The sequence below is a fragment of the Hymenobacter glacieicola genome (assembly GCF_014640315.1).
In the GTDB taxonomy this organism is placed as follows: domain Bacteria; phylum Bacteroidota; class Bacteroidia; order Cytophagales; family Hymenobacteraceae; genus Hymenobacter; species Hymenobacter glacieicola.
This window is the reverse complement of sequence record NZ_BMGS01000016.1, coordinates 1-51,343: the sequence shown is the minus strand read 5'-3', so window position 1 is coordinate 51,343 and position 51,343 is coordinate 1. Positions and strand designations below refer to the sequence as shown.

General features: G+C 58.0%; 73 protein-coding genes (1 of these 73 cut by a window edge). 41 read left to right on the top strand and 32 right to left on the bottom strand.

Translation table 11 applies throughout. From position 1 onward, the window contains the following. Positions 1 to 435 carry the 3' portion of an HNH endonuclease gene (locus IEW18_RS22065; protein ID WP_188559774.1) on the top strand. The gene continues 27 nt to the left of window position 1, outside the view, so the window shows 435 of its 462 coding nt (coding positions 28-462); the start codon falls outside the window, past its left edge; the stop codon is at positions 433 to 435. Here IEW18_RS22065 and IEW18_RS20575 read toward each other — a convergent pair. From IEW18_RS20575 to IEW18_RS20520, 12 genes are all read right to left on the bottom strand, one after another. Continuing rightward, positions 425 to 2,506, bottom strand: a complete 2,082-nt coding sequence (locus tag IEW18_RS20575) for a hypothetical protein (RefSeq protein ID WP_188559773.1) — start codon at positions 2,504 to 2,506, stop codon at positions 425 to 427. The genes IEW18_RS22065 and IEW18_RS20575 overlap by 11 nt on opposite strands. Before the next feature lie 6 nt (positions 2,507 to 2,512). After that, entirely contained in the window at positions 2,513 to 3,202 is a 690-nt protein-coding gene (locus IEW18_RS20570; RefSeq protein WP_188559772.1) for a hypothetical protein, read from the bottom strand. 296 nt (positions 3,203 to 3,498) lie between these two features. Continuing rightward, positions 3,499 to 4,425 (bottom strand): hypothetical protein, encoded by a 927-nt coding sequence (locus IEW18_RS20565; protein WP_188559771.1) that lies wholly within the window; start codon positions 4,423 to 4,425, stop codon positions 3,499 to 3,501. 50 nt (positions 4,426 to 4,475) lie between these two features. Beyond that, positions 4,476 to 4,775 (bottom strand): hypothetical protein, encoded by a 300-nt coding sequence (locus IEW18_RS20560; RefSeq protein WP_188559770.1) that lies wholly within the window; start codon positions 4,773 to 4,775, stop codon positions 4,476 to 4,478. 155 nt (positions 4,776 to 4,930) lie between these two features. Continuing rightward, complete coding sequence (locus tag IEW18_RS20555) at positions 4,931 to 5,491, bottom strand: hypothetical protein (RefSeq protein WP_188559769.1); 561 nt, start codon at positions 5,489 to 5,491, stop codon at positions 4,931 to 4,933. 61 nt (positions 5,492 to 5,552) lie between these two features. Continuing rightward, a complete protein-coding gene (locus IEW18_RS20550; protein ID WP_188559768.1) occupies positions 5,553 to 6,260 on the bottom strand; it encodes a deoxynucleotide monophosphate kinase family protein in 708 nt (235 codons plus the stop codon). Continuing rightward, the gene (locus IEW18_RS20545; RefSeq protein WP_188559767.1) at positions 6,260 to 6,478 is read right to left on the bottom strand and encodes a hypothetical protein; all 219 of its coding nucleotides are present in this window, start codon (positions 6,476 to 6,478) and stop codon (positions 6,260 to 6,262) included. The genes IEW18_RS20550 and IEW18_RS20545 overlap by 1 nt, the downstream gene beginning before the upstream one ends. Positions 6,479 to 6,482: 4 nt before the next feature. Continuing rightward, positions 6,483 to 6,623, bottom strand: coding sequence for a hypothetical protein (locus IEW18_RS20540; protein ID WP_188559766.1), 141 nt, complete (start codon positions 6,621 to 6,623; stop codon positions 6,483 to 6,485). Then, positions 6,623 to 6,865 (bottom strand): hypothetical protein, encoded by a 243-nt coding sequence (locus IEW18_RS20535; RefSeq protein WP_188559765.1) that lies wholly within the window; start codon positions 6,863 to 6,865, stop codon positions 6,623 to 6,625. Before IEW18_RS20535 ends, IEW18_RS20540 begins: the two co-directional genes overlap by 1 nt. A 1-nt stretch (position 6,866) precedes the next feature. Beyond that, a complete protein-coding gene (locus IEW18_RS20530) occupies positions 6,867 to 7,127 on the bottom strand; it encodes a hypothetical protein (RefSeq protein ID WP_188559764.1) in 261 nt (86 codons plus the stop codon). 3 nt (positions 7,128 to 7,130) lie between these two features. Further along, complete coding sequence (locus tag IEW18_RS20525; protein ID WP_188559763.1) at positions 7,131 to 7,316, bottom strand: DUF7167 family protein; 186 nt, start codon at positions 7,314 to 7,316, stop codon at positions 7,131 to 7,133. After that, a complete protein-coding gene (locus IEW18_RS20520) occupies positions 7,313 to 7,840 on the bottom strand; it encodes a hypothetical protein (protein WP_188559762.1) in 528 nt (175 codons plus the stop codon). Before IEW18_RS20520 ends, IEW18_RS20525 begins: the two co-directional genes overlap by 4 nt. A gap of 1,080 nt (positions 7,841 to 8,920) precedes the next feature. On the opposite strand from IEW18_RS20520, the gene IEW18_RS20515 reads away from it, so the two are divergent. The 11 genes from IEW18_RS20515 to IEW18_RS20465 all read left to right on the top strand — a co-directional run bounded on the left by IEW18_RS20515 (position 8,921) and on the right by IEW18_RS20465 (position 14,165). Beyond that, positions 8,921 to 9,346: a hypothetical protein gene (locus tag IEW18_RS20515; RefSeq protein ID WP_188559761.1), complete on the top strand. Its 426-nt coding sequence runs from the start codon at positions 8,921 to 8,923 to the stop codon at positions 9,344 to 9,346. Between the two features lie 87 nt (positions 9,347 to 9,433). Then, positions 9,434 to 9,643 (top strand): hypothetical protein, encoded by a 210-nt coding sequence (locus tag IEW18_RS20510; protein ID WP_188559760.1) that lies wholly within the window; start codon positions 9,434 to 9,436, stop codon positions 9,641 to 9,643. A gap of 299 nt (positions 9,644 to 9,942) precedes the next feature. Further along, positions 9,943 to 10,152, top strand: a complete 210-nt coding sequence (locus tag IEW18_RS20505) for a hypothetical protein (protein WP_188559759.1) — start codon at positions 9,943 to 9,945, stop codon at positions 10,150 to 10,152. Positions 10,153 to 10,260: 108 nt separating this feature from the next. Then, entirely contained in the window at positions 10,261 to 10,488 is a 228-nt protein-coding gene (locus IEW18_RS20500) for a hypothetical protein (protein ID WP_188559758.1), read from the top strand. Positions 10,489 to 10,629: 141 nt separating this feature from the next. Then, positions 10,630 to 10,989: a hypothetical protein gene (locus IEW18_RS20495; RefSeq protein WP_188559757.1), complete on the top strand. Its 360-nt coding sequence runs from the start codon at positions 10,630 to 10,632 to the stop codon at positions 10,987 to 10,989. Between the two features lie 34 nt (positions 10,990 to 11,023). Then, positions 11,024 to 11,434, top strand: a complete 411-nt coding sequence (locus tag IEW18_RS20490; protein WP_188559756.1) for a hypothetical protein — start codon at positions 11,024 to 11,026, stop codon at positions 11,432 to 11,434. A gap of 107 nt (positions 11,435 to 11,541) precedes the next feature. Further along, the gene (locus IEW18_RS20485; RefSeq protein WP_188559755.1) at positions 11,542 to 12,009 is read left to right on the top strand and encodes a hypothetical protein; all 468 of its coding nucleotides are present in this window, start codon (positions 11,542 to 11,544) and stop codon (positions 12,007 to 12,009) included. 619 nt (positions 12,010 to 12,628) lie between these two features. Further along, the gene (locus IEW18_RS20480) at positions 12,629 to 12,871 is read left to right on the top strand and encodes a hypothetical protein (RefSeq protein WP_188559754.1); all 243 of its coding nucleotides are present in this window, start codon (positions 12,629 to 12,631) and stop codon (positions 12,869 to 12,871) included. Positions 12,872 to 13,264: 393 nt separating this feature from the next. Next, positions 13,265 to 13,519 (top strand): hypothetical protein, encoded by a 255-nt coding sequence (locus IEW18_RS20475; protein ID WP_188559753.1) that lies wholly within the window; start codon positions 13,265 to 13,267, stop codon positions 13,517 to 13,519. An 8-nt stretch (positions 13,520 to 13,527) separates the two neighbouring features. Continuing rightward, positions 13,528 to 13,758, top strand: coding sequence for a hypothetical protein (locus IEW18_RS20470; RefSeq protein ID WP_188559752.1), 231 nt, complete (start codon positions 13,528 to 13,530; stop codon positions 13,756 to 13,758). Positions 13,759 to 13,889: 131 nt separating this feature from the next. Next, positions 13,890 to 14,165: a hypothetical protein gene (locus IEW18_RS20465; protein WP_188559751.1), complete on the top strand. Its 276-nt coding sequence runs from the start codon at positions 13,890 to 13,892 to the stop codon at positions 14,163 to 14,165. Here the strand turns inward: IEW18_RS20465 and IEW18_RS20460 are convergent. Next, entirely contained in the window at positions 14,153 to 14,722 is a 570-nt protein-coding gene (locus tag IEW18_RS20460; protein ID WP_188559750.1) for a hypothetical protein, read from the bottom strand. The genes IEW18_RS20465 and IEW18_RS20460 overlap by 13 nt on opposite strands. 237 nt (positions 14,723 to 14,959) lie before the next feature. Between IEW18_RS20460 and IEW18_RS20455 the strand changes: the two genes are divergently transcribed. The 25 genes from IEW18_RS20455 (at position 14,960) to IEW18_RS20335 (ending at position 27,928) form a co-directional block, all read left to right on the top strand. Beyond that, positions 14,960 to 15,763 (top strand): glycosyltransferase, encoded by an 804-nt coding sequence (locus IEW18_RS20455; protein WP_188559749.1) that lies wholly within the window; start codon positions 14,960 to 14,962, stop codon positions 15,761 to 15,763. Positions 15,764 to 15,936: 173 nt separating this feature from the next. Continuing rightward, positions 15,937 to 16,176, top strand: a complete 240-nt coding sequence (locus IEW18_RS20450) for a hypothetical protein (RefSeq protein WP_188559748.1) — start codon at positions 15,937 to 15,939, stop codon at positions 16,174 to 16,176. Continuing rightward, positions 16,173 to 16,436, top strand: a complete 264-nt coding sequence (locus tag IEW18_RS20445) for a hypothetical protein (RefSeq protein WP_188559747.1) — start codon at positions 16,173 to 16,175, stop codon at positions 16,434 to 16,436. Before IEW18_RS20450 ends, IEW18_RS20445 begins: the two co-directional genes overlap by 4 nt. Next, on the top strand, positions 16,436 to 16,705 hold the full coding sequence (locus IEW18_RS20440; RefSeq protein ID WP_188559746.1) for a hypothetical protein: 270 nt from the start codon (positions 16,436 to 16,438) through the stop codon (positions 16,703 to 16,705). Before IEW18_RS20445 ends, IEW18_RS20440 begins: the two co-directional genes overlap by 1 nt. 15 nt (positions 16,706 to 16,720) lie before the next feature. Beyond that, positions 16,721 to 17,395 (top strand): hypothetical protein, encoded by a 675-nt coding sequence (locus tag IEW18_RS20435; protein ID WP_188559745.1) that lies wholly within the window; start codon positions 16,721 to 16,723, stop codon positions 17,393 to 17,395. A gap of 49 nt (positions 17,396 to 17,444) precedes the next feature. Next, positions 17,445 to 17,870: a hypothetical protein gene (locus IEW18_RS20430; protein ID WP_188559744.1), complete on the top strand. Its 426-nt coding sequence runs from the start codon at positions 17,445 to 17,447 to the stop codon at positions 17,868 to 17,870. After that, on the top strand, positions 17,867 to 18,019 hold the full coding sequence (locus IEW18_RS20425) for a hypothetical protein (RefSeq protein WP_188559743.1): 153 nt from the start codon (positions 17,867 to 17,869) through the stop codon (positions 18,017 to 18,019). The genes IEW18_RS20430 and IEW18_RS20425 overlap by 4 nt, the downstream gene beginning before the upstream one ends. 93 nt (positions 18,020 to 18,112) lie before the next feature. Beyond that, positions 18,113 to 18,328 carry a hypothetical protein gene (locus IEW18_RS20420; RefSeq protein ID WP_188559742.1) on the top strand — a complete coding sequence of 72 codons (216 nt, stop codon included), beginning with the start codon at positions 18,113 to 18,115 and terminating at the stop codon, positions 18,326 to 18,328. Then, the gene (locus tag IEW18_RS20415; protein ID WP_188559741.1) at positions 18,318 to 18,929 is read left to right on the top strand and encodes a nucleoside triphosphate pyrophosphohydrolase family protein; all 612 of its coding nucleotides are present in this window, start codon (positions 18,318 to 18,320) and stop codon (positions 18,927 to 18,929) included. The genes IEW18_RS20420 and IEW18_RS20415 overlap by 11 nt, the downstream gene beginning before the upstream one ends. Positions 18,930 to 18,933: 4 nt before the next feature. Then, positions 18,934 to 19,191: a hypothetical protein gene (locus IEW18_RS20410; RefSeq protein ID WP_188559740.1), complete on the top strand. Its 258-nt coding sequence runs from the start codon at positions 18,934 to 18,936 to the stop codon at positions 19,189 to 19,191. A gap of 112 nt (positions 19,192 to 19,303) precedes the next feature. Beyond that, positions 19,304 to 19,453 carry a hypothetical protein gene (locus IEW18_RS20405; protein WP_188559739.1) on the top strand — a complete coding sequence of 50 codons (150 nt, stop codon included), beginning with the start codon at positions 19,304 to 19,306 and terminating at the stop codon, positions 19,451 to 19,453. Positions 19,454 to 19,502: 49 nt separating this feature from the next. Next, the gene (locus IEW18_RS20400) at positions 19,503 to 20,777 is read left to right on the top strand and encodes a hypothetical protein (protein WP_188559738.1); all 1,275 of its coding nucleotides are present in this window, start codon (positions 19,503 to 19,505) and stop codon (positions 20,775 to 20,777) included. Next, positions 20,740 to 21,318, top strand: coding sequence for a hypothetical protein (locus tag IEW18_RS20395; RefSeq protein ID WP_188559737.1), 579 nt, complete (start codon positions 20,740 to 20,742; stop codon positions 21,316 to 21,318). Before IEW18_RS20400 ends, IEW18_RS20395 begins: the two co-directional genes overlap by 38 nt. 2 nt (positions 21,319 to 21,320) lie before the next feature. After that, positions 21,321 to 21,779, top strand: a complete 459-nt coding sequence (locus tag IEW18_RS20390) for a hypothetical protein (RefSeq protein ID WP_188559736.1) — start codon at positions 21,321 to 21,323, stop codon at positions 21,777 to 21,779. Beyond that, positions 21,766 to 22,857 (top strand): hypothetical protein, encoded by a 1,092-nt coding sequence (locus IEW18_RS20385; protein WP_188559735.1) that lies wholly within the window; start codon positions 21,766 to 21,768, stop codon positions 22,855 to 22,857. Before IEW18_RS20390 ends, IEW18_RS20385 begins: the two co-directional genes overlap by 14 nt. A gap of 84 nt (positions 22,858 to 22,941) precedes the next feature. Beyond that, positions 22,942 to 23,493, top strand: a complete 552-nt coding sequence (locus IEW18_RS20380; protein WP_188559734.1) for a hypothetical protein — start codon at positions 22,942 to 22,944, stop codon at positions 23,491 to 23,493. Positions 23,494 to 23,497: 4 nt separating this feature from the next. After that, entirely contained in the window at positions 23,498 to 23,731 is a 234-nt protein-coding gene (locus tag IEW18_RS20375; protein ID WP_188559733.1) for a hypothetical protein, read from the top strand. 156 nt (positions 23,732 to 23,887) lie between these two features. Continuing rightward, complete coding sequence (locus tag IEW18_RS20370; protein WP_188559732.1) at positions 23,888 to 24,061, top strand: hypothetical protein; 174 nt, start codon at positions 23,888 to 23,890, stop codon at positions 24,059 to 24,061. Continuing rightward, entirely contained in the window at positions 24,054 to 24,503 is a 450-nt protein-coding gene (locus IEW18_RS20365) for a hypothetical protein (RefSeq protein ID WP_188559731.1), read from the top strand. Before IEW18_RS20370 ends, IEW18_RS20365 begins: the two co-directional genes overlap by 8 nt. A 2-nt stretch (positions 24,504 to 24,505) precedes the next feature. After that, entirely contained in the window at positions 24,506 to 24,751 is a 246-nt protein-coding gene (locus tag IEW18_RS20360) for a hypothetical protein (RefSeq protein ID WP_188559730.1), read from the top strand. Further along, the gene (locus IEW18_RS20355; protein ID WP_188559729.1) at positions 24,744 to 25,265 is read left to right on the top strand and encodes a hypothetical protein; all 522 of its coding nucleotides are present in this window, start codon (positions 24,744 to 24,746) and stop codon (positions 25,263 to 25,265) included. Before IEW18_RS20360 ends, IEW18_RS20355 begins: the two co-directional genes overlap by 8 nt. After that, positions 25,262 to 25,471, top strand: a complete 210-nt coding sequence (locus IEW18_RS20350) for a hypothetical protein (protein WP_188559728.1) — start codon at positions 25,262 to 25,264, stop codon at positions 25,469 to 25,471. Before IEW18_RS20355 ends, IEW18_RS20350 begins: the two co-directional genes overlap by 4 nt. After that, positions 25,468 to 25,935, top strand: coding sequence for a hypothetical protein (locus tag IEW18_RS20345; RefSeq protein ID WP_188559727.1), 468 nt, complete (start codon positions 25,468 to 25,470; stop codon positions 25,933 to 25,935). Before IEW18_RS20350 ends, IEW18_RS20345 begins: the two co-directional genes overlap by 4 nt. Positions 25,936 to 25,947: 12 nt before the next feature. Further along, on the top strand, positions 25,948 to 26,247 hold the full coding sequence (locus IEW18_RS20340; RefSeq protein ID WP_188559726.1) for a hypothetical protein: 300 nt from the start codon (positions 25,948 to 25,950) through the stop codon (positions 26,245 to 26,247). A gap of 172 nt (positions 26,248 to 26,419) precedes the next feature. After that, a complete protein-coding gene (locus IEW18_RS20335; RefSeq protein ID WP_188559725.1) occupies positions 26,420 to 27,928 on the top strand; it encodes a hypothetical protein in 1,509 nt (502 codons plus the stop codon). Positions 27,929 to 28,644: 716 nt separating this feature from the next. Here the strand turns inward: IEW18_RS20335 and IEW18_RS20330 are convergent. The 6 genes from IEW18_RS20330 to IEW18_RS20305 all read right to left on the bottom strand — a co-directional run bounded on the left by IEW18_RS20330 (position 28,645) and on the right by IEW18_RS20305 (position 32,147). Then, positions 28,645 to 29,037, bottom strand: coding sequence for a hypothetical protein (locus tag IEW18_RS20330; protein WP_188559724.1), 393 nt, complete (start codon positions 29,035 to 29,037; stop codon positions 28,645 to 28,647). A 25-nt stretch (positions 29,038 to 29,062) separates the two neighbouring features. After that, positions 29,063 to 29,287 (bottom strand): hypothetical protein, encoded by a 225-nt coding sequence (locus IEW18_RS20325; RefSeq protein WP_188559723.1) that lies wholly within the window; start codon positions 29,285 to 29,287, stop codon positions 29,063 to 29,065. A gap of 4 nt (positions 29,288 to 29,291) precedes the next feature. After that, positions 29,292 to 29,777 carry a hypothetical protein gene (locus tag IEW18_RS20320; protein WP_188559722.1) on the bottom strand — a complete coding sequence of 162 codons (486 nt, stop codon included), beginning with the start codon at positions 29,775 to 29,777 and terminating at the stop codon, positions 29,292 to 29,294. A 10-nt stretch (positions 29,778 to 29,787) separates the two neighbouring features. Next, positions 29,788 to 31,308 carry a hypothetical protein gene (locus IEW18_RS20315; RefSeq protein WP_188559721.1) on the bottom strand — a complete coding sequence of 507 codons (1,521 nt, stop codon included), beginning with the start codon at positions 31,306 to 31,308 and terminating at the stop codon, positions 29,788 to 29,790. Between the two features lie 104 nt (positions 31,309 to 31,412). Then, positions 31,413 to 31,814, bottom strand: coding sequence for a M15 family metallopeptidase (locus tag IEW18_RS20310; RefSeq protein WP_229728889.1), 402 nt, complete (start codon positions 31,812 to 31,814; stop codon positions 31,413 to 31,415). Positions 31,815 to 31,901: 87 nt separating this feature from the next. Continuing rightward, a complete protein-coding gene (locus IEW18_RS20305) occupies positions 31,902 to 32,147 on the bottom strand; it encodes a hypothetical protein (RefSeq protein ID WP_188559719.1) in 246 nt (81 codons plus the stop codon). On the opposite strand from IEW18_RS20305, the gene IEW18_RS20300 reads away from it, so the two are divergent. Continuing rightward, entirely contained in the window at positions 32,148 to 33,173 is a 1,026-nt protein-coding gene (locus IEW18_RS20300; RefSeq protein ID WP_188559718.1) for an RNA ligase family protein, read from the top strand. It abuts the gene before it with no gap. Here the strand turns inward: IEW18_RS20300 and IEW18_RS20295 are convergent. The 12 genes from IEW18_RS20295 to IEW18_RS20240 form a co-directional block, all read right to left on the bottom strand. Next, positions 33,170 to 33,490 (bottom strand): hypothetical protein, encoded by a 321-nt coding sequence (locus tag IEW18_RS20295; RefSeq protein WP_188559717.1) that lies wholly within the window; start codon positions 33,488 to 33,490, stop codon positions 33,170 to 33,172. The genes IEW18_RS20300 and IEW18_RS20295 overlap by 4 nt on opposite strands. Positions 33,491 to 33,512: 22 nt before the next feature. Further along, positions 33,513 to 33,884 (bottom strand): hypothetical protein, encoded by a 372-nt coding sequence (locus IEW18_RS20290; RefSeq protein ID WP_188559716.1) that lies wholly within the window; start codon positions 33,882 to 33,884, stop codon positions 33,513 to 33,515. Continuing rightward, positions 33,881 to 34,354 carry a hypothetical protein gene (locus tag IEW18_RS20285; protein WP_188559715.1) on the bottom strand — a complete coding sequence of 158 codons (474 nt, stop codon included), beginning with the start codon at positions 34,352 to 34,354 and terminating at the stop codon, positions 33,881 to 33,883. The genes IEW18_RS20290 and IEW18_RS20285 overlap by 4 nt, the downstream gene beginning before the upstream one ends. Before the next feature lie 4 nt (positions 34,355 to 34,358). Beyond that, entirely contained in the window at positions 34,359 to 35,723 is a 1,365-nt protein-coding gene (locus IEW18_RS20280; protein ID WP_188559714.1) for a right-handed parallel beta-helix repeat-containing protein, read from the bottom strand. A gap of 4 nt (positions 35,724 to 35,727) precedes the next feature. Further along, complete coding sequence (locus IEW18_RS20275; protein WP_188559713.1) at positions 35,728 to 38,088, bottom strand: hypothetical protein; 2,361 nt, start codon at positions 38,086 to 38,088, stop codon at positions 35,728 to 35,730. Positions 38,089 to 38,090: 2 nt separating this feature from the next. Then, positions 38,091 to 38,393 (bottom strand): hypothetical protein, encoded by a 303-nt coding sequence (locus IEW18_RS20270; RefSeq protein ID WP_188559712.1) that lies wholly within the window; start codon positions 38,391 to 38,393, stop codon positions 38,091 to 38,093. Continuing rightward, a complete protein-coding gene (locus tag IEW18_RS20265; protein ID WP_188559711.1) occupies positions 38,393 to 38,809 on the bottom strand; it encodes a hypothetical protein in 417 nt (138 codons plus the stop codon). The genes IEW18_RS20270 and IEW18_RS20265 overlap by 1 nt, the downstream gene beginning before the upstream one ends. A gap of 6 nt (positions 38,810 to 38,815) precedes the next feature. Then, positions 38,816 to 39,352: a hypothetical protein gene (locus IEW18_RS20260; RefSeq protein WP_188559710.1), complete on the bottom strand. Its 537-nt coding sequence runs from the start codon at positions 39,350 to 39,352 to the stop codon at positions 38,816 to 38,818. Beyond that, the gene (locus IEW18_RS20255) at positions 39,352 to 41,403 is read right to left on the bottom strand and encodes an Ig-like domain-containing protein (RefSeq protein WP_188559709.1); all 2,052 of its coding nucleotides are present in this window, start codon (positions 41,401 to 41,403) and stop codon (positions 39,352 to 39,354) included. The genes IEW18_RS20260 and IEW18_RS20255 overlap by 1 nt, the downstream gene beginning before the upstream one ends. Positions 41,404 to 41,406: 3 nt before the next feature. Continuing rightward, positions 41,407 to 41,826, bottom strand: a complete 420-nt coding sequence (locus tag IEW18_RS20250; protein WP_188559708.1) for a hypothetical protein — start codon at positions 41,824 to 41,826, stop codon at positions 41,407 to 41,409. Between the two features lie 135 nt (positions 41,827 to 41,961). Beyond that, positions 41,962 to 42,675 carry a hypothetical protein gene (locus IEW18_RS20245; RefSeq protein ID WP_188559707.1) on the bottom strand — a complete coding sequence of 238 codons (714 nt, stop codon included), beginning with the start codon at positions 42,673 to 42,675 and terminating at the stop codon, positions 41,962 to 41,964. Positions 42,676 to 42,677: 2 nt separating this feature from the next. After that, complete coding sequence (locus tag IEW18_RS20240; RefSeq protein WP_188559706.1) at positions 42,678 to 42,905, bottom strand: hypothetical protein; 228 nt, start codon at positions 42,903 to 42,905, stop codon at positions 42,678 to 42,680. A 340-nt stretch (positions 42,906 to 43,245) separates the two neighbouring features. Between IEW18_RS20240 and IEW18_RS20235 the strand changes: the two genes are divergently transcribed. The 3 genes from IEW18_RS20235 (at position 43,246) to IEW18_RS20225 (ending at position 45,070) form a co-directional block, all read left to right on the top strand. Further along, complete coding sequence (locus IEW18_RS20235) at positions 43,246 to 43,479, top strand: hypothetical protein (RefSeq protein WP_188559705.1); 234 nt, start codon at positions 43,246 to 43,248, stop codon at positions 43,477 to 43,479. A gap of 1 nt (position 43,480) precedes the next feature. Continuing rightward, the gene (locus IEW18_RS20230; RefSeq protein WP_229728888.1) at positions 43,481 to 44,344 is read left to right on the top strand and encodes a class I SAM-dependent methyltransferase; all 864 of its coding nucleotides are present in this window, start codon (positions 43,481 to 43,483) and stop codon (positions 44,342 to 44,344) included. Between the two features lie 183 nt (positions 44,345 to 44,527). After that, a complete protein-coding gene (locus IEW18_RS20225; protein ID WP_188559703.1) occupies positions 44,528 to 45,070 on the top strand; it encodes a hypothetical protein in 543 nt (180 codons plus the stop codon). A gap of 35 nt (positions 45,071 to 45,105) precedes the next feature. On the opposite strand, the gene IEW18_RS20220 is transcribed toward IEW18_RS20225, so the two are convergent. Further along, positions 45,106 to 51,177, bottom strand: a complete 6,072-nt coding sequence (locus IEW18_RS20220) for a hypothetical protein (RefSeq protein WP_229728887.1) — start codon at positions 51,175 to 51,177, stop codon at positions 45,106 to 45,108. Positions 51,178 to 51,343: the final 166 nt, after the last annotated feature.

The window sequence follows — 51,343 nt, the reverse complement described above, 5'->3', positions numbered from 1 at the left end:
CCTTTTCCCGAACGTCTTTGGACCCAAGTAAACAAAGGGGGCGACTGCTGGCTCTGGGAGGGAGGGGTAAATTCCAAGGGTCAGCCATACTTACTCTACAATGGACGTGTTGTTACTGTCCATAGAATTGCATATGAACTGACTTATGGCGCTATACCAGAACAGCAGAAAGTTTACAGGACTTGCGCAAATCGAAGATGCTTGAATCCGAGCCATCTTCGCATTGGCAATCAAGATGATATAGCAAAAACTCGCTCCGAAAACGGCAACACTAGAAATGGCGGCCCATTGCTTTGCTGCAAGAACGGACACGCTTATACCGAAGGCAATATCTATAACCTACGAATAAACGGCAAGATGTATCGACGGTGTAAAACATGCGAGAGGACTAGGCAGCGAAGGGGCTACCAAAAGAAAAAAGACCTCAGAAGTTGAAGTACTGCCGCAGGTCGAAGGCGGAACTGCTCACAGAGGAGGCGGGGCGGGGCGGCCGGGTAAACTGGCGGGCCAGCATAAGCGTCCAGCCCGAGGCCACGGCGGCGTCGTTTTTCTGCGTGTCCAGCACGTTCAGAGCCAGCCAGTCCTTGACCTGGGCGGGGAAGGGCATACGGCGGAAGTCATCCACCAGCCGCCCGTGGGAGTAGGTTGCCAGCAGGCCCGCCCATTCCTCCGTTGCCTGCACCGAGGCAGCGTGGCCGTAGTTATCAAGTTGCTTGCCTTTCTTCTTACGCAGCTTCCGGGCGGCAATGTCGGTCAGGGCCACCTCGCCGTTCACAAAGGCCGCGTAGCCCCGGTTCTGGAAGTGGTGGATAATGCCGGGCTTCTGGCGCTCGGGCAGGATTTTGCAGCCGAAGAAGTGGCAGAGCTTAATCATGTCCTCGTAGAAGTCAATCGGGCGGGGCGGGCGGTTGACGTACTCGACAATAAACGAGTCGCTGGGCCAGTACTCCGGCTTGTCGCGCTTTTCCTCGTTGAGCGAGTCGTACTTCCAGAAGCAGTAGGCCGCCCCCTTCGAGGCGGTGGAGAGCTTGGCTACGCTCTTGGCGTCGTAGGGGTCAATGCCGATGGCAAACCGATAATCGTGCAGGGGTTTCCAGCGCTGCACCATCTGGCCCATTTCGTTCTGCACGTAGCCGTCGCTCTCGACGTGGTTCTGCTGGTCGGGAAAGCAGCGCCGCACCACACAGAAGCGCCCGTTCTTGGGGTCTTTCACCTGGTCGAACTTGACGGCCGTGCGCGTTTCATCGGTCCAGGCGAAGTTACCCCACTGCACTACGTTGTCGGGAATCTCCCCGCCCCGCAGCTTGCGCAGGGTTTCGTTCAGGGCTTCCAGGTTAAGGATGGAGTCGCCCCCAGCAGAGCTTAGGCCATCCTCCACGGTGCGCGGGTTGGCCCGCCAGTAGCGGCGGGCCATGATGGGGTCTTTCGGGCAGGAGGCTTCCAGGTCGGCAATGCTCTCGGCAATGAGCGAGCGGCCGTACTCATCCATGATGTGCCCCTTGTAGGAGGGGATGAACAGGCGCACCAGCCCGGTTTCCGTGCGCCCCTTGTCGTTGCGCTCGTTTGGGTTGGAGTTATTCCAGACCCGCTCCGGCATTTCGGGCTCAAAATCCTCCTTTTCGTCAATCGTGGAGTACATCCAAATACGGCCGATGCGCTTGCCGCCGCGCCACAAAGGGCGGCTCATAACGGTCATGCGCTCCTCCGTGTCGTAGTCCTGCTTCTTGGCCCATTCGTCCGACAGTAGCTCGAAGGGGGTGCGGCCGTCGTAGGCGTTTGGCTTGGAGTTTTTGCGGGTGATACGCGAGTTCAGCGCCCGTACCTTCTTGCTGGCCTGGGCGGTCTTGCCGCGCCGCGCCGGGGCCTTAAATTCAATTTCGGTCTTGGGGTCGTCCGTGGTGAGCGAGGTAACGGGCTTAATCAGCGGCGACATATTCCGCAGCGCGTGCGAAATGAAGGTGTTCAGTACTTCGCGGGCGTCGTCGTCGGTCTTGCTCTGAATGCCGAGGTGAGCACCGGGCGTGACCATTGCCAGCCGCAGGATACGGCAGGCGCGGCGGGCGGTCTTGCCGCGCTGACGAGCCCCCATGAACACGCCACCGATGCACTGCTCGTCGGCCTCCACGTTCATCGTCCACAGAAAATCCTCCCCGTCCACCTCCCGGTAGTCGGGGTAGGTGGAGTTGATGAGCTGGAAGTGGGTGAGGAACATGTAGTGGTCAGGCGTGAGGTAGGTAGGCTCCCCATCGTTGAGGAACCACGCCCCGTAAAGCAGCCGCAGCGCCTCGCGGGTACGCAAGGCTTCCTGGTCGTACTCGCTCAGGCGCTCAATTTCCTCCTCGTCGGGGAAGTCGCGCTTCCAGCGCTGGTCCGCCTTCTTCTTGACGTGCCCGTTGAGAAACCCATCGGGGGTCTTAGGCATGGGAGGGGTAAAGCACTCCATTTCGCCAATGATGGCCTTGAGTCGCCCGTCCTTGCACTTGGTAAATTCGATTCCGCGCTGCATAGGGGCTTATTTCTTCCGCTCGCGGTGAATAATATCCTCCCAGCTCGTACCGTTCTCTTCGGCCATCTTCTGCACCGACAACTCCTCCATGTCCTTGTCACCAAAGAACAAGTCAGCCTCCATTGCCGACAGTTCTTTCTCCATTTCGTGCAGGTCGCGCCACACGGCAATACGCGAGGTGTAGGTCCGCATTTCCGCGTCGGCCTTGAGGTCGTTGTTGGCAGGCTTGCCTTTGCTCAGGTCTACAAACTTCGGCTCGTCAGCTCCGGCGCCGGCCTCGGGAATAGCCGCCTCCACCTTTTCGCAGGTTTGCTCGAATGCCTCGCAGCCCGCCACGTAAGCGCGGAACTTGCGGTTACTAGTCACGCGCATCCACTGCCAGCGCATCTCGGAAACGCCGTCGTCGGTGAGAGTTAGGATTTTTTCGGCGCGGGGGTCGCCGGGAGCAATGCCCGCTAGGCGTAGCGCCTCGCGCTTCCGGTCGCCCCAATCGGTTACGGAGCGGTGCAGGCCGCTGCCCTGGCCCAAGTACAGGCAGTAGCGCAGGTACTTGTCATTATCGCCCTGGCCGTAGGTTACAAACACGTCATTGACCGCCAACTCAGGCCAGCGGTCTAGGATGGTTTCGTTGGCCTTGAGCTTAGTGGGGTCGTACTTGCCGAAGGCGTGGATATACTGCGGGTCTTTTGCTGGCATAGGACAGGTTGGTTGCCAGCAAGGTAGTAAGCAAAACACCCAAAGTACGGACAATCCGCTCTTTGGGTGTTTCCAATATTGTTGTACAATCTGAATTTAGGCGTCGTAGCAGGGGAGGTGCAGCGGAATGTGCGTGTACTGACGATACCACACCCTGCCCGCGCCACTGCGCAAGGGCCTCTTATTCCACCCCATGAGCCGAGCCGCTTCAAATCCACCTGGACAGCCTATCAGCAACCTGAATTGCTTGTTGTCGCTCAAGTGGCGCTTTACCGCTTCGTAGAACTTACTCATGGCTAAAGCATTCCAGGGATTTTTGACTCTTTCAGCGCCTCCCGGTTGGCAACCTCCGTCAGAACATCGTACTCTAAACCAGTCAGGGGGCGGGGGCCTTTGAATAGCTGATTGGCGATTTCAATAACACCCGCGTTTTGTTGCGCTGGTTGCGGCTCACGCACGGCTAATACATAGTCCTGGCGCACGGCAATCAGTTCCTCGCCCTCGATGGTGTACGTGGTGCCGTGGCCGCTGCCGAATACAACCTGCTGGCCCGGCTGCAAGCGAAACGACTGCTGCCCCAGCGGCTCGCCGACGTAGGCGACTACCCCCTCGTTGTCTATTACTGTTGGTTCCAGCAGCAAGCCCCCGCGCTCCGCAGGCTTAGTAAATACCCTGCGCAGCAGGGAATAGCCGCCAAAAGGCTCAATGGCATATTTTGGCTGGGGTGGATTGCTTAGGAGTAGTGTATTCGTCTTATAGCGTCGATACACCACCTCGCTTACCGGAATCCGATACAGGCCGGGGTAGCCGGGCAGCTCGCTTTCGTCGGTGAAGGCCAAGTGGCCCACGAACACCTCGTCGCCAACCCGTACCGTCTGCCGAATGTCGGCCGCCGTGCGGGGAATGGCAACTTCCTGCGAGTAGATGGGCGACTCCACAAACGGGCTACGGCCATTGTCCGAGCGCACGAACTTGCCCTTGGTGCGCGAGAAGGGACCAGCGCAGATAGCCAACTCGTCCGTCAGGCGCTCCGGCACGGCCAGTACGGTAGCCAGGCCGCATTCCGGGTGCTGGGGCTCCAGCGCCTCGCTTTCCATGTTGAACTCCAAGCCGTTGCGCAGGGCGTAGTCCAGCTCGCGCACGTCGTCGCGGTAGGTGGGCAGGGTCAGCAGCAGCCCATCGGGATTTTTCGCCCGCTCCACCTGCACTTTCCGCTTCGGCACGGACACAATGAAGCAGTTCGCCGGGGCTCGTAAGAGTAGTTGTTCTGCCACTACGCCGCGTTATTACCTTCGGTGCGGGGAAACGTGACGCCGTTGAGCAGAATCTCGTGCAGGCGTTTGCGTAGGGCATCCTGTTGATCTTTATCGCCCCGAGCGGACACACAATCCAGCGTTTTGTGAATTAGCGCGGCAGCCTCAAAATCCTGCTGCCACGCCAGTTGGTCCTCTACCTTGGAGTCAATAATGTTACGCAGGCGCTGGTTTTCTTCTTCTTTCTTCAACAATTCCTCCTCGTACTGGGCGAGTTGGTCCGTCAGCATCTTCTCCAATGGGGATGAGTGGTCAGCCATAGCGATGAGTTGTGGTGATGTGGTTTTTGGAGCAATAGAGCGTACTATTGCCTCTTGTTTGGGAAGTTCTTCCGACATGGTATGATGGGTTAACAACGTGTCGAAAGTACAAATTGTTTCCGCTACGGGCAACTAGTCAACGAACTTTATTTTCGTTAGCGCGAGAACCCCGGCGCGACGGCCTGACCACTGGTCGGCAGCATGGCTCGGCGGCGGGCCAGGTCGGCGGCCACCACCTGCACGGGCGAGCCATCGGGCAACACGACCTGGGTTTCGCGGATAAAGTTCTGACGGCGCACCGCGTCGGCCGAGCCCTGGGCAGGCAGGCCAAAGGCGTTGACCTGGGGCTGCTGCACGGCCCGCTGCATGAGGCGCTTTCTGCCCGCCTCGAACTGCGCACGCAGGAAGTCGTCGGTGGTTTTGTAGCCACCCTGGCGGTAGGCCGCCGATTCGGTTAGGGGGCGGGAGTTGCGGGCAAACTCGGCTCGCAGGGCGGCGTAGCTCACGGGCTGGCCGGTAACGGGGTGGGGCACGTCGTTGATGGCCGCGCCGTAGGCTTCCTGCAACCCGCGTGGGTCTTGGCTGAACCGGCCCAGGTATTCGGCCGTGGCGTTGCGGTCGGAGAGGTGCTGGCTCTGCACCTGCTGGGCGGTAGAGTAGCGGCCCAGCGGCACGGAGCCGCCCAGGCGGGGAGAGGACGAAAGACGGTCGGGCATAGCTCAGGCAAGGTAACGAAAAAGCCCTGCTGGTTTAGGGCAGGGCTTTGGGTAAAGGCGCTTAGTATGTCTTTTTCGTCTCGGCCAATAACTCTGACAATGGCCGGAAGTCGCGTCTCCACCGGGAGTTTCCAGTTCTGGCACTGGCTATTCGCTGCCCGCCCTTGCAGTGCGGAAGCACACCCAGCACCTCTCGCACTCCATGCTTTAAACTGTCCAATGTGCCATTGTTGAGCAATATTTGGTCGAACCCTGCGTACTCGTCCAGCGCCGTTTCGCTGGGATGGTTGTCGTCGCGGGTGCCGTCGCCGCGCTGCCCGAGCGGGTCGCCCTCTACGCGGAGCAGAATACCCCCAAGGTTCTTGATAGCCTCCGCTTCGTTTGGGTAGCGAATGTCGGCCACAACGATAACCTCGTCTTCTTCCAACTTGGGCAGCAGCGCGGCCACGGTTTTCGTCGTTACATCCACCCAAATCGAGGGGTGCTTATCCCGGAGCGCCTGGCCCACGTCTTGCAGGAGCTGGCCGCGAGTTAGCCCCAGCAGGCCCGAGGGAGCGGCCTTGCCCTCCTGCGTGTAGTACGGCTCGGCATCGGCTTCGCCCTCCAATGGGTTTTCCAGCGTGGCGCACACGGATTTCAGCGGGTCCGCGAAGTTGAGCACGATAACGTCCGGGTGGTGGTAGCCGCAGTGGTATTCGAGGATAGAAACTACTGCTCCTTTGCCGGAACCGCGTTTCCCGCTGATTCCTAGTAGTTTAAGATTATGCATTATGCGTGAATTAAGCCCAAATCAAGAAGATACATGACGCCTTTAGGCGTAATCATATTCCAGCCATCATGCCGAACGACTAGGCCAGCCTCTGCCAGCCATTTGCGGTGGCTCTTACTAATCAAGTCGCCGTCCCATGTTACCTGCATAAGTTGCATCAAGCAGGCTTCTATTGGTTTGGCGGTGGCAGAATCGAAAGCAGTGGTTTGATACTTCATGGGGTTAGTTGTCTCGGTTGATGAGTAAAAGGAAAAGAACAAGGGTCAGCAGCCAGAGTAGCGGCTTCCATTTGCTGTCCGGGTTGAAGTACCAGAGCAGGCCGTCGATTACAAAGTCGATAAGGTCGTCCAGATAGTCGTGCATTACCGATTGGTTTTGAGTTGGTGCGCAGCTTCAAAGGCCAAATCCTCTGCCGTATAGGGCGCAGACAGGCACTGCTTGCTGCATTTATCAATTTGGCTGCAAGGGCCGCCTTCGCAAGTGCCACACACTTCGGGGAAGGGGCCAGTTGGATAGCCCAACGCGGGGCCAAGAATGTCGATGATGGATTGGTCCAGTTGGTAGTAGGCGGCCAGGGCACGCTTGTATTCTGCTTCGTAGTCCATGCTATCTAAACAGGTTGCCGATGATGAATTTCGCGTGGTCGCCGTACCAGCGGGTGATTGGCCCGTTCCTCCCGGCGAAGGCTGGGAGGTTAATGAAGCTGCTGGTGATAAGCCGCAGCTCGGGGCCGCTGGCTTCTACCTGCCGTATCTGGTCCAGGTACTCGTCCTTCCACTCTTTCGGGAAAGGCTGCGGGTCGGCCCAGGTAATGACGCGGGGCTTGTCGGCGCTCAGGGGCGTGAAGGAGAGGGTGACTGTCAGCATGGTTTACTCAACAATTTTAATATTACCGTCAATGTAATTGCCTGCCCATTCTTTCCATTCATATTCTAGGATGGCATCCCGAACATCTTCCGGCAACTCATAGAAATTGTCTTCGACTTCAATTTCTATCGTGTCTTCTTGACGGCCTATTAAGCCAATGTTTAGGGAGAAATTTACCTTGATTATCATGCTGCGTGTTTTCGTGGTTTGTGATACAATGCTTTCATGTTCTTGCGTCGGCCGTTAAATAGTTTCTGCGGGTTAAGAAAGTAGAAGTAGCGCTTTTCACTACGCGCAACGAACTGGTAAAGGATAAGCTCGTTCAGGCCATCGTAAAAACTCTTGGGCTGCCGGAATCGGCAGAACTCTAACGCCTCTTCGGTCGGCAGATACACAATACTGTTGTTAGGCAGGGCCTGGTGCATAATGTAAGCCAAGACGGCAACGGCGGTGGTCGAGAGGTTCGTTAGCTCCGAAAGGGTAGAGTGAACCAGTTTCACGAAGCGGTCGGCGTCCTTCTTTATTGGGACCAGCATTTTACCTGTTAGCTCAACTCCTTTGTTGTCTAGGTAGCCTTTGCCGGTTACGTCGATGCGCTTCATCTTCTCCACGAAGGGCGGCTCCCAATTCTCAAGGAATGGGTTGGTGGAATGGCGGTGGCTTTTAATGTCCGGCACCGCCATGCGCAAGGATTCTCGTCTGGATAGATTCATTTCGAGTTATGGCTTAGACGCCCTATTCATTGCCAGTAGCGAGCGGACCAAACGAATCCTGTCTCGCGTCCAGCTAAATCCAGGTCGATATGGGCCATTGATTTCCCTATTTCGCCGCTCGTACAAGTCGCTGAATATCTCGGCTATTCTCCGGCGTCCTCGGCGCGAACCAATTCTCCACTTGTACCGCTTGTAACTCCGCTTGAGATGGGAGCGGTATGCCTTTTCTTGGGGTGTCAACATAAGTTTTGGGCTTGTATTAGGTGCTATTGTGCAGTGAATATACGCATAGTGCATATTTATTGTACTATCAACACCAGTATATACTTGCAACTATCTGATTATGAGTGGGAATAAATTTCATTCTTAGGGAAATTAAAGTAACTGGTATATGGGTAGTCTCTCACCTACATAGCGAAACCACAATACATGCTCCTTTTCCGGCCACTTGCACAGGTGGCAACTTTCACGGCATGTTTGGAGCCCAAAAGCCATGAGCCAGCAGGCGGTTTTCCCTCCCTTTTGGTCGGGTTTGAGAGAAAATCAGGTGAAAAGTGAGTGGTTTTGACTGAAAAGTGGGCTGATAAGGAGGTGTTTTGAGGCAGATTTGGCAGAGATGAGGGTGTGATGAACTATTTCTGAGGGTGTGATGAATGACCTAGCCCTACGTTCTGCCCACTCGCCGCGTCAACCGGAAACCGTTCTGCCAAACCCCCTACCCCCAAACAACGACCCACCCCCGTACCCCCATCCCGCAAGCAAAGCTCCTGCATAGTGTGCGAGGAGGAACAGGAAAGCCGGATATACGTGCATTTGGCATTTATTAAACGTCCCTTTGTAAAATGCCAAATGGGGTTTGGCCTCCTTTCTGCTGGTCAGGCGGGGATATGAGGCTGGGAGGGGGCGTGAGTGAGAGAGTGAGCCAGACATATACCTACTATTCCTCTCCTCTCACCACTACATCCCACACTGTACACTCTTGCCCTTGCTCGTAGCTGAACCGACGGGGCAAATAATCTTTCGTTAGCGGGGTGACTTGCGCGGAACTTGCATGTACTTTCCTTGCCTACCTTGTGGCTTATGGCTATCTCCTTACGCTTTCCCTCCCTTGCCCGTCACGCTTACCAACGCGTAGCCGAACGCGAAGGCTCCCGGCTGCTTGACCTAGAAATGCTGACCTGGACGTATGAGTTGGGACAGATGGGGCAGCGCGTGCTCGTGAATGACTTATACAAAGCAGGGCTAGACAAGCGGCATAAACTATATAAGGCAGCACGTAGGCTGATTGCGGCTGGCTGGCTGGAACGGACGGGAACGGCTAGTGCGGGCAAGTCTACCCCTACGCTGGTGGTCACGGTTGCCGGACTACTACTTATAGAGCGTATCCGGCGAGAACTCAGAACGTGCGGGGAAATGCTGACGGGTGCCGGACGAGGCAAGATTCGCCGGACCTACACAAAGAAGAAAGAAAATAATAAGACTGATAAACAGTCAGTTATGAAATAGTTTGAAAATAAATTAACCTGTTTATTTGGTTAACTCGTTTACCCGTTATACATTTGATTCATCAAGTAACCCAAAACACACAACGCCATGAATAAGCAAGTAATCAAAGACCTGTTAGAGCAGATAATAGACAGCGCCAGCCTAGCCGAGTTATTAGAGGCCGCCAGTGAAGTATGCCACGAAAAAGCTGACCACTTAGAAACCAACTGGCAATCTTATGTAGAGGCCGATAGATGGTCTAATGCAGCCGAGGCTATTAGTCGCATTGCCAGCTCAGAAGCAGTGCCTGTTTCATAGGCAAACGATAGCTTGCAGCAAGCAAAGAAAATGAGTAACACTACCTACCTCCGAAAGTTTGAGTACGCTGAAAAGAAAGGTGTTTCCCGCGCTAGAATCAGTAAGCTATTAAAGGCCGGCAAGCTGATAACCAAAACGCTATACGGGGTTGAGGTAATAGCTGATTGCCCCGAAAACGACACACACTTTGATAAGCCAGCGCACAACAGAAAAAATAAATCAGAAAAAAAGTAACAAATAGTTGGTTAATTCAGTAAACCAACATATATTTACAGCATCAACCACTAACAATAACGAGAATGAAACCAAAAATCCTTGCTCCGCACATTGCCAGTGCGCTACAGCCAGCAGAATACTACGAACTGATTAACGACCAGACAAAAGAGGTGCTTAAGACCGGCACTAACGCGGGGTGCTTCGGGGCTTTCCATAAATTATCAGGGTTTAGCTACGAAAATCACAAAATATATAGCTACGACACCTATACAATTCGACCAAAACAAGCCTAGCAACAACATAAATAAAGGCAAAACAGGAGGACGAAAATTTCCTCCTCTTCTTTTCCCCAACCAACGAAGAAAATACGTACTTTCAACCTTTTGTTAACACACAATACCATGAAACAAGGCACTTACTTAATAGCAAAAACAGGTATTGAATTTTCCACGCCAGGCGCACGGGGCCGAAAGGTTAAGATTAAGCAGGGACAGCGTATGGTAGTTACTTCCCCCGGTTACAGAAATACAGAGTCGGTAATGGTAGACAAGGCCGGCAAAGGGCATATAGGCTCCGGCTATCTGCTCGATCTAAGTGCAATAAATGAGTTTTTCACTATTGAAGACTAAACGCCATGCTGCACACCTTCCGCACCGAATACCGCTACTACACCACTGCCTGCAAACACGGCAAAGCAAAAGCCATTTGGTTCGCCGTTACCGACGCGTTAGGTATTCAATTCTAGCCCTCGCAATTCAACATATACTCAGATGAAACTCGCAGATAAAAAAGAACAGGCTACGACTCTTGGACTCGCTGCTATCAAATCCTTTAAGGTTGTAAATCGTGGTATTGATACGCCTGATTACTTCCCCGGCGCGAGTATTCACGCCGTGAAGACTGCCAAGGACAAGTACTATACAGAGGTGTATACGGGCATCGGGAGCACCCCACAGGAAGCATATAACGACGCCGTAGAATGCGCCTCCGAAGTCTATGATACCGCCTATCTACCGTCGGTAGCAAAGGATTTAAAAGGTGAAACCGTAGCGGAATTTTACGAACGTAACGGGCTTAATGATGACGGTGAGACATACTGCTATGTCCTGCTATACGTCGAAGAAGCCTAAAAATCAACCCCTCACAACTCACCATACCAACCCCATGAATACCACCATAAAAGCACCAAAAGTAAAAGTATCTGCTAAGTCCCTGTTGGAGTCTTCCGCTTTTAACAACGTCTCTGTGTGGCTGCTGTTATACAACGGAAAAGAAGCCGGCAAAATAATATGGAGCATTGGCGCGGGCGGGCAATGGAAATGCAGCGTTATTGTACATCACGGCGCGGGGATTGCGGCTTTTGGCGCACCCGAACGGAACGCAGAAGATTTGCACCTTACTTCGTTTGTGATTGGCTCGGCGGGGGGTGGTGGTTACGACAAGCGTTCGGCGTCTTTTGCTGACTGCCTGGACCGGAACGGCATAATAACCCCTATTAGCCTTGGCGGCCGGGGAACAGGAGCCGTGCAAGACTACCTGATTAGTTTGGGTTTTCAAGTCTTTACCGCACTATAACCAACCCGCCAACCCCGCGAAAAATAGTTTCGCTTTCCCCTCCTCATTCACCGAATTTTTCCGCACTATCCTAGTGCCATACCCCCGCTTTTTTGTCTCATACCGCCATGAAAAACGCCACTACTGCCGCTATTGCTCCCGCTTATACTGTACAATGCGCCGATGTGTGGCTAACTGTACAAGCTACCATTAAAGCATTGCGGGTGCCGTTTCCAAATAGCGAAGACAGCCGCCAGCATAATAAATTCAAAGTCACAGTTAAAAGCAGCAACGGCGAAAAGGCCACATTTGATTTCTTTGACTCGCAGTCTAATTATAATAAAGGCATTCAAGAGCTTGACAGCGCAGCCTTAAAAGGTGCTTTAAGCTGCTTTGTTTCGGATGCTACTACGGGCATAAATGCAACCAACGTAGAGGATTTGATGAGTGAGTTTGGTTGGAATGTAGACAGCCGGAAAGAATACCAACGCGCTACGCGCATCTATAAGGCTTGCGTCAAAGCATCTGAAAAGCTGGAATTATTGGGCATTACACCCGATGAGCAGTTTGAACTAGCTAACCTACTGGACCAATAACCAACCCGCCGAAACGGCTCCGGCCGTCTGCCGATAACTCCGGCACTGAGGAGGCTTTACCCCAAACACATACGATAATGGGATACTACAACCAACAAAGAAGATTACACCCCCACGGCTCCACAGGGGTAGTCGATGGGCGTAATATTACTTACACCCACAATATACTGCATGAGAAACTGCCGTATGCCGAGCAAGTAGCTTTTGTTTATCTCCCATCGGATGAGGAGGTAGCTAATTGGGAAGCCGAACAGGATGCTCAATATTATGCAAGAGAGGCACGGCGCGACCCTTACAGCGCATAATTCAGTCAACTTTAACCAACCCGAACAACCCCAACCACATAACACGATGGATATTATAACACTCGACCCTAAGTCAGCTACTTACGAGGCAATAGCCGCCGTAGCAGGCAATTCAGTTAATAAACAATTCCGCGTAGAAGTAGGGCATAAAAAGCTCATTGTGGAACGTAAATGCACCTACCAATACGGGGTAGTAAAGACCAGTTATCGCCACATATTGAGCGTGTTGAGCTGGGAAAACCCGCGAGTAGTAGCCCATTACAGAGAAACAAAAACCGGCGACTTTCGCCAACTATAACCAACCCCGCACCACTATGACTCACCGTCTCGCATCCGAATGGCCGCACACTACCGCCGCCGATATTCCCCAACTCGCCACCGTAGGCGTTGATCTATTTGACGACATAGAGCCCGGCTACACGGCTATCTACGTGCGCTACTCTGACGGTACGCGCTGGCCCGCTCGCAACGTGAATATGGCTGACCCCGAAAAGGCAAATAGCATTATTGCGGCTTGGGCCTTACGTGGCATTATCAACGACTACCGAACTAAGTAGACACATAATGTCTGGTTTGCGGGCAGCAGCATCTTATCTTTCCTTCTCACTTTAACCAACCCCACAAAATGAATAAGTCAAAGACAGAAACTCGCTACGTCTGCGTGAATCCAATGACTGCCGCCGAAGGTAGCATTAGGTTTGCCAAACGCAAGGACGCCAAATCAGCCTGGGAAAACATGCCCTCTCAGTGGGTAGTAATGACAGAAAGGCAGTGGATTAAATATCTAGCACAATGCCAACGGCCAGGCATTACGGAGCCGGAACAACGGGCATTAGTGAGCAAGATTGTAGGATACGATTATTAAAAACAACCAACCCCAGCCGGAATGGCATAGCTCCACGTTCGACTCGTGGACCGGCGCGAACTAATCCAACCAACCCCGTAACGCCATGAAATTCATAGTTCCCAATCATTCGCACGTAACAGCGACCGAACGTAAAGCTATTGCTCAAATGATAGCTCAGGGGTTAACCAACGCCCGAAACAAGCCTAATACCAAGGCGTACGAGGTAGTATCGGGCGGAATTAGCGAAGGAGCAAAGCGGTATAAAGTACGCATTGCCACCCGCGAAAAACGCTGGATTGGTGCAGAAATAAAATGGCATTTTTCAAATTGCGAAGTTGAGCTGCCCGCCACCAACTAACCCCCCCTATGACAATTCAAGATTTTGTCTGGTCTGGGGAGCTCTTTAAATTAACTCCTAATAGCACAGTTACTTATCAGGCCGATAGCCAACCGTTTAACCTGTGGCCGCAGCGTGTTGATAAGCAGTATGTCAACTGTGTACTGATTGAAAACACCAAACCACGCCGGAGTCGATGGGGCACAGAATACCGAGTACAAAAGTTGCTCCCTCTTATCACAGAAGCCTACCCCCTGTAAACCCAACCAACCCCGATAAGATGAAAGCTCTACCTGCTACTGCCGGAGTACTCAGAGGCCGCAACCGAATCCGCGCCCATCGTACCGTGTTTGACTATCGACTTCGCAAGGGTAGATTTCAGGATAATTCCATGCCAAACGGAGATTGGAGCATCACTAGCCTAAAGGAATGGCGCAAGCTACTCCGGCGCAACCGCCGCAAGTTTGCGGAAGTCGGCAAGTATTTCCGCAACGAGGAAGGTCGCAAATCCAGTGTGTTCCAGTCCTATGCCTGGGAATATTTTCACAATAACATCGACCTTCTAAAGCGCATTATCAAGGCAGGCGGCTGGGACACGTACTGCGGCGTATCAAGCAAACAACCCCGCCCAGCTTACACCGAACGGGGTTGCTATTACGCTACTTGAAGTTTATAGACGGGGGTATCGTCGTCTTCGCTTTCCTCACTCCCCTTCTCGTCCCGCTTGTGCTTGCCGATCAGGTGGGGATGCTTGAGGTTCTGCGGATCGTCCGGGAAGTGCCCGGCGTCCTCCTCGGCCAGCGGGCCGGCCTTCCATTTGGCCGTCTGGCTGTACTCGTGGGTGAAGGGCTCGAACTTGCGCAAGTCCACTTTACCAACCCCGGCCATGTAGCGAATGGGGGCGGAAATTTCCTCCTGGCGCAAGGCAAACAGAATGTAGTTCACATCCCCGTTGTAGCGCTGTTTGAGGCGGGAAATGTGAAACGGGCGGGTGCCCAGCACGCCCCGGCGAATCGCGGCGAGAGCCCCCTTGAACATGCCCAGATGTTCTTCCAAGGTCACGCGGTTTTCTACCCGCCCCTCGCGTTCAAGTCGCTGGCATTCCAGCACAAAGCGCCGGTCGATCAACCATTGCTCCTGATCGGTTACGTCTTTTTCAGTGATTGCTCGCAACTTATTCTTCTCTACCTGGTCCTCCTGATTTGCGGGCGTACGGTAAGCCATGTTGTACTAGATTTGTGTGGTGGTGTTGTGGTGGTATCCCGCTTGAGGGCTGGCCGCACTTACGACGGGTATTTTGGTTTGGTTGTACCAAGTTCAAATAATCTTTCGTTAAAAGCAACCAACCCGCGAAGAATTATTCCGCTAAATAGTTGGCTTTCTGACGCTAACCACTTAGTGTTGAGCTGAAAACAAATATTACCAATACATACACAACTTTTCAAAAAAGTTCCCCGTAACATGAAAATTTTTGCCATTTCCGTTGTAAAAAATGAAGCCGACATTATCGCCGCCAACCTGCTGGCGGCAAGCCAGTGGGCGGATAAAATCTTTGTGCTCGACAACGGCAGCACGGACGCCACTTGGGAAATTGTACAATCCCTGGCCTCGGACAAAATTGTTCCCTATAAGCAGGATTTCTCCCCTTTCTACGACGGTATCCGCGCCCAGGTATTCAACCACTACCGCTGGCTGGCCCAAGCGGGTGATTGGTGGTGCTACCGCCTCGACGCCGACGAAATCTACGCCGACAACCCCCGCGAGTTCCTGCCCCGCGTACCAACCCACCATCACTTCGTAGCCTCGGAAACCATCTTCTTTAACCTGACGAAAGAGGATTTTGCGGGCGGCTCCGCTGGTCCGGCCAGCGTGGATGAGATTCGCTACTACCAGCCCTCGACGTGGAGCGAGGCCCGCTTTTTCCGCCACCGGCCCGGCATGGAGTGGGCGGCCCCGGCTCACGCTCCAAAGCACATGGGGGTGCTGCACAACCGCCGTATTAAGATTAAACACTACCAGTTCCGCTCCCTGGACCAGATCAAGCAGCGCGTAGCCGTGCGGCAGCAGGCGCGGGAAGGCGGGTGCGAGGGGTTTGGCTACTCCATCAATGAGGACGTGAACGAGTACCTGCTGGACCGGGCCGCGCTGCGCCGCTACGAACCCGGCCAGCCCTGGCAGCTCACCGGCCCGCAAAACCAGCTATACCAGCGCTGGTATGACGTGGCGCTCAAGACGTTCTGTCACGCCACGGGCCTCTACAAATAGCCAGTCCTCATGCGACCAACCCCGCCGCAGGCCAACGAAAATAATTTGTACAATAAAAGGACCAAGCCCTTGCATAAGCCACCTTGACTAAGTAGTTTAGCAGCACCGACCTATACTACCACGAAAGCAAACCCCGTTACTCTTATGCCTTTCAACTTATACTTTCCCTGTCCATGCGCTTCGATGCGTTTGCTTCCCTGGTTTCGGCCGTTGCCGCCGAGTTCTCGTTATCTGCCACCGCGCATACTGCCCCCGCTGAGGACTGGTTCTGGGTCCGGTACACTGCCCCGGACGGGCGTGTAGTGGACACGGAAGGAGCCAGTTCGGCCAGCAAAGCCCTGGGCCACTTTCACCGCTCCGTATCCCGCTTTATCCCCGTTGAATTACCAACCCCGAAATCCAAAGTAGCATGAAACTCACTGATAGCAACTGGTTACTGCCCTGCCGGGACGTAGCCCACAAGCAGCAAATGCTAGACCTGGCCCTGGCGGCCGGCTGCACACTTTGGGCCGAAAGGTGTTACTCAGACTCCCACCTGTTTATATCAGGAAGCCCCGAGGGAGAAATGATGGCCTTCAGTGACGAGGCGACTACGCCAAAGATTACAGAAGAATACTACCGAGACATGGTTGCTGCCTACTCGTTTACCAAAGGCCCAGAATTTATCAACTAGTGCTAGTTTACACCGCCTGCCACGTCGAACAGCTCGCCCTCACCATTGCCAAGGGCTTTGCCCTCCCGGCCGGGTGCTGCTGCGCCGCCACGGTTTCCTCGCGGGGAGGAGTCGTCAAGTACACTATCTCCCTGCACCGCACGGCCGACGAGGACACCCCGCTTTTCGCTTTCTCGCGCACCCTCATGCAAGTTGCCCTCAACGAGTTTCGCCGGGAGCTGTCCCTGCGCTTCCCCGTTAGGTCGTTTACCCCCGTTTCCACACGCTAACCAACCCCCTGTATTATGTCAGCTACCGTCAAAGCAGCCCCGGCCACCAAAAAGGATAAGCTCAACTCATTGTACAAAGAGTGCGGCCTGGTCAAAGAAGACGTACACGTACACCAGCATTACACCATTCTCACCCGGTCAGGCATTGAGAAGGTGCAGGCTCACTATGGTATCCAGGTGAGCTACAAAGCCCTCGTGCTGCAAGAGAAGTACGTGGTGATTAAGGCAATCGGCACGATGGTAGAGGAAAACACGACCGCCAAGATTGAAACCTACGGCTCGGCCACGGCTACCAACTGTAAGAACTCCTACTTCGCCGAAACGGCCGAGAAGCGGGCGCTGTCACGGGCCGTACTCAAGCTCACGGGCCTCTACCAGCACGGCTTCTTCGGCGAGGAGGAAAGCGAGGATTTCGGCAAGGCCGTCCAGCAAGCTCAGCAGGCGACTGCTTCCGCCCCTGCTGTGGTTAACCAACCCGCTGCCCAGCAGCCTATTAGTGAGATTGCCTACGCATCGGAGGAGCAGAAAGCAGAAATCACGCGCCTGCTGAACAACCCCGTCATTAAGCCAGGCGAAAAGACCAAAATGCTGCTTGGTATTCACCAGCTCACCGAGGAGCGGGCTGACGGAGCCATTACCAAGCTGAACGCTACTATCGAAGAACGCGAAGGAGCACAGAAGGCCGCGTAAAGGCCAACATATACCCTATATACACCACCAAATAAAATTTCGCTACGCCATGACTACCTGCGAAGAAATTCCGCGCTTTCGTTTGCCTCTCCCCGGTGGGACCGGCCTGCTCCGGGCCTTTGAGATACGAGAAGATGCTATGCCGCCCTACGGCTGCGGCAGCGTGCTCGTCGGCCGCTACGTAGACAATTGGCAGCTGCTGCCGGACGGAACGCCGTGTATCGTGGTGAGCGAAACCGAAGGCATCCAGTTCCGGCGCGTGTTCAACCGTCTCAAGACGGAGGCCGCGCTGGACCTGCGGGCCGACAACCCCGCGTACCTGGCCGAGCTGCTGCCCGTTGAGCAAGTGCTGGAAGTGTGGGAGGCAGCGGCGTATATCAGCCCCGTATCGCCGTTGGCAGCACACCCTATTAACCGCCTGCTGGGCGTGGTGCGCGAGTTAACGAACACGCCGGCAACCCTTGTATCCGCATGAACACCCCCGCGCTTTCCGACCGCCTCGTGGTCGCCGCCGATGGGCGGCTCCTGTACCGCGCTCCGTCCTTCTGCATTGCCGTAATCGGCCGTTCGCTCCTGACGTGGATTAACGACTACACCTCTCTTATCTCTACGCCCCATGCCTAATACCCTGCCTTCTCCTAAGCCTGTTAAAGTGGGCCTCATCGGATTTCACGGCCCGTTGCGCGAGCTACTCCCCGCCATTAAAAACGCCGTGAAATGATACGCTCCCACTTCCCCGTCCCCAGCTATCACCAGAAGAAGCGCCGCATTGAGGCGTACTGGCTCCTGGTCCTGCTCGGCTGCGCCCTGCTGGCCTTAACCGGCAGTAGCTGCTCCGTGGCCCGCACCTCGCTTGGTCTGCACGACCGCGCCTACCCCCAGCCCTTCACCGATACCACTTCCTCCTTCATTACTCTCCGCCATGACCTGTAAGAGCACCCCATGCCGCCCCAAGGCCGCCGATACCATTCAATATAAAATCCAATTCATGAAGTACGGAGGCCAGCCCGTACGCGACACCCCCGGCGAGCCGACCGTCGAGGAGCGCAAGCTCAACCTGGCCCTGTGCTTTGAGGAGCTGATGGAGCTGGCCGTAGATGGCTACGGGCTGGAACGCAGCTTTATTTTGATGGTGCTATGTAAGGTTGGCTTCAACGGCGTATCACTGCCCGCCGACATTAAGGACACGCTGGAATACAGCGCCATTGACACCCTAGACGCTTGCTGTGACCTGCGGGTGGTAAACGACGGGGCAATCGTTTCCAGTGGCTTACAGGGCGCATTTGAGGCGTCAATGGCCGAGGTTCACCGAACCAATATGGAGAAGTTTGGGGCCACTGTAGAAGAAGCAGATGCGGCCGTGGCACAATATAACGCCAAGGGCATTCCGGCTCGCTGGCTCGTGAATGAAAACATAGAAGCCAACCACAACCTTATTATCTACCGCCTGGACACGGGCAAGATATTAAAGCCCTTGGGCTGGCAGGAGCCGGATTTGGGCGCTATCTTGAACAACTTTACTACAAGCAAATAACATCATGCTACAAGCCTTCAACGTAGACACGCACGACCCCGTTCAGCATGTTCCGCTCCAAAAACCCTCTGATTCGTATATAATTGGCGTTACTAGCCTGTATGCTGATGGAGACGAGGCATTGGCAATCCGCGACAAATTCGGGGAATGGGATGCCACGAAACTTGCTTGGAACATGAGCATCCCGTGGAACTACCGCAGTCACAACTACGCCCAAACGTGGCACGGCGATATTGCCAAGACGATTTTGGCCGGGCTGTAAAATAAATTTTCACCAAAGAGAACCACCAGTCGGAACTATTCGTACATTTGGTCAACAAGCGGGGTGTTACCCCCCCGCTTGTTAAAATACCAAATTTTACACTTGGAAAAATATGCAAGTCGTACAGCCTGACCGCCTCAAAACCCCAGCGCAACACGCTAAGGACGAGAACGTTACTCGCCAAACAGTTTACAACTGGATTCGCACCAAGATGGTAAAGAGCCACGTTATCGGGGGCCGCATTTTTGTGGAGGCAGCATAATTTGCTGCCCGCTTGTTTTACAGATGTAAAAGATTACCGTCCTGCTGCCATGCCTCTCTCCGCCTACCAACCACCCTTGTTTAATGCATCTTCCACGGTGGAGACGCAGGACGCGGTTGTTTATGATATAGCTATCGCCTCAACAGTCGAGGAGTCGCCCGCCCCTTATAAGCAACGAGAGGAGCGACTACCCATCACGAAAGCCATTGCTTGTCTTGATAACATTCCAGGAGCCGCACGGCGTCTGTTATCCGTTGTCTGCGGTCTGCACGAGAGCCGGTTAAAAGGATGCTGGGCGGGCAACGAATCACTAGCCGCCGAAGCGGGCACAAGCGAGCGTTCCGTGACCCGGTATATGAAGCTGCTGCACGAACTGAACCTCATTGATGGCACCCCCGGACACGGGCGCAGAGTGCAGCCAGCAGAGGTTGTTCGGCAGGCATATTTCAGTGGCGACTTCTCAAAACTGGTCGCGCTAAATAGCCAACTCGCCAAAGTGGCGACTCGCCAAAGTGGCGACTTGGCGACTTCAAGTAGCCAAAGTGGCGACTTACAAGTAGCCAAAGTGGCGACTTCAAGTAGCCAAAGTGGCGACCATATATTAATTACTAAAGAAGAATATAATGAACTACTAACGTTACGTTCTTTAGTAACCGAGCTTGACGAAAATTTGCGAGCTGCTACCGCACTCGCAGCCCAGCAAAAAATCGACCTTGAAATCTTGTCTGCTGGGTTAGCTGATAAAGTTGAGCCGGTAACACAAGTCACCGTCCCGTTTGCCAAGACGGCGTTAAGCCTCGCTAAAAGCCAGAAGCAGGTAAAGGAATTATGGAACGCGCTGCCGACACCGCCCGCCATTGATTCAGAACTGCGGGCCGAGTTCATTTCCCGAGGCGTGGCGTTGGGGGCAGTGGTGAAGGAACGAGCCTCTCCCACGGCCCAGCAATCAACCAAGGTGGTCGTTGACTTGTACCATGATTGGTTTTGTGAACAAAGCGCCGGGATGAAGCCCGTCATTACAGCGCGTGATGGCGCGGCGGCAAAGAAGATATTTGCCTATTTCCGCTCTCAACCCCAAGCTGCCGCTGACCAGGACGCCTACGACGCCTTCTCCATGCTGCTTTCTCAGTGGGGCCGGTTAGAGCCCTTCCTGCAACGCAAGCGAAACCTCTATGAGATTGGCGACAACCTAAACAACATTGTTTCACAACTTTTAAACAATACCCATGCAACCCAGCAATCTACCCGCGCCCAAGAACTCGGGCTCGTTGACCACAACCGCCGACTTGAAGGCATCCGACGCGCTAAAGGATTGGGCCTCTAGCGACCCGGAAATGATGATGGGCATTCTGCGGAAGGCAGAGCTGGCCCGAACCAATAACTTTGACCTGCTGCAAGCAGATGGCTGGCAAACACTGCTGGACGACATAAGCGAAGATTTTTCCTACCTGTCTTTGCAAGAGCTGAATGGCATTATCAAAGCGGGCTACAAGGGCGAGCTGGACAAGTACAAGAACCTCGCGCTCAACTTCCCCCGCGTGTACCAGTGGGTTAAGCAAAACGCCCCCCGCTGCCTTTCCTACTGGCACCACTACCACGCCGCCCCCATGCGGTTTGCGCAACTGCTGGAAGCCGAGTCCCTGGTCATGGAATACATCCGTACCCAGCCCACCCCGCCCAACGATAGCCTGCTGCGCACCGGCATTAAGCAGATTATTGAGCGCACCCTGTACGAGCCGTACAAGAACAGCCCCCAGGCTCAAGACACCCCCCACCCCCGTTTGCGCATCCAGGCCCACCAGTACGCGCAGTGGGAAGAAGAATACCCCGCCTACGCCGCCCGCCACGGAGCCAGTATCTTCTAGCCATGAGCAGCACAGCGGAACTCAAGCGAGCCTTCGCCCCGCTGCTAGAACGCACCAAGCGCCGGGTCGAACGCATCAAGCAACTGCAAGCCCAGCCGCAAACCGAGCAAACCGTGCGGGCCATTGCCGCCGAGCAGCGCGAAATTGACTTGTTTCGGGACACCACCACGGCCGTTGGGCTAGTGTTCGAGAACTTGGAACTGTGCACTGCCCAGGAGCGGGAAGCGGCCGAGCAAGTGAAAGCCCGCGTGGTAGACGTGGCCGAGCAAGCCAGTCTCTACGAGGACTTGTTTACCCGCACCTTGGACGTGTGGGGCAAGCGCCTCCCGGACCCGCCCGATGAGCAGTGGCCGGACGTTTGCCGCCGCGCACAGAATGCGCTATTTCGCATGAATCATTTACATACCTCCCCCGCCACCTACGCGGCCACCTTCGGCCTACTACCACATGAGCTTATTTGACGACGACGAGTTGCGCCTGCCTGCTGGCCCTGCTGCCGCCCCCGAGAAGAAAGAACGCAATTACGAATCGGGAATCTGGCGCGTAAGCCGCGTAAAGGACGCCATGCTGCACGGCTACACCCACGGCAAGCCGCGTGGCACCACGACCTATTTCCGGGAGTTTGACCAGCACTGGACGCACAAGCAGGGCGAGGTAACGCTAACCACCGGCTACGCCAACATGGGCAAGTCTGAAATGCTCAACGAGTTAATGGTCGTTAAGTCCGCCGCCGAGCCCGACAAGCGTTGGGGTATCTTCTCGCCAGAAAACACCCCCGCCGACGAGTTCTACGACAGCCTGGTTCACAAGCTCACCGGCTTTTCCGCCGACCCCGACTGGTGCCGCCAGTACGGCCAGCTCCAAGTAAGCCTTGCGGCCTATGAGCGGGCAATGGAGTGGATAGAAAGCCATTTCATCTTTATCTACCCCGAGGAGGAAGCCCCCACGCTGGAATGCCTGATGGACTACTTCGACTACCTGAACGGGCAATCGGGGCTGTACGGAGTGGAATTTGACCCCTGGAACCAGATTACCCACTTAATGAAGGGGCAGCGCGACGACCAGTATTTGTCGGAAGTCCTGTCGGAGTTAAAGCGCTGGACCGTGAAAAACAACTACTGCACCCACCTGACCGCCCACCCCACCCAGGTCAAGAAGGGCGACGGCCCGCTGCCGGTGCCGGACCAGTTTCTACTCAACCAAGGGGCCATGTTCGGCAACAAGCTGGACAACATTCTCGCCAACCACCGGCCCAACTACCACGAGAACAAGGCCGATACCGCCGTGCAGTGGTGGAGCCACAAAATCAAGAAGCAGAAGCGCGTGGGCCGTCCTGGCTTCTGCGACATGGATTTCAACTACTTAACCAACCGCTACTCTCTGAACGGAGAAAGCCCGCTGGATACGCACGCCCCGTGGTTGTTCAAGGGAATCCCGCTGACGGAGGCTGGCAGCGAGGCCGAGTCACGCCGCGTAACCCATCACGAACTGCGCCCTTTGACCGTCGCTTCGACCTTTGAGGAAGACCCGCCGTTCTAACGAAAATAATTTTGCCTACCCCTTGCGCAAGTGCGAAAATTCCCTGTACTTTGAATCATCCTAGTACCACTGTATTTTCTCCTTGTGACCCACGCCCTCGCCCTCCCGTCTCTCACCGCCCACTTGCGGGATAATCCGCAGGCCGGGCGGTGGGGAGCCCAGAAGAAACTCACTAACCACGCCCCTTCCCTGCCACCCGAGCAGGTGCTGGCCCTGTTTGAAGCCTACTACCCGGCAGGTGACTTGCAGGAGCTGGGCGAGCGGGTCGGCATGGGGCGGCGCGAGGTGGTAGAGTACGCTTCCCGCCACGAAATCAAGCGCGTGGAAACCAACACGCCCCTGGCGCGGGAGCGGGCGCAGCAGCAGGCCACGAAAAGCGACAAGCAGCAGCGCGAGGATGAGGCCGAAAAGCAGCGCGTGGACGCCTACGCCGAGGGTACCCAGCGCAACATGATTGCCGTAGGGCTGCTGCCCAAGTGGCGCAAGGCTACGGACGAGGAGCTGGCCCACATAACCAAAGTACAGAAACGTTTCGCTGAGAACGGCTACACCCCCTACGACTGCCCGCCGGACATGACGGCCGCGTATCGCGCCGAACTCTACGGCTCCCCCGAACCACCACTTTACACGCTGTAAGCACATGAACAAGCTATTACTGGCAGGCGGTAGCGCTATAGGGGCTATCGTGGCGCACGAATTATTAAAACACGGGGTATCTGGCGAGTGCGTGGATAAAGCCGAGCGGCTGCTCAAAGAAACAGAGAAGGTTCACGAGTTCACTATAAGAGATTTCCCCGACCTCTATACACCACCTGTTTATTTCGAGCAGCCTCGCTATGTAGGGTATATGGGGCGAAAACGCCGCCATAAGTGAAAACACCCCGCGAATACCTCGAAGCAGCCATAGAACAGCTCCCCGGCCAGCACCATACACTAGTTGCCGAGAGGGCCGTGGAACTCGCCCTAGCCGATGCTTCCCGCTACAAAGACCTGCTCATCACCGCCATCCTTCGCTCCCAACCCAAACCTCATGACACCAGAACAAGCTCAGCGCCTCATTCTTGATTTTCTTGACTTCGCCTCCGAGCAAACTCCATCTGTTTTCCTGACAGACGTGTACAAAGAAGAACTCTCGCCTGAACAACAACGTGTGCTCGTAAACCGATACATCAACGCCGTGATAGAAGATCAAGCAAATGACTAAGCAACACTCTCTGAATAACAACGACGTGCGCGAAATTGCCGGGCGTCTGACCGAACGCCTGCTGGCCCGTCAGCTCGGGGCGGAAGGCGCTACCCTGCAACTGGAAATTGCCGCGCACGTCGCGCAGGTGGACCCCATCTGGCAGCGCTACGCCGACCTGATTGAAGGCGTAGATATTGACCTGAACTTGGTAAAGTCCATGTTTGCGCCCGAGGCGTGGGCCAAACTTTCCAACAACAAGCGGGTGCTGCTCACGGCCGAAGTACAGAAGTGCGCCGTGGAGATTAATAAGAGCATTGAGGCCAACCGCCGCTACTTCCAGACCATGCTGGTCTTCATGCAGCAGGCGCTACCCGAGAACGTGGCCGTGCTGGAATACCAGCTCGCCAAGAAGCTCGGCCACGACGTAACCCCAGAAGATTTTAAGCCCAAAGCCCAGTAGTCATGAAGAAGATTCTGTTAGGACCAGTAAAGTTAGTGCCCACCATCCCCTTTCCTCAAGTTAACCAAGGCGCGCCCATTTTTGCCAAAAAGGACGGAAGATTGGCTGGGATGCTTGTTCAAGAAGACGGGAGGTGGATTCTACGTATTGGCGGGTCGTTCGGAGCATATGGATACTATACATCACTCCGTGCTGTCATTGAAACAGGAGAGCGCGAGGGCTACGAGTTTTTCCAGGACATTGAATAAAACCGAAGCCTATACCGCCGAGGACTACCGCAACCTCAAGACCGTGGGTAAGCCCCGCGTGAAGGCGGCGGTAGTCCCGGAGAAAGCCCCGGCCAAGAAGAAAGCCAGCAAGCCCAAGAAGGCCGAAAATCTGGCCGCAGTGGCACGTTCGGGCCGCGAATGGGTATTGACCTACTCCGGGCCTGCGGTGTCGCTGAACACGCTCCTAGCACGCGCCTCGTGGCGGGAGCGGGACGGGGTAGTAAAGAAGTATGACCGCATCTTCTCGGCCCTCATCCACGAGGCGCAGATACCGCCCCTGCCCTACTTCCGCGTCGAGCTGCGGTACTGCTCCAAGCACGACCCCGACGGGTGTAGCGTTATGATGAAATTCTGCGTCGATGCGCTGACCCACTGCGGGATTATCACCGATGACAACCCTACAATCCAACGGGGTGGGTTGGCAATAGAGCCGGACTTTGCCCTTGCCCCTAACACGTTCATTTTCACCATTATTGAATACGTAGCCACATGACCTTCTTTAACTGTTTTCTCTTTATTGGCTGGATTATCCTCGTCCTGGCCTCCGGCTTTCTGTCGCTTAATGTCTTTACCGGCCTTCTATCTTTGATGGAGGAAGGGAAGCGTAAGCTAGGCGCTATTCAGTTGACAGTAGGGCTTCTTTTCTCCGCTGGTTTTCTTTGGATTGTGTCGAACGGTTTTAAGTTCTTCTTTGCATGAACAGCCCGGCTTCGCCCTACCAGGAATCCGGCCTTCTGCGGCCGGTGGTGAACACGGATATAGGCCACGTTCCCAAGAACCTGCACACGGCCACGGAATACAAGAGCGAGCGGGCGCTACTCACGGCTTTGCGGCACAAGATCAAGGCCGCTGACCTGCAAACGCTCTACGAAGCGCTCTGCGACGCCCCGCTCGGGTTGTGCGGCCCCAAGCCCCCGCGTATGGGCGACTGGTACATGCCCACTACACCCGTCACGGACCACCGCAACCGCCCCCAACGCGCCCGGTTCAGCGAGGATACCCCGGCCGCCGAGTGGCACGCCCACCAGCACGCCTTCTGCCAGGAAGCGGCCCAGGTGCTGCTGCAAGCCTGCGAGGGGCAGAAGCCCGAGTTTTACCGGCAGGCAAAGGAGTGGATTAGCCTGCCCTTGCAAGAGTTTGTTCAACGAGTACTCACCAAATAACCAACCTTTACTATGGCACAAGCCCTGTACAAATTCTATAAGGATTGCGGCCGGTCGGGCGACCTATCCGGCGTATTCCTGTCTACCCCCGAGAAGATTGAGGGTATTATCGGCAAAGGGTTGTACTTCTATGAAGTGCTGGGCAAACATTCCGAAATATCCTTTGCCGCTGATGCCAAGCAATTTACGTTAGTAACTGATGCCCCGGAGGTTATTAAGGTGGTAGCGGAGCATGGGTTGGAATCTGGCATCAACCCTTTTGAATACTTGTATGATGAGGAGGAAGAATTTGACGTTGACGAGGACGAATAACCCTCGTCGTTGAACCGGCTACCTCCACCGAGCCGCATCCATTAGGGTGCGGCTTTTTGGTATCTTGGACCGGAACAATCCACCCTTTAATACCGCCCTTATCGTGGCCCAGCAGGCGCAGCTAACCTTACTCGAAATACACTCAACTAGCACAGGGGTAGAATATTATGCAATGGCCGTCCCGGCGCTCGGCTACTGGCTGATTATCTCCCGTACCCGCTCCGGCAACTCGGCCTCCTTCCGCTACCTGGCCTTCGAGGACCGGGCCGACTTCCTCGCCGCCTGGGCCTCGCCCGCCACCCTGGCCGAGCAGCCCTTCCGCCGCCGCACCCCCTTCGGCTTTGACTCCACCTTTCTTATTCAAGGGGCCGGGGTGCAGGCCACCAACACCGCCGCCGTGCCCACCACCGACGACGGTACGCCTACCTACGAAGGCCCCACGGGCGGCGGCAGCGGTAGCAGCCCCGACGACTCGGCCATGCAGACGCTTTCCGCCCAGCGCCTCGTCTCGCTCGACAACAAGCTGCATACCGATGAGGCCGGGAACCTGCTGGTGAGCTTGCGCGAGCCCCAAAAGCTGCGCGTAGACGTGCTCAACAGCACCCTAGACGTAAACATTGTCAGCGAGTCGAGCCTGGCCTACGGGGCGGCCACGGAAGTCCAGCAGCAGGCCATTGAAGCCCAACTCGCGGCCATCCTGGACCAGCTCGTACTCGCCGCCCAGCAGAGCCAGCAAAGCGACGCGCTGACCGATACGGAACTGCGGGCCGCGCCCCTGCACGTCGTCCTCGACAACCCGAGCGCGGACTACGCCACGACCACCGGGCAGGCGGCCACCACCCGCGCCGTGCAGGCCGTGGGTGATAAGCTCCCTGCCCCGGTCAACGGGCGGGTGCCGGTGGACGTGAACCTGCCCAATCCGCTGCCCGTCAGCGGCTCCGTAACCGCGCAGGTGGCCTTTCCCTCCGTGCAGGCGGTCAGTGTGCAGGGGGAGGTTGAAATCAAGAACGACGCGGGCAATCCGCTGGCTGTCGCCGTGACCTTTCCGGTTAACCAGCAGGTAAGCCAAGTCTCCCAACCCTTGCCCACCGGGGCGGCGACGGCGGCCAATCAAAACCTGGAAATCACGGCCCTCAACAGCCTCGATACGAAGGTGGCAACGTCGGCCCTGCAAACGGCCGGGAATGCCTCCCTTGCTAATCTGGATAGCAAAGTAGCCACGGCGGCTAAACAGGACATTGCCAATACGGCCCTGCAAACCATCGCGGCCGGAACCCCGCCCTTGGTCGGCGGGGCAGTACCCGTCGTAGGCAACCTGACCATCAACAATGCCGCCCCGGCCACGGTGTACACGTCCTCCTCGCTGGCGGGCACTCCGGCCCTCATTAAAAACGCCCCGGCCCAGCTCTACTCCGTCCACGTCACGAACACGACGACGACGCTGCGCTACTTAAACATCTTTAACCAGGCCACCACCCCGACCACGGGCAGCGTACCGGCCATTAGCTTTGCCATCCCGGCCGGGCAGACTTTCCGCTTCTCCCTGGACGGCAAGTACATCACGCTTACAAACGGCCTGGGTATTACCATTGGCACGGCCCCGAGCCTGGGTACGCTGGTCGGAGGCCTGGTTTCCGGCATCGGGGCCAATGACTTGATTATTGTGATTCAATACGCCTAGTCACCCTGACTGGAAACAGAAAGCCCCAACTGGTTGTCCAGTCGGGGCTTTTGCTTTTCGACCCCGGCTGGTGCGCTTCCGGGAGAGGCGTCCAGGGTTCTGTTTTACTGCTTGCAATGATTAGGGGCAAATCTTTTCAGTCGCCACCCCCTACTATGTATTCCCGCCGATGATTCGCGTGTGCGGTAGGCAGAACAAGTCCGCCAAGACTCGTTCTGGCAACGCGCAGGGAGCAACGGGATACACCAATCATTGCCTTCTCTCCCGTGCAGTCGGACGAGAGTTTCTTTAGGCGACGCCCTGTTTGGGGAAAGGTAGAGAGTAACGCCTGAGCCCATCGGCTTGCGCGGTGGAGGGCTTGGTAGTTTCTCAGCAGGGGCTTGTTATCCGTCTTAGCCGTGTCCCTTGCTACTCTCTATTATGGCAGCCGCCCGATTGGCTGGCTGTAATTGAAGTGGAGGGTGGAATTGAACCACCACCGTTGCAACGGCTAGACGACACTTCTCAGTTGGTACCAACCAATACTCTGCCAGTTCGGGGCGAACAACAGCCCGTCATTACCAATGGGTCTAGGGAATACGATTATCCGACTCCACCTTGTTGATACCAAAAGTACGGGAAATTTTCGCTCTTGCAACTGCTGTTGCGAAAATATTTTTCACAGAAAACCCCGCAGCAAAACCACGGGGCTTTCTCGAAAGCAATATCTGATAGGCTCAGACGGGCAACACGTATAGTAAGCCAAAAGCCATGCCACGAACTACGGCGCTGACGACGGAGGGGTTGGCGTGCAGGAGCTTGGCTATAAACCGAATGGCTTTGTCCGTGCTAGCCGAGCTGCCCACGGCAAATGCCGGGTCGCCTTTACGCCAGTTGAGTATCGGGTCAAAGACGGCAACTCGAACCAGCACTCCCGCCAGCAGCAGCCACGGGTTGCGCATAAGAAAGGCTACCGTGAACACTAGCAGGGCGTAGCAGGCAGGATAGGCGCGGTGCAGAGGTTGGTTAAGCCTCTGCTGAGCGGTAGGCGGGATGAACTCCCGCGAGAGCAGCGTGAGTGCGCCCTGTGCCCGAGCGTCGATATACACGTAGCACAGCAGCGCCCACAAGCAGCAGTAGTAGAGAGTCTGTGGATTATAGTTCTCCACGCAGACGGCGGTTTTCTTTGCTCAGGAGCGTTGCGCCGAAATTAAGGCCGAACATTGCCCCGCCGACGATGGTAGCGCCTAGACCCAGAGAATCGGCGTCTGGTGTGAAGATTAAGCCAAGCAAGCCTGCAACAAAGAGGGCGAGGGTAACGAAGAATACGGCGGCATCACGCCGGGTGCCGTAGAGTTGGAAAGCGAGGGTTTGTTTCATGGGGCTACTTGAGTAAGAAGTCGAAGGTTTGATGCAAGACAGTAAGCGTAAGCTCGTGGCAGATAAGCCACTTAATCAGAGCAATGGGCGAGAAGATGAAGTCCACGATGGACCAGAAGATGCTCCCGTGAATGGTGTAGCCAATCATGGCGACGGCGACTGAGAACAGAAGGACGATAAGTTGTCTCATGGGGTTGGTTGGTTGCAGGATGATTTTGGCGGCCTTCTTAATGAAGAAAATGGTCAGCAGGATTCTGTTTATGTCGTTGAAGTCAATCTTGACCCCTGTTACCGCCTGAGCGAAGAAGGCGGCGAAGTAGCAGAACACGAAGTAGGCGACTATATTAAGCGCTGTTATAACTGCTCTACCTGTTGGTGTTGGTGTACTAACCACTCCCCCTGGACTATGTGGAGAGAATCGAACGTCAAACAGAAAGTCGTGAACCCGGCCAACGGCATCCGTTAGCTTGTCAATAATCTTGGTGGGCATGGCTGGTTGGTTAAGCAATTTGGGTTTGTAGATTGTACAGAGGTTCATCAATGACGCGGGGGAACTTGCCGCCCCGGCTCTCGAAGGTCATAAAGCCAGGGAGCGTTGACCAGCCGCCGTCCGAGGAGTAGCCATTGCCGGTGAACAGGGGCGGGCACACGTAGCGGCGGTAAGAATCGGAGTCCATGCTGGTTTGCCGCGAATGCCAGTGCGCCCCGAGAATAACGCAGTACAGGCCGGGGATTCGGTGGCGCATGAGCGTTTCCAACATGTTTTTCTCGCCCTTGGCAAGCCCCAGGTGGTTGTGCGTCATTAGGTAGCAGATGCCGTCTACCGCCTTCACCAGCACGTCGTACTGGTACGAGAACTGGATGCCGGTGTTGGCGTACCGCTCTTGCAGCAAGCCGAACAGCAGCTCGGCGGCCTCGCCCCGCGTATCGTCGTGGCTATCGGCGCTTACGCGGTCATGGTTTCCGCTAATGCCCCACACCTCGGCCACGTTGTTAATGCGCTCAATCAGGAAGGACATGAACTCAAGGGCCGAGAACACGGCCTTGGCCCCACGCATCCCCCGGCCCATGCTCAGGAAGCTGTTTGCGTGGTTTTTTGCACTCCACGACTCAATAAAATCTCCTAGCCCGGCGAGGTAGACCTTCTTGGCTCCGCGCTCGTTGATGCGGTCGGCCATCTGTTGCGCGTAGCCCTTTGCCACGTCCCAATTGTAGGCCGGGGAGTTGAGCATCTTGTCTACTTCGGCCCCGATGTGCGGGTCGGCCAGGGTTACGACCAGGTGCTCAGGAGCTGAGGGGCCGGTCGGCACGCGGGGCACGTAGCGGTAGCGCGTGGTAGGCAGCAAGTCGGCCATTTCCATGCGAAACTCATCCCAGAAGGCGTCGCGCTTGGCGTTCTGTTCCAGCACCTTGTTGAGCTGCTTCACGGCGGCGTTGGCGTGCGCCCGCTCGATAAGCGGCCCCTGCTTTTCGTAGCGGCGGCTCATCTTAGCCTCCATCATGGCCTCTAACTGCTCGGGGGCGGTAATGGAGACGGTGTGGGGCGAAAAGACGTTACTGGTCTTTTGCAGAAACAGGCGTACTTTGATGCTGTTCCACTGCCAGGGTTGCAGGCCAAAGTCGTTGAGAATCTGCACCTGAGACTTGTTCAGCCCGTGGACGCTGTACTGGAAGAATAGCTCATCAACAATGGCAACGGACAAGCGAATGGCCTTGCCGTTGCCCGCCGTCCAGGCGTACTCCCCGTTCTCGACCACCCACGGCAATTCCGCTTCTTCATCCAACTCCACCTCTACGTCGGCCTGCGCCTCGGCTGCCTCTCCTTTGCGGGGCGTCCAGCCGCTTGTGCCCTGAATGGCGCGGCGGCAGGCCGTCATTACCGCCTTGCGGGCGTACTGCTTGTACTGCGGATACGAGACGAGCAACTGTTCCGATAGTTCGGCCGGGTCGGTGGTGGGCAGAATAGCATACACCTCGCGGGCGTGCCCAGCGAGGGAGTCAGTGGTTAATTGTCCGGGCATAGAGACGTGTGGTACAAGTGCTTACTTGTCCGAAAAGTACAAGAAACTTTCGTTGCTACCAAGCAGTAGCGGAGAATTATTTTGCTGCCTTCCTTAGCAGATTACTATTTAACGGCCAGGGCTACATACTCGTAGTGCATCGAATCCGCACGGCCAGCACCGAAATCAGCGCCAGCGCGGAAACCGTGCTTCTTCCAAATAGCCACAAACTCCCGCGTGAACATACCTGCCTGATAAGGGGCTTTCCCCAGGGGGTTCTGCTTGGCGTTAAAATCAAAGGCCAGCGCCCACGAGTGAACCGAAGGCGCGTTCAGGCCACGCATCAAACGTGGGTTATAGCAGCCGTCGTAGGTTTTTATTTCCTTGATGCGGCCCGTATCCACCAGTTCGCGCATCACCGCCTCAAAGGGCGTTACCGCGTCCTTATTCATCCAAATGCGCGTAACCGGCTGCCCTCCATAGGCCGTGGCAAAGTGAGGCTTGAGCCAGTCGGGAAATTTATACATGGTCAGCCACCGCGTTTCAAAAGCGGCGCTGCGGGGGTAAGCCGCTCCGTATCGTTTAGTTAGTTGCGCGGTGGTTGCCATTGGTGCTTATTGAGTGGGTTGGTCTTCTACCTCCGTGGAGCTGATACAGGTAAAGGAGGCGGCAATGACAATACCGAACAGCATGGCTTGCACGAAGGCCACGGCCACGTTCTTGACCAGGTTCAGCCGGGCGTGGCCCAGGTCTACGGCGTAGGCCCCCACCAGGAAGGTAATGGCCCAAATGGCTTGGGAGCGCACGTTCTTCCAGAACACGGGCGTCTCGGATTTCAGACGGTCTAGTAGTTGGCCCATGTGAGCAAGGTACAGATAAAGTTGGCGGAAGATTTGGAGACAACGAAAGGAATATGTACTATTGCGCTGAATCAAACACGTTACTTTATGGAACAGGCAGTAGCTACCGCCAGCAGATTTAAGAAGTATATGCACCTTGAGCGCTTTGGCACGCCAGAGGTGCTGGGAATTGAGTTAGGAGAAACCTATGTATTCCCGAAGATTGATGGCACCAATGCTTCCGTATGGTTGGAAGATGGTGTGGTGAAGGCTGGCAGCCGCAACCGCGAGCTAAGCCTTGAATCCGACAACGCCGGTTTTTACGCCTGGGCCAGTAAGTCAGTAGAACTGTTTAACTATTTGAGTGAAAACCCCAACCATCGGCTGTTTGGGGAATGGCTGGTGCCTCACTCCATTAGCACCTATCGAGATGATGCGTGGCGCAAGTTTTACGTGTTCGATGTAGCGGCCCCGCACCTAATGGCCGAGTCAGAAGAAGAACCAGAGGCATATTTGCCTTACAATGCCTATAAACCGCTACTTGAGCGGCACGGTATCGAGTACTTGGCTCCGCTCAAGATTATCCGCAACGGAACCTTTGAGGCGTTCTGCCATGAACTGCAAAACAACGTGTGTCTCATTAAAGACGGGCAAGGATGCGGGGAAGGGGTGGTTATCAAGAACTATGCTTTCTTCAACAAGTACGGACGGCAGACGTGGGCGAAGATTGTTACCTCGGAGTTTAAAGAAAAGCACGCGAAAACGATGGGCGCTCCCCTGCACGCCGAGCGTAAATTGGTCGAGGAAGAAATTGCCACTGAATTTGTTACACAAGCGCTGGTAGACAAGGTGTTCGCCAAAATTGATCTTGATGGCGGCTTTACTGCCCGTCGCATCCCTCAACTGCTTCACACGGTCTACTATGACGTGGTGCGAGAGGAGTGCTGGAACTTTGTAAAAGCGCGAAAGAACCCCACTATCAACTTCAACACGCTGCAACATTTCGTCTTTGGACGGGTAAAAGCCCTGCGCCCTGACTTATTCTAGTGGCTAACGGCCAATCCTGTTACCACGACCAGTAACGCCCCTAAGCCCGCAGAGAGCCAGCCTCTTTTGCGGGCTTTTAGCTGGGCGATGGTGGCGCGGTTGTCGGCATCCACGGTCAGGCGCTCCTGCGTGCCAAGGGCCTGCTTGTACGAGCTGGCCTGGGCGCTGTCGGCGCGGGAGCGGAGCAGCAGCGTGTGGTTGGCCGCGTGCAGCGTGTCCACCGTGCGGCGCAGGGCGCGTACTTCGGGCTTGAGGGCCTCGAACTGTTGCAGGGACTTCCAGATTACCCGCGCCTGGGCCGGGTCGATGCAGACCATTGTTTCCCCGTAGGGCTGGGCCTTAGGGGGGAGCGGGGCGGTATGTTGAGAGAAGGCCGGTGAGGCGAGGAACAGAGAGAGAATCAGCGGAAGGAATGGTTTCATAGCGGGTACGGGCCGCGTCGGCGGCAGCCTGGTAACTGGCGACCTGAGCGATTTGGCGTTGGTAAATGGAGAGTTGACGGGCCGAGCGGGTGCTGTCGGCTTGACCCTTGGCCTTGAGCTGCTGCACTTGGCCGCGCAGTTTCTTGGCGGCCTTCGTGGACAGGGGCGGGTTGGTCTTGACAGCCTGGTTCAGCTCCCCGGCCACGTAGCAGGAGCGCAGGAAGAAAACGCTGCTTAACACCATTAGGGCGGCCAGGATAGTGAGCTTGGTGCGGGGCGTGAGGCTCATTTGAGTAGGTCTAGGAATTGGGAAAGTGCCTTGCCGCCAAAAAAGCCCGCCCCGCCGCTGGCGGCCAGAAAGCCGGTGGCCCACCAGAAATACTTGTTAAACTTCTTTTCCCACTCGGCGTGCTTTTCCTCCAAGCTCTTACACTTGTCCTGCATGGTCTTGAAGTCGTCGCTCAGGCCGGGCCGTTCCAGGCCGGGGGTGCGCTGGCCGGTGAGAAACAGCTTGATTTCCCCGAGGGTAACATTGCTCTCGCGGCCGGTAATGTGGCTTTCCCGCACCTCCTTGCGCATTTCGCCAACCGAGGTGGTGAGTTCGTCTACGGCGGTTTCGGTTTTGTCCAAGCGCTCGTCTACCTTGATGCGCCAATCGGAAAATTCTTCGTGTTGGCGCACGAGGTAGGCAATCTGCTGGTCGGGCGGGAGACGGGCCACGTTGGGTGGGTCGGCAGGCGGGTTCTTCTTCGGGGGCATAGGGCTAAACGGAAAGCAGGCCAACCGCCACGCCCGCGTCCTGGGCGTCCTTGCGCCAGAAGTGGTACATTTTGTCCTGGTTTGCTTCGGTAATAAACGAGTCGGGAAAGAGCAGTTGCTTGGCAAGGTCCACGAAGGCCCCGGAGCCGGGGCTTTTGTCCACGCGCTCCCCCGCCTGGTTTTTCACGCCCAGCAGGTTGCCTTCGCAGATAAAGTCGCGGTGAAACTCCGGGGGCGGGGAAAGCCACGGGTAAATCGAAATGCCGCCGATGAATACCCCGTTGCCGGTCACCCCGTCCGGGAGCTTGCCGGTGTTCAGGGCAATGTTGCGCGAGAAGTTAATCAGGTAGCCCCCAGCGCAGTTAAAGCCGCCGAAGGTGTAGCCCACCGTGTAGTTCTCCACGATGTTGACGTAGTGCGGGTCGTTGGCCCGAATATCCCCGGCGTCGTTGTCGGTGGTAATCGAGGAGCCCGTACCGTTGGAGGCCGAGGGGTGCAGGAAGATGCGGTCCTGGAAGTTGCCCTTGATGTTGATGTAGCGGTCGGCCGTCCCATACGAGCCGTGCAGGTTGATGGCGTCCTGCTGGGTGCAGTTGCCCAGGGTGTTGAAGATGGAGTTGTAGAGAATATCCACCTTCACGCCCCTGGATTGGGTTACCTGGTAGCCATTGGACTGCAACTGGTCCGTGTTGCCGTTTTGGTCAAACTTCTGCAAGTCAAAGATGCAGTTCCCCTTGATGGTCACGGTGTTCACCGTGTTGGAGTAGCTCTGCACGAGAATGCCCTTGATCTTGTAAAAGTGATTGTTCTGAATGGTCACGTTGCCCGCTACCGCGTTCTGAATGTCAATGCCCTTGCCGGGGTAGCCGGTCTTGCCTGCGGGCGTCTGGTAGCCGTAAAAACAACAGTTTTCCACGACAATGTTCACCGAGGCAATGGCGTCGTTGATCTGCAACAGGCAGGACGGCGACCACCCCGTAAAGTTACAATTTCTAATGATAAGAGAAGTGCCCCGCAGGTTGCTCAGTTGCAGGGCCGGGCCGCCGTTGTCGTTGTTGGTGAAGTTGCGGTTTTCAATCACCAGGTTGGTTGTGCCCGGCTTCATGTCCTGCGGCCCCTCCCAGCCCGTCGTCGGCTTGGGCCGCTTGGGCAGCGGGGCGTAGGTTTGCGGCAACGGCCCTTGGTAGTAGTCCAGGGTAAACTTCTGCGCTGCGCTGCCCCCGCCCGTCGGCGGGGTGGCTCCTTCCAGCGCGGACAGGCGAGCAAGCAAGCTGATAGCTTGGAGCTTGCCTTGCCCGTCTTTGCTCAGGCCCAGCACTTGTGCCAAGTAGTCGTCAATGTCTTTTTGACGGGAGGGGTGCAGCGCCATTGCCTTAGGAAGTTAGAAAGTCGGATTTAAACCAGAGCCAGTTCGTCGTACTGCCTAGACGGCGACACTCATAGGCGGTATATACCCCGTTGGTCAGGTCTGTAAACGCCTTGCCCCGGTAAGCGGGGTCTGACTCGGCCACGGGAAAGGAAGTGCCCGCTTTCACGCTGCTTTGCTTGGCCTCGTCCACGCTAAAGCGCAGACTGCTTTCTTCTACCCACTGAGTTCCCTCCCAGATTTGCTTACTGCTGGTCGTTGTGTTGTAGTAGGCCCAGGGGCCAGCCAGCCCGCTCAGGTCCGGGCGCTGGGCCAGGGTGCCCGTGCCGCTGCCCTGGGGCTGGAAGATGGGCGGGGCAAAGGCAATGGTCGCCCCGGTGGTATTGGGCAGGGAGCGGTCAATGAGAAAGTACAGGAAGCCGTTGACTTGGGGCTGGTCAAAGGTGGTGATTTGCGCCCGCTGACCGTTGAGGGTAATGAAGTCTCCCGGCTTGAGTACGGCCGTCGCGGCACTGAGCGTGATGTAGTTGCCCTCAATCTTGGCCGTGCGACCCTCGGCGTAGGTGCGGGTGGTGCCCCCGGCTACGCACTTCCAACCGGAAGGGGTATTGGGGCGGTGGTCGCTGTTCTCGTAGGTGTCCCCGCTGCGCCAGTCTGTTTCCCCGCTGCCCAGAATAGCCGACAGCGAGGGGGTAAAGCGCAGGAAACGCCCGTCCACCAGCATACTCTTGGTTTCGAGGAAGCGCCGGGGCATGAGGCGGGAAATTTCCCCCGCCACGGGGTTGAGCAAGCCGCCCGGCGAGGCTTTCCAATGCACCCCCTGCTCGTCCCCCACGCCCCAGCCGTTGTCCACGGGTTGCAGGAAGTGGTTGACCGGCGAGGCGGGCTGCTGCAAGGTGAGCTTGCTGCCGTAGCGAATGGTGCCCTCGTCGGCATCGGTCTGACTGAACAGGTTGTGCATCTGCCCGAAGTCCAGGATGCCGAAGCCGCCTGTTACCCCCGCTGCCATTACGCCGCCCAGAATGACCGAGCATTGCGTGAGTTCATCCCCGCCCGAGTTGCCCCCTTCCGTGTAGCCGCTGACCAGCACGGAGCGCGGGTTGGGGTTGCCCCGATTGGTAAAGCCGCCCATGACCAGTTTGTGCGGCTCCACGGTGAAGTCGTTGAAGCGCTCCCCGTTCTGGGTGGTGTGGCGGCCGGGCCAGTAGTTGCCCAGCAGTGAGGAGTCAATAATGCCCCACGCCCCGTTGTTACGGCAGGAAATGTTCTGGAAGTTGGAGGCGTTGGCTTCGTCGCCCGTGACGAAAATACCGGCCCCGCCGTTAAAGTCGAGGTTGTTGAAGCCGCTGGTGGTGATGTGGTCGGCAAACAAGGTGTTGCCCTGCTTGTAGTAGCTCATCGTGACCGGGGTACCGTCCGGCTCCTGGTTGATGCCTTCCGGCCCGTCAATGGTGGGCTTTAGCACCAGCAGCTGCCCTGCTTGCCCGATGGTGGAACTGGTTACGCCGTTGATAAAAAAGCGCTTGGTCAGATCGTCCAGGCCGGGGAAGGGTAGAATGGCCTGGTCGTCGGGGCGGAAGGCCCGGTAGGTGCCGTTGGCGTCCGTGTAGGTGGCCATCGCCCCGGTTGCCGTCAGGGTTTCCCCGTTCAGGCGAATGGTCGTGTTGCCAAACACGCAGACCCCGTGGCCGGGGAAACCCGAGACGCTCAGGTTATGCCAGGTTCCCAACGAGTAGAAATTCATGCCGTTGAGCTTGTAATTCCCCCAGTTGGTGTCGTAGGTGCCGTCGGGCAGGCGGCAGTGCTCCGGCACGGAGTTGGCTCCGTTCTCGTGGTCGATGCTCACGTTGATGAGCTGCACGTTGCTGTTGCCCGTGGTGCGGTAGGCTTGAATGCCGCCCGAGCCGGTGGTAACCGTCGCGCTTACTCCCAGCTCCATTTCAAAGGCGCAGAGGGAGTTGACGAAGTTAATGGCAAAGTCCGGCCCCCGGTCCTCGCCCGGAAACTGGACCCCGGTGTTCGGGACCGGAGCAAACCAGTACACGTTGCCCAGCGGGGAGCGGGGCAAGACAAAGTGGCCGTACTTGTAGCGGCGGATAACCGCGTGCAGGGCCAGGGCATTCGCCAGGGCCTTGCTTTTGTCGTTGGGCACGAGCCCGTACCAGCGCAGGTTGATGCGGTTGTTGCTCAGTACCCGCTTGAAGTACTCGCCGGAAGGAAGTTTGACGTACACCACGTCGTCGCAGAGCGCGTCGCTCATGGGGCGGCCGTCCTCGAAGGTGGTTACCTTGACGTACTGCGCAAAATCGCCCGTGTGCTCGTCAATGCCCCCGTAGAGAATGTCGTTTAAGCGTTGTAAATCCGCCATGATTAGGATAGGGGCTGGGTTTTGACAAAAGCGGACCCGATGCCCACGAAGGGCAGGGCGCTGGGCTTGGGCTGGTCCGAGGTAGGAATGGTGTAGGGCACGGCGGCGGAGTACACCACGTAACTTTCCCCGTCTTGCAGGGAAGTAAAGGGCGGGAAGGAGCTGCCGGGGCGGAAGGAAATGAGTCCCTGCCCGTTCTGGTTGGCCTTGGTAATGCGCGTGACGTTGCTCAGAAAGGAGGCCGTGAGCAGGTTCAGGCCGGGGCCGGAGTAGGTGAACAACTGCACCTTGTTGGCGATGGTCATTACCCGATGCTGGTAAAGGCTTCGTTGCTTTCCCCGGAGCTGTTGGCGGCCGTCACGAAGTACTCGACGTAGACCGGGGCGGAGTTGGCCGGAGAGCTGGTGTCGTTGAAGTAGGAAAAGGGCACGGTGGCAATGATGGTCTTGGCCCCACCGTTAACCTTGGAGCGCACGATGTAGAGGCTGGCACCGGGGGAAGGATCCCAATTCAGGCGGTTCGCCACGTCGGGCTCTCGGCTAATTGTCAGGTTGCCGGGCACGGCTGAGACGCCAATGTTGCCCGGCAGGGGGTTGAGCATGAGCACCCCGTTGCCATCCACGGCAAAGTCGTTGGCGCTATACTTAATCATGCCCACCTGGGTGGGGGAAGCCAGCGGGAAGGTGGCGGGGGTTTTGCGGGTGGCGGTGAGCGTTCCCATGAGCGGCTAGTAGGTTAAGGTGAGGGAGGCGGCAAAGGCGGCCGAGTTCGGGTACTGCACCCGCAGGGCGAAAGCTGAATTGGCGGGCAGGGAGGCCGGGAGTGGCCCCCAGCTTTGCCCTTCGTCCAGGCTCAGTTCCACGGTGCCCGCCCCGCTGGTGAAGGTGACGGCAGTAGTGGCCGCCTCGCTGATGCGGAACACCTCCTCGAACTCCGTTACCGTTTCCCCCGCAGGTCCGGCGAGCAGGATGGTATCGGGGGTGGGCGCGGCGGGCGTCTCTCCGCCTGCCCCGGCCGGAGCGGCTTGCAGCATGGCCTCGGCCAGGGTGAAGGCCGTTTTCACCCGCAGCTCGTAGAGCTGGTCGGGCTCCAGGGTTTGCACGGCTGAGAACTGGCTGCCGGGCGGCACGAAGGAAATGTGGCCCTGCCCGTTGGCACTGACCTTGTAGACGGCCAGCAGGTTGCCCTTCCACGGGGCCGAGGCCAGGGCCGTTGACGGGCCGTTCCAGATAATGTAGCGGAAGCCAGGGAGCAGGTCAGCCATTAGTCAATAGGGGTAAGAGTGCCAGCGGGCGTGTTTTGGAAAGTCGTCTGGTATGTCACGCCCTGGTACTTGAAGGCGCAGGGACGGCCCACCACGGCGGTATTGGCCGAGTCCGTCAGGTTGAAGTCCACCTGGGCAATCTGTACCCCGCCCACGCTGGGCAGCATCACGCCGGGCGAGGGGTCGCCGGAAATAATGGGGCCGGTGAAGGAGAGCTCCGTGCCGGGGTCGGCCGTGAGCTGCACCGATTCGTCGGCGGGGCTCTGGCTGGTCAGCGTGCGGTTAAAGGCGACCGGGGCGGCGGCTACCGTCACCGTGATGGGGGCGGAAATCGTTACCGCGCCCGCGTTGTCGGTGGCCCGCGCCGTGTAGGTGTGCTGGCCGCTGGCCGGGGTCAGGACCAGGGTATAGGGAGCCGCAGTGTCTTCCGCGAGCTTGGTTTCGCCCTCGTAGAACTCCACTTTGCTTACCGTGCCGTCCGAGTCGGCGGCCGTGGCCGTAAGGGTGGTCGAGCCGCCACTGGCAACGGAGGCGGGGGAGGCGGTCAGCGTCACGGTCGGGGCCGCGTTGCCCGCCGGGGGCGAGTACACGGTGAAGGGCAGGGAGGAACTGCTGGGTGAGGCGGAAAACGAGCCCCCGGCCACGGTGCGGGCCTGTACGGGACCGGCCACGTTGCCCACCGTCACGGTGCCGTCCGAGCCCTCGGGTAGTTCCAACTCAATATTGGAGCCGGGTAGCTTGTAGCGCACCAGCGAAACGGGAACGCCGGGAGCGGGCACAATCTGCACCTGCCCGCCCGGCTGCGTGTCGCTAAAGCCTTCGTAGGTCGGGGCGGCGGGCGTCGCGTTCTGCGAGGCTGCCGCCGTTACCGTCAGCGTGACGCCGCCCGTAATGGTAGATGCGCCCGCGTTGTCAAACGCCTTGGCCGACATCGTAAACGACCCGGCCGCCGTGGGGGTGAAGTTGTAGGAGTACGGGGCTTGCAGCGCCTCCCCGACCTTGGTGCCGCCCTGGTAGAACTCGACCCGCGTAACGGTGCCGTCCGCGTCGGCGGCGTTGGCCGAGAGCGTGACCACCTTGCCCACCTGCACGGAGTTGACGGACTGCGAGTAGCTGACCGTGGGCGACTGGTTGCTGGTAACGGGGGCGGCCGTGACGGTGAGGTTTTTGGCGGCCGTTTCCCGACTGCCCCCGGCGTTGTCAATGGCCTTGGCTGTAATCTGCCGGTTGCCGGTCGCGGTGGGCGCGTAGGTGATGGAATAGGGCGACTCCGTATCCGAGCCAATCAGGGTCGAGGCGTCGTAGAACTCTACGCGCAGCACTTGCCCGTCCGCGTCACTGGCGACGGCCGAAATCGTTACGTTCTGGCCCGCTACCGTACTGGTATTGCTCAGGGAGAGGGAAACGGAGGGCAACTGGTTGGCGGAAGCAAACACCTGCACGGCCTGCGGTGCGGTGGAGCGCGCGGCCCCGAGTTTGTCGTAGGCCGTGGCCGTGTACGACTTGGTGCCCGCCGTGGCCGGGGTTACGTCCAGCAGATAGGGCGCGGTGTTGACCGTATTCAAGGGCGTAGCCCCCTCGAAGAACACTACCCGGTCGATGCCGTCGCTGTCCTCGGCCAGCACCGTGAGGGTAACCTTGCCGCCCAGAATAAGATTGGCGGCGCTGACGGCCAGCGTGGCGGTGGGCACGGTGTTTACGGCCGGGGTGCTGGTCGTCTGCGCGACGCCGCTCAGGCGCAGCACCCAGACTCCGGCCTCGTACTGGTACTGGTCGAAGTTATTGGTTGTCGCCTTTTTGTGGTACCACTTCTGCCCTTCCGTGCCCGCTGTTTGGGCCGTGGGGGCCAGGGGCTCGTAACGGTCGTTCGGGGCCAACACGGCGCGGGTTACGCCCATCTCTACCGAGAGGGGCTCCCCGGCCGGGGTAAAGACCATAAGGCGGTGCTGGTCGGTGAGCTGGTCTTGGGTGGCGTTGGCCGTGCCCGGCACGTCCGGGTCGGTAGACGGGACGCCCAATTGGCCTTCTAAAGTGGCGGGGTTTAGCGACATGGATTAAGGAGTAGCCGGGGCCGGGGTGGCAGCCGTGAGCCGGGCACTAAGCAGCAGCAGACGACCGTTGGGAAAGACGATATAAGGGCCGCTGGCCGCTTGCAGCACGCGCCGCACCACGGTTGCGCCCTCGGCGGGAATAGGCGGGAGCTGGGAGCGCAGCAGCGGGTCAGTCAGGGTCACGGACAGCCCGTAGGTTTCCGTCAGGTAGCCCAGGATGCGCTGCTGCTCAAGGGAGCCCTCGGGCACGCGGGCGGCATTCTCCACGCCGAAGCGCAGGTCCAGCACGGCGGCCACGAGGCGCGTGACCAGTTCGTGCTCGTCCGGGTACGCCGCCCGGGCGTCGCGCAGGGCGGCGGCCAGTTGGGCGAGCCGAACGTGGGCGGCATCCAGCAGCGTAGGAAAGGAGGGTTGTGCGGCCAAGGAACTGTACGGTAGCTCTGGGCAAGGTACAGATAAAGTTTGCTCGGGACTTGGAACTTACGGAGATAATCCGTACTATTCGCCCACACACCACACGCAACAAAAAACGCCCGGTCAGTTGCCGGGCGTTTTGCGTTAGCGCAGGAAGGGAAAGAGGGCGGTGGTCGTCTCGGGCGGGGGCAGGCGCTCGGCGTCGAGGCGCAGCTTGTCGGCTAGGGGGGCGTTGCCGGTGTGGGCGGCGGACTCGGCCCCGATGCTCAGGGCCAGCCGCAGGCGCATGGCTGGGGTGGGCGGCGGGGGCAGCGTGGCGCGGAAGGCGTAGCCGAGGGCGCGGGAGTCTTCGCGGAACCGACGGAAGACGGTGCGCTGCACGGGAATGAGCAGGGTTGCCAGTGGGCCGCCCATTGCCTTGAGCGTGACGGTGTAAATGCCGTCCACCGGGGCGCTGGCGATGAGCGTGGTGCGGGTGGCGGCGACGGTGCTCACGACCTGGTGCTCGCTCTTGTCGGGGCGAATGACGGTGGCGGTAACGCCCTGGGCGGCGGCCACGTCGGCGGTAATGGTCAGCATCCCGGCTTTGGGCGCGTCCAGTTCCCAGCGCACGCCGGTTGGTAGCAGCGGCAGGCCCGTTACCGTACCCGCCGTCTGCGTAGCTTCCGAGGGCAGCAGCATTCCGCTAAAGACGGGGTTGCCGTCGTTGAAGGCGGCGCGGGCCTCGTAGGCAAGCTGCCAGGTGCGCAAGTGCTCGTCCCAGGCCCCATGCACGGCGGGCCGGGTGGCGTGGCGCACGTACGCGGCCGTGGCGCGGGCGTGCAGGGTGGCAAGACGGGCGGGGTGCAAGTCGGGCATTGCTAGATAATGGAGGCGGACAGGCCGTTAAGTACGGCGGGCGTGTTCGGCCGCTTGGCTGCTGCCTTGGCAATCAGGGCGGGCTTGATAGCCACCTCCCCTAGCGCGGGCCAGAGGTTCGTGCTGCTGCTCCGGTTGAAATCGGATACGTGCAGGTCGTTGGTGGCCGGGTCGCCCTCGCGGGAACCCAGGATGCCATCGGGCAGAGGAGTGCGTTCGGTTACTTTCACAGGCGGTGCTTGGTTGGTGCGGTTGGTCAGTTAGCACACGCAAAGTACAAATAAAGTTTGCTGTCTGTTTGCGAAGGACGGAACTAATATGTACTATTGCTGCGGACTTAAAACACACAACATGATACAAGAAGCAACAGACACTCGGCAGGTGAAAGCCGCATACTGCCAGCATTGCCAAGGATGGATTCGTGTTGCTGCCTTCCCGTGGTGCGAAGACAGCAAGGAGGCCCGCAAAGAATTTAAGCAGCACATAAAAGACGGTAATCGGATTGCCTTGCTCCTGCTAACGGAGTGGAATGAAGCCGAAACTCCTTTTTGCTCCTGTTAACTCAATAGAATGACTTCCAAAGAACTAGCCGCCGAAGCCAAGACCCGCCTGGCCGAACTGCTGCCCGACGCCTCCGTGGCGGCGTTGGACCTCTACGAGAACGGGCGCAACCACTACCGCCTACGCCTGCTGGGCGACGACATAACCAAGGAGGTCTGTGTCATTGCCTATACCACCGAGGACGTGCTAAAGCGCTTCGTGCGGGCAGTCAAGAAACGTGTATCAGAACTAAACAACAACTAACATGGCTCCTATTAATTGCATCACCTCGTACTGCGCGTCGATGGCGCACGGCCTGGAACACAAGCTGTTCTTTCTCGAACACCTACCCGAGTTGGAAGCCCTTTTGGATTGGGGTTGCGCTGACGGCACACTGCTGGCCGAAGTGCGCAAGCAGCGGCCAGAAATTCTATTACTCGGCCACGACACCGACGAGCGGATGGTGGACCAGGCCGTTGCGAAGTTTGACGGCTTGGAATGGAATAAGAAAGCAACTATTTGGGAAGATGCCCCGAGCGCCCTTGAGGCGTTGCGGTTTACCGCTGAATGGGCTTATCGCGGGCGCAAGGTGCCGTTCTCTGAGCCAGCACGCCAGTATGGCGGCACGGGTATTCTCTTTAGCTCTGTGCTGCACGAAATGTACACGCATGGCACGTCCGCACAGATGAGGCAGCACTGGAAAGATGTGGCGGCTACCGGCGTGGACTACATAGTAATTCGGGATATGTTTTGGGGGCCGCAGGGCGACTACCTCCTAAGCGAGTACCCCACCCCCTATTGCCAATTCATCAAATGGATTGCTAAGGGCACTCACTCGGCCCAGCTTACGGAGTTTAATGCCAGCCTGCCGTGCGGGGAGTCAACTATGGAGGCTAGAATTGCCACAGAGTATTTACTGAAATACCCATTCGTAGAGAATTGGGAGCGGGAGTTAGAAGAAATCTACTTTGCCTTGCCCGACCTCCGCCCGGTGCTGGCCCCGCTGGGCTACGAGCCGGTGTACTGGAACCACCACTGCCCGGACTTTATCCAGGAGCGCATCAAGAAGGATACGAGCATTGATATTCCTTTCAACACGCACTTATCCGCAATCTTTCGCCGTAAGTAGAATGCAATACCACGAAAACATACAGCCTTCCGCCTACACCTTGCCCGTACTGAAAAACCGGCTGCGGCAGTTGGAGGAATTGGAATTAAACAGCACCTTGCCGTGTCGGCCACGCACGGCGGAAATCCGTAAGATTCGGGTGGCAATAAGAAACAGAAGCCAACAATAACAACAGCATACACCATGACAACTACCGCAACAAGTACCGGAACGACGTTGGAAGTAGCAGCCCCTTGCCTGCCGTATGAGCCAAGATTCGCTTATCAAGGCGAGGCGGGAGAATATGAAATTCTGCGCCTCGCCCTAGATGGGCAGACAGTAGATATTATCAAGGCAGGCACGGATGGTGATAGTTTCGAGGTAAGCCTGTCCGAGCTTACACCCATTCTACGCCCCTTTGAGGCCTTAGTAAAGCCGCTGGCAGATGGGACAGTGCCAGCGGTAGAGGTGGCGAAGTTGCTGGCAAACGACTGGGCGGCTCGATACTCCTATCAGGTCCATGAAGTGCGCAGGAATCGGGTAACAGTACGCCTCATGCAATGGGACGCTGAAGTAGGTGAAACGCTGGTGGGCGACATCTCAATCTTGGCCGATTGGAGCTTTTTCCTTGAGGACGAGGGCGAAATAAGCCACCTCGAAAATTTACTGCAAAGCTACACCCAACTCCGCTCCCTGCACTTCGCGGTCGGCTTAGAGCCCCATCAGTTCATTGCCAAACAGGATTAACAAAAAAGCCCCGGCACAACACCGGGGCTTTTTGTTTACTTCTTTTTCTCGAACGTGGCCTGCGCGCCTCGCTCGGCCCGGAGTTCTAGTACCCGCTTCTTGGCCGCGTCGGTGGCCTCGTGAACGGCTTTGGTCAGCACTTTCTTCGCCGCTTTGGCGTCGCCTTCTGCTACCCGCATCTGCATGGTTTCCATGCCCGTTGCGCCAATGCCTTTTATCCCCAGCGAGGGGTCGCCACGACGTAGGCGGGAAATCATTTCAGCATCTACCCTAAGCGGCGTAGTGAGCACCGTATAGAGGGCGCGGCCCCGTACAATCATAAACTCCTTGTACTCACTGTCACTGAGCGCCTCCACCTTCTCTCCGAGCGGGTCGTAGAGGGCCAGTTCCGGGGCCGTGGGGGCAGGAGCCTTGGGCATGAGGTGGTTGAGAGCCAGAAAGTCCACCACGCCCTGCTTTTCGGGGGTGCGCTTCACTTCGCCCTCGTCGCCCCGGCGCATCACGTCGCCCAGCACGTCAATGGCCTCCTCCCCGCCCCCGTGCCAGTAGGGCACGTCACCGAAAATGGTAGTCATAAAGCGACGGTAGAGCGAGTTGCTGCGCTTCTCGGCGGCCGGAAGGTCGGCCATCTGGTCGTAGAACTGGAATATGCCCGTCACGACGCCAGGCACCACGCGGGACTTGATGGCGTTCTTGGTGGCCCGCTCAAAGAAGCCGATGGCCCCGCGCTCGTTCTGCTTGGCGTCCGAGACGGCCGAGAAAAAGTCGGCCGGGCCGCTGACCGGACCCGTGGAAACGGCCCAGGTGCCCACCGTGGCGGCGTAGATACCGAGCATATCTTCCAGCAACGCCGGGTCTTCACCCTGGGCTTGCTTGGTTTCGTAGGCCAGGTGCTTGTTTAACAGCAGCAGCGGAATCTCGAAGGACGAATCCTTGTAGGTAATCCACTTGCCGCCGATGCGAATGCTGAACGGGGGCTTCTCCTTGTCCTCGTCGCGGTTGCCGGTGGGAAAGCCCGTCACAGCAATGGTTCCGGCCGAAGCCAGCGAGTACAGGGCGAAGGCCGAGCCGATGCCGTACACCGACCGCATGGCCGACTTTACCCGCTCCTCCGGCGTGAGTTTGCGGTAGAAGGAGGATTTGTCGTTTGATTTGGCAAAACGTCCGCCCACGGAGCCATTGATGGCCCGTAGCAAGCCCAAGCCCGCCCATTCTAGGCGCTGTACCTGAACATTGGTTACGACCTTGGCAAAAGGAGTAAGAACCTTGCCAACGACCCGGATAGCGTCAGAGTCAGAACCGTTCAGAAAGTCTCCTATCTTCCAGCCGATGTATCCTAGGTGCCCCTCGTAGTCGGCGTTAAAGGTCATGCGGCGGGCGTAGTCGTCCGCTTCCTTGGCCCACTCGGGGTTCTCGGCAGCGCGGGCCTGGTTAAGCAAGTCGCCCTTACGCACCTGGTAGTCCACCCACTGCCGGGCGGCGGCTTTCGGGTCGGCCTTGATTTGCGCGGCGGTGGGTAGGGTCACCCCTTCCTGCTGCATGATGGCCTCAATATCGGCCAGGGCCTGCGTGGTGCGGAACAACTGCTCGTCGGCATAGGCCAGGGCCTTGCGTCGTACCTCCAACGCGGACAGCCCCGGATTCTGACGGGCCAGTTCCATGCCCCGGTAGGTTGCCAGTTCGTAGTAGCGGCTGGTAGCGTGCTGCTGGTAGGAGAAGGCGTCGGAAGCCCCGAGCGCCCGCGTCACGTATTTAAACAGGCGCGGCACCATGCCCTCGGCTTTTTCCAGCGGCGCGTTGTTGACGAACTTCTCGCCCCCGCCCTTCTGGTAGCCGGAGCCAAAAATGTTCACGCCCTTGGCAAAGCCCTCGGCCGTGCCCGCCCCGAAGCCGCGCAAGCCCTGACCGCCCAGCAGGCCACGGGTTTTGCCCACAGCGTAGGGCAGGTTAATCAGCAGTTGCTCGGCGGCAGCCTGCACCACGTTACCCTTGAAGTTCCGGGCGTGCGTGGCGGGGTTGGACAGGATAAAGGCGTACCAGAGCGCGTCGCTCATGGCCGACTTGCGCATCTTGTCCACGCCCTTGAGCTGGCCCACGGCCCGCATCAAATCCGTAGCGGCGCGGGTTACGGCCTCAGTGTTGGCAACCGTCACGGTTTTGCCGCCGATGGTGGCCGCCTTGCGCTGGGCCGCCTCGATGTACGTGCGCTTCAAGTCCTCAATCTGAGCCAGCTCGGTAGCGGAAATTTCCACCTCATTACCCAGCAGGCTTTTGAGCAGTGCTTCGGCGGGCGACTGGCCCGCGTAGTCGGCCGCGTCCAGCCCCTCCCCGATGTTGAGCGTTTCCACCAGCTTGTCAATGGCTTGCTGGGTGGCCCGCTTCTCGGTGGTGGGCAGCTTGCTTTGCACACGGCGGGCCAGCTCCTTGATTTTGCTGGCCTTCACCTGCTCCTTATACGCCGCTTCTACCGCGTCGGCGAGCTTGCTGGCCTGCTGGGGCGTGAGGCCCAGGGTGGGGTCACCAAGCAAGCGGTCCTTGAGCGTCTGCCCGTACTCGTCAATGGCCCCGGCGTGCTCGCGGGCAATGCGGGCCACGGTCTTGCCCAAGTCCTTCACGCCACGGGTGGCAAAATCACCGGCTAATCGGCCCGCTACCTGCTCATCGGTGGCGCGGGCGGCGTAGAGTCGGGTCAGGCGCTCGGGGAGCGTATGGCGTGTATTCTGGCGCTTCTGCGGGGCGCTCTGCCCTTGGTCGTACACCCCGGCTTTGTTGCGGGCCTGCTGCTGCTTGGCCTCTACCAGCGCATCGAACACTTCCCCGGCTTTCTGCATCAGAATAGCCGTGCCGGAATCGGTGGCGCTCAGGCCACGGGCTACCTTCTGTTGCAGTTCGGCGCGGGTAGCGGCCAGGTCGGCATCCGAGGAAGTTGCCAGCGCGTCGTCCACCAGTTGCTTGATGCGGGCGGGCAGGGCTTTGTAGCGCCGCCCCGCTTCCTTCTGGCGGCGGCTCATCACGTCCGCGTCGAACGTCTTGCCGACGTGGGCAGCCAGCTCGGCGCGCTCCGGGGAGGCGGGGTTGAGGTCGGCGGTTACGTGGTCGATTACCTGCTGGCGCAGGGCGTCGAGTTGGGCGGCGTCGCCCGTAGCGGCATCCCGCAAGGCGTTCTGGCGGGTGCGCCCGTCGGGCAGGGCGGCGGCCAGGGCTTCGCGGTAGGCGCGGGCAAACTGCGTGTCGGCGTAGCTCTGGCCGATGTGCTCCTGGTAGTAGGCGTCCAACTCCTTGCGCCACTTGGCTTTCGTGGCATCGGAGGCTTTGCTTTGCTCGATTTTCTGCTCCACCAGCTTCTTGCTCTGCTCGTACACGTCGGCGTACTCTTGGCGGTTTTGCAGGGCGTGGGCAATGGCCTCGCGGGCAAGTTTCTTCGGCCCCTTGGCCTTGGGATCCAGCTTCTCGTTGACCTTGCCGGTGAGCGTATTCACCAGCTCGCGCAGGGGGTCGAACACGCCCGCCGTGGCCGGTTGCAGGCGGCCCAGCACGCGGGTTGCCACGCTCTCGGCCGACTCCTGGCGCACGGCCTGCTCCACCGCCGCCTCGGCCTGGGTGTTCAACTCGTCGTCCGTAGCCTCGTAGCTCCCGGCATCGGCGCGGAAACGCGAGACGAGTTCCTTGACTTGCAGCACACCCTCCTTGATGTAGGTGCGGAAGATTTCAATGTGCAGCCGCGCCCGCTCCTCCTCCTGGGGCACGATGCCGAAGGAGTTGTTCAGGCGCTTGAGCTTGTCGAACAAGCCCTTGCGCTCGGCCCGCACCTGGGCGATTTCTTCCTTCCGGCTGGCCTTGGCCGGGGCGTCGCCGCGCTGCTCGGCGGCCACTTCTGCTACGGCCGTCTGCACGGCTTCGCTGGCTACGGCGGCCTGTACGGCCTGCTTGCGCTGCACTTTCGCCTGCTTGGTGGCGGCTTTGGCCGTGACGGCGTTCTGCTTTTCGGCAGCGGCGTTGTTGCGGCCAATGTCTCCGAGCATGGCATCCACCGTTTTCTCGGCCGTGGCTTCGGGGTCTTCGGCCGTGACCAAATCCCCGACGACGCCCGCCGCGCCCACCATGTCCCGAAGCACCTGGGCGGCCCCCGTGGCTTGCTGCGCCCGCGCCCCCACCATACGCACGTAGCGCTCGGTGGCGCGGTCAGCCCCCGCCTTATCGCCAGCGGCCAGCAATTCAGCGGCCTGGGCTTTGTAGGCGGCCCCGACTTTCTGCCGGAGCTTGGCGTGGGCAACTTGGGCCTCATCCTCACTCATGCCCGCAGGAATGGCTTGGGAGACGGAAAGCTGCGCCCGCTCGTAGGCGTCGTCCAGGGGCGTTGCGGCCAGGTAGCCGTCCACGTCGGCGGCAGCCAGCAACTCACTGGTCGTGCGGCGGTAGCGCTCCGCGTCGGTCAGCGCGTTTTGCGTGGCCTCGTCGTACCGCTCCGTGTGCTGCCTTACCGGCCCCTGTTCACTTGAGGCAGGTGCAGATACATCGGCATTACCACCCACTTCGGCCACATTCTCTGGTGGGGTGGATAGTGGCGCGGTGTCGAGTGGCAGGCCAGGCTCTTGGCTAGTATTCTGCCCGTCGGCCATACCAGGCTCCACGCTTTCGGGGCTTTCAACGGGCTGCTGGTCAACAGGTAAGACTTGATTTTCTTCTGTATCGGGAGACTGAGTAGCATTGGTTGGCAGGGCTACGTTAAATAACTCGTCGTCCTCGGGGATGAGGTTTCCCTCACTATCGAGAAGTTGTTGTGAAGTGGCCGCCACTTGTTCGTCTGGTGTAAGCGGCGAACTAACTCCGATGTTCTGCGCACTTGCTGCGCTATTGACTCCCTCATCTGTGGGCGCAGAGCCTGCTTGAGCATTAGCTCCTGATAAATCGTTAACTGCTGCATCTGCTTCTGCGGTTGATTGCTCTGTAATATACGCCACGGGTACGGCTGTCTCCAAGGGCGCACCCGAAGAATCTACACCCACGATTCGTGCTATCGTGCCATCCGTGGAAAGCTCCACCACTTGCACGTTGGAATGCAGCACCTCCCCCTCGGGCGTCTTCACGCTCACGGGCTGCGGAAACTGCTCACGGGCCGCTGCGAAATCCTGCTCGGCCACATACTCGGGGCGAGCCAGCGCGGCCGGGGCCGGTTGGATTGCAGGGGCCACCTCGGCAGCATTCCCTTGGGCAGAGGCACTCAGTACGCCCCCTCCCCCGCCGAGCACGGCAGCGGCAGCCATTGCCTCGCCGACGCCCCGCGCTACGTCGCGCTGGGTGGTGCCGTAGCGCCCCTCCCCTGCCGGAGCCTCGGGGTTGCCGCGCAGCTTGTCGGCCACTACCTGTCCTTCCAGTTCCAGGGCGGTTTGCAGCCCTTCCGTCACGGATTCACCAGCCGCCCCGGTCACGGCCCGCCCGGCGTAGCGCTTCACTACCTGGGGTAGTAGCTCGGCGGCGGCTTTCACCACGGCGGTCTTGGCAAGTTTTCCCTCCCCGTAGGCCAGGGCGCGGCGCACAATGGCCGTTTCCAGCAGGCGGGTAGCGGCCTTGTTCTTGGTGATAAAGCCCAAGCCGACCTGTTCGAGCACGCCCACCACCGGGGCCAGGATGGAGGCTGCTACGGCCGCTTCCGTGTCGCTTACCCCCGCTTCGCGTGCCGCATCCTTGGTGGAAGAAATGCTCAGACCCGCCCCTGCGGCAATGCCCGCGCCGGGGCCGCCGAGGGCCGTAGCCGTGCCCACCTGCACGATGGACCCCGCGCCACTACCCAGCAGCTTGCTCCACGCGAGCGGGTTGGTGGGCTCATCGAGCACGGAGGCGTTGGCCTTGCGGCTGATTTTGAGCGCCCCCTTATCGGCTTTGGCCCGCATTTCGTCGGCCCACTGGTCCGTCGGCTTGCCGGGTAGCACCACGCCGTAGCGGGCCAGGTCCATCACGTCGCCGCCGTAGTCAGCAAGGTTGCCCCCAATGCGGCGAGGGTCCAGTTCGTTGAGAAAGGACTTGAGCCCGGTCACGAGATTACCGTCCTGGTCGGCGTCGGCTTGCAGCTCGGCGTCAATCTGGGCCTGGGCCTGCTCCGGGGTCATTAAGTTGCCTACCTCCACCTGCCCCCGCGTGGGGTTCAGGGCATTGGCCGCCGTGGGGAAGTCCGCTAGGGCAGCGGGTGCCAGCGGGTTAGCAGAAGCCGCACCATCTGCCCCAGGCGAGCCAGCAGCGGTAGGTGAGGGCGCGGAGGCAGCGTCTTTTTTTTTT

Excerpts from the sequence above, each read along its gene's own strand:
- IEW18_RS20575 (WP_188559773.1), bottom strand. The coding sequence starts at position 2,506 with ATGCAGCGCGGAATCGAATTTACCAAGTGCAAGGACGGGCGACTCAAG.
- IEW18_RS20570 (WP_188559772.1), bottom strand. The coding sequence starts at position 3,202 with ATGCCAGCAAAAGACCCGCAGTATATCCACGCCTTCGGCAAGTACGAC.
- IEW18_RS20560 (WP_188559770.1), bottom strand. The coding sequence starts at position 4,775 with ATGGCTGACCACTCATCCCCATTGGAGAAGATGCTGACGGACCAACTC.
- IEW18_RS20555 (WP_188559769.1), bottom strand. The coding sequence starts at position 5,491 with ATGCCCGACCGTCTTTCGTCCTCTCCCCGCCTGGGCGGCTCCGTGCCG.
- IEW18_RS20550 (WP_188559768.1), bottom strand. The coding sequence starts at position 6,260 with ATGCATAATCTTAAACTACTAGGAATCAGCGGGAAACGCGGTTCCGGC.
- IEW18_RS20545 (WP_188559767.1), bottom strand. The coding sequence starts at position 6,478 with ATGAAGTATCAAACCACTGCTTTCGATTCTGCCACCGCCAAACCAATA.
- IEW18_RS20540 (WP_188559766.1), bottom strand. The coding sequence starts at position 6,623 with ATGCACGACTATCTGGACGACCTTATCGACTTTGTAATCGACGGCCTG.
- IEW18_RS20535 (WP_188559765.1), bottom strand. The coding sequence starts at position 6,865 with ATGGACTACGAAGCAGAATACAAGCGTGCCCTGGCCGCCTACTACCAA.
- IEW18_RS20530 (WP_188559764.1), bottom strand. The coding sequence starts at position 7,127 with ATGCTGACAGTCACCCTCTCCTTCACGCCCCTGAGCGCCGACAAGCCC.
- IEW18_RS20525 (WP_188559763.1), bottom strand. The coding sequence starts at position 7,316 with ATGATAATCAAGGTAAATTTCTCCCTAAACATTGGCTTAATAGGCCGT.
- IEW18_RS20520 (WP_188559762.1), bottom strand. The coding sequence starts at position 7,840 with ATGAATCTATCCAGACGAGAATCCTTGCGCATGGCGGTGCCGGACATT.
- IEW18_RS20515 (WP_188559761.1), top strand. The coding sequence starts at position 8,921 with ATGGCTATCTCCTTACGCTTTCCCTCCCTTGCCCGTCACGCTTACCAA.
- IEW18_RS20510 (WP_188559760.1), top strand. The coding sequence starts at position 9,434 with ATGAATAAGCAAGTAATCAAAGACCTGTTAGAGCAGATAATAGACAGC.
- IEW18_RS20505 (WP_188559759.1), top strand. The coding sequence starts at position 9,943 with ATGAAACCAAAAATCCTTGCTCCGCACATTGCCAGTGCGCTACAGCCA.
- IEW18_RS20500 (WP_188559758.1), top strand. The coding sequence starts at position 10,261 with ATGAAACAAGGCACTTACTTAATAGCAAAAACAGGTATTGAATTTTCC.
- IEW18_RS20495 (WP_188559757.1), top strand. The coding sequence starts at position 10,630 with ATGAAACTCGCAGATAAAAAAGAACAGGCTACGACTCTTGGACTCGCT.
- IEW18_RS20490 (WP_188559756.1), top strand. The coding sequence starts at position 11,024 with ATGAATACCACCATAAAAGCACCAAAAGTAAAAGTATCTGCTAAGTCC.
- IEW18_RS20485 (WP_188559755.1), top strand. The coding sequence starts at position 11,542 with ATGAAAAACGCCACTACTGCCGCTATTGCTCCCGCTTATACTGTACAA.
- IEW18_RS20480 (WP_188559754.1), top strand. The coding sequence starts at position 12,629 with ATGACTCACCGTCTCGCATCCGAATGGCCGCACACTACCGCCGCCGAT.
- IEW18_RS20475 (WP_188559753.1), top strand. The coding sequence starts at position 13,265 with ATGAAATTCATAGTTCCCAATCATTCGCACGTAACAGCGACCGAACGT.
- IEW18_RS20470 (WP_188559752.1), top strand. The coding sequence starts at position 13,528 with ATGACAATTCAAGATTTTGTCTGGTCTGGGGAGCTCTTTAAATTAACT.
- IEW18_RS20465 (WP_188559751.1), top strand. The coding sequence starts at position 13,890 with ATGCCAAACGGAGATTGGAGCATCACTAGCCTAAAGGAATGGCGCAAG.
- IEW18_RS20460 (WP_188559750.1), bottom strand. The coding sequence starts at position 14,722 with ATGGCTTACCGTACGCCCGCAAATCAGGAGGACCAGGTAGAGAAGAAT.
- IEW18_RS20455 (WP_188559749.1), top strand. The coding sequence starts at position 14,960 with ATGAAAATTTTTGCCATTTCCGTTGTAAAAAATGAAGCCGACATTATC.
- IEW18_RS20450 (WP_188559748.1), top strand. The coding sequence starts at position 15,937 with ATGCGCTTCGATGCGTTTGCTTCCCTGGTTTCGGCCGTTGCCGCCGAG.
- IEW18_RS20445 (WP_188559747.1), top strand. The coding sequence starts at position 16,173 with ATGAAACTCACTGATAGCAACTGGTTACTGCCCTGCCGGGACGTAGCC.
- IEW18_RS20435 (WP_188559745.1), top strand. The coding sequence starts at position 16,721 with ATGTCAGCTACCGTCAAAGCAGCCCCGGCCACCAAAAAGGATAAGCTC.
- IEW18_RS20430 (WP_188559744.1), top strand. The coding sequence starts at position 17,445 with ATGACTACCTGCGAAGAAATTCCGCGCTTTCGTTTGCCTCTCCCCGGT.
- IEW18_RS20425 (WP_188559743.1), top strand. The coding sequence starts at position 17,867 with ATGAACACCCCCGCGCTTTCCGACCGCCTCGTGGTCGCCGCCGATGGG.
- IEW18_RS20420 (WP_188559742.1), top strand. The coding sequence starts at position 18,113 with ATGATACGCTCCCACTTCCCCGTCCCCAGCTATCACCAGAAGAAGCGC.
- IEW18_RS20415 (WP_188559741.1), top strand. The coding sequence starts at position 18,318 with ATGACCTGTAAGAGCACCCCATGCCGCCCCAAGGCCGCCGATACCATT.
- IEW18_RS20410 (WP_188559740.1), top strand. The coding sequence starts at position 18,934 with ATGCTACAAGCCTTCAACGTAGACACGCACGACCCCGTTCAGCATGTT.
- IEW18_RS20405 (WP_188559739.1), top strand. The coding sequence starts at position 19,304 with ATGCAAGTCGTACAGCCTGACCGCCTCAAAACCCCAGCGCAACACGCT.
- IEW18_RS20400 (WP_188559738.1), top strand. The coding sequence starts at position 19,503 with ATGCCTCTCTCCGCCTACCAACCACCCTTGTTTAATGCATCTTCCACG.
- IEW18_RS20390 (WP_188559736.1), top strand. The coding sequence starts at position 21,321 with ATGAGCAGCACAGCGGAACTCAAGCGAGCCTTCGCCCCGCTGCTAGAA.
- IEW18_RS20385 (WP_188559735.1), top strand. The coding sequence starts at position 21,766 with ATGAGCTTATTTGACGACGACGAGTTGCGCCTGCCTGCTGGCCCTGCT.
- IEW18_RS20375 (WP_188559733.1), top strand. The coding sequence starts at position 23,498 with ATGAACAAGCTATTACTGGCAGGCGGTAGCGCTATAGGGGCTATCGTG.
- IEW18_RS20370 (WP_188559732.1), top strand. The coding sequence starts at position 23,888 with ATGACACCAGAACAAGCTCAGCGCCTCATTCTTGATTTTCTTGACTTC.
- IEW18_RS20365 (WP_188559731.1), top strand. The coding sequence starts at position 24,054 with ATGACTAAGCAACACTCTCTGAATAACAACGACGTGCGCGAAATTGCC.
- IEW18_RS20360 (WP_188559730.1), top strand. The coding sequence starts at position 24,506 with ATGAAGAAGATTCTGTTAGGACCAGTAAAGTTAGTGCCCACCATCCCC.
- IEW18_RS20350 (WP_188559728.1), top strand. The coding sequence starts at position 25,262 with ATGACCTTCTTTAACTGTTTTCTCTTTATTGGCTGGATTATCCTCGTC.
- IEW18_RS20345 (WP_188559727.1), top strand. The coding sequence starts at position 25,468 with ATGAACAGCCCGGCTTCGCCCTACCAGGAATCCGGCCTTCTGCGGCCG.
- IEW18_RS20340 (WP_188559726.1), top strand. The coding sequence starts at position 25,948 with ATGGCACAAGCCCTGTACAAATTCTATAAGGATTGCGGCCGGTCGGGC.
- IEW18_RS20335 (WP_188559725.1), top strand. The coding sequence starts at position 26,420 with ATGGCCGTCCCGGCGCTCGGCTACTGGCTGATTATCTCCCGTACCCGC.
- IEW18_RS20325 (WP_188559723.1), bottom strand. The coding sequence starts at position 29,287 with ATGAAACAAACCCTCGCTTTCCAACTCTACGGCACCCGGCGTGATGCC.
- IEW18_RS20320 (WP_188559722.1), bottom strand. The coding sequence starts at position 29,777 with ATGCCCACCAAGATTATTGACAAGCTAACGGATGCCGTTGGCCGGGTT.
- IEW18_RS20315 (WP_188559721.1), bottom strand. The coding sequence starts at position 31,308 with ATGCCCGGACAATTAACCACTGACTCCCTCGCTGGGCACGCCCGCGAG.
- IEW18_RS20310 (WP_229728889.1), bottom strand. The coding sequence starts at position 31,814 with ATGTATAAATTTCCCGACTGGCTCAAGCCTCACTTTGCCACGGCCTAT.
- IEW18_RS20305 (WP_188559719.1), bottom strand. The coding sequence starts at position 32,147 with ATGGGCCAACTACTAGACCGTCTGAAATCCGAGACGCCCGTGTTCTGG.
- IEW18_RS20295 (WP_188559717.1), bottom strand. The coding sequence starts at position 33,490 with ATGGTCTGCATCGACCCGGCCCAGGCGCGGGTAATCTGGAAGTCCCTG.
- IEW18_RS20290 (WP_188559716.1), bottom strand. The coding sequence starts at position 33,884 with ATGAGCCTCACGCCCCGCACCAAGCTCACTATCCTGGCCGCCCTAATG.
- IEW18_RS20285 (WP_188559715.1), bottom strand. The coding sequence starts at position 34,354 with ATGCCCCCGAAGAAGAACCCGCCTGCCGACCCACCCAACGTGGCCCGT.
- IEW18_RS20280 (WP_188559714.1), bottom strand. The coding sequence starts at position 35,723 with ATGGCGCTGCACCCCTCCCGTCAAAAAGACATTGACGACTACTTGGCA.
- IEW18_RS20275 (WP_188559713.1), bottom strand. The coding sequence starts at position 38,088 with ATGGCGGATTTACAACGCTTAAACGACATTCTCTACGGGGGCATTGAC.
- IEW18_RS20270 (WP_188559712.1), bottom strand. The coding sequence starts at position 38,393 with ATGACCATCGCCAACAAGGTGCAGTTGTTCACCTACTCCGGCCCCGGC.
- IEW18_RS20265 (WP_188559711.1), bottom strand. The coding sequence starts at position 38,809 with ATGGGAACGCTCACCGCCACCCGCAAAACCCCCGCCACCTTCCCGCTG.
- IEW18_RS20260 (WP_188559710.1), bottom strand. The coding sequence starts at position 39,352 with ATGGCTGACCTGCTCCCTGGCTTCCGCTACATTATCTGGAACGGCCCG.
- IEW18_RS20255 (WP_188559709.1), bottom strand. The coding sequence starts at position 41,403 with ATGTCGCTAAACCCCGCCACTTTAGAAGGCCAATTGGGCGTCCCGTCT.
- IEW18_RS20245 (WP_188559707.1), bottom strand. The coding sequence starts at position 42,675 with ATGCCCGACTTGCACCCCGCCCGTCTTGCCACCCTGCACGCCCGCGCC.
- IEW18_RS20235 (WP_188559705.1), top strand. The coding sequence starts at position 43,246 with ATGACTTCCAAAGAACTAGCCGCCGAAGCCAAGACCCGCCTGGCCGAA.
- IEW18_RS20230 (WP_229728888.1), top strand. The coding sequence starts at position 43,481 with ATGGCTCCTATTAATTGCATCACCTCGTACTGCGCGTCGATGGCGCAC.
- IEW18_RS20225 (WP_188559703.1), top strand. The coding sequence starts at position 44,528 with ATGACAACTACCGCAACAAGTACCGGAACGACGTTGGAAGTAGCAGCC.
- IEW18_RS20220 (WP_229728887.1), bottom strand. The coding sequence starts at position 51,177 with ATGACCCCGGAGCAGGCCCAGGCCCAGATTGACGCCGAGCTGCAAGCC.